Source organism: Pseudacidovorax sp. DMC4 (assembly GCF_056314265.1).
Window position 1 is genome coordinate 1 of record NZ_JBQUYR010000021.1, and the last position, 56,201, is coordinate 56,201.

Annotated in this window: 49 protein-coding genes and 1 pseudogene (1 of these 50 running past the window's edge); 27 read left to right on the forward strand and 23 right to left on the reverse strand. The window is 67.6% G+C overall.

Annotation, left to right across the window (positions count from 1 at the left end; translation table 11 throughout):
• The 4 genes from ACT54X_RS27225 to ACT54X_RS27240 all read left to right on the forward strand — a co-directional run.
• A partial coding sequence (locus tag ACT54X_RS27225; protein ID WP_476349660.1) for a hypothetical protein occupies positions 1 to 428 on the forward strand: 428 nt, incomplete at its 5' end.
• A 497-nt stretch (positions 429 to 925) separates the two neighbouring features.
• Positions 926 to 1,135 carry a hypothetical protein gene (locus ACT54X_RS27230; protein ID WP_476349661.1) on the forward strand — a complete coding sequence of 70 codons (210 nt, stop codon included), beginning with the start codon at positions 926 to 928 and terminating at the stop codon, positions 1,133 to 1,135.
• 54 nt (positions 1,136 to 1,189) lie between these two features.
• Positions 1,190 to 3,199, forward strand: a complete 2,010-nt coding sequence (locus tag ACT54X_RS27235) for an ATP-binding protein (RefSeq protein WP_476349663.1) — start codon at positions 1,190 to 1,192, stop codon at positions 3,197 to 3,199.
• A 614-nt stretch (positions 3,200 to 3,813) separates the two neighbouring features.
• A complete protein-coding gene (locus tag ACT54X_RS27240) occupies positions 3,814 to 3,990 on the forward strand; it encodes a JAB domain-containing protein (RefSeq protein ID WP_476349665.1) in 177 nt (58 codons plus the stop codon).
• 35 nt (positions 3,991 to 4,025) lie between these two features.
• On the opposite strand, the gene istB is transcribed toward ACT54X_RS27240, so the two are convergent.
• Both istB and istA read right to left on the reverse strand, forming a co-directional pair.
• Complete coding sequence (gene istB / locus ACT54X_RS27245; RefSeq protein WP_476349667.1) at positions 4,026 to 4,802, reverse strand: IS21-like element helper ATPase IstB; 777 nt, start codon at positions 4,800 to 4,802, stop codon at positions 4,026 to 4,028.
• A 17-nt stretch (positions 4,803 to 4,819) separates the two neighbouring features.
• The gene (istA, locus tag ACT54X_RS27250; protein WP_476349669.1) at positions 4,820 to 6,361 is read right to left on the reverse strand and encodes an IS21 family transposase; all 1,542 of its coding nucleotides are present in this window, start codon (positions 6,359 to 6,361) and stop codon (positions 4,820 to 4,822) included.
• Positions 6,362 to 6,531: 170 nt separating this feature from the next.
• On the opposite strand from istA, the gene ACT54X_RS27255 reads away from it, so the two are divergent.
• The gene (locus ACT54X_RS27255; protein ID WP_476349761.1) at positions 6,532 to 6,723 is read left to right on the forward strand and encodes a JAB domain-containing protein; all 192 of its coding nucleotides are present in this window, start codon (positions 6,532 to 6,534) and stop codon (positions 6,721 to 6,723) included.
• A 110-nt stretch (positions 6,724 to 6,833) separates the two neighbouring features.
• Here the strand turns inward: ACT54X_RS27255 and ACT54X_RS27260 are convergent, their stop codons facing one another.
• From ACT54X_RS27260 to ACT54X_RS27270, 3 genes are read right to left on the reverse strand one after another with little or no spacing between them, the layout of a single operon-like run.
• Positions 6,834 to 7,814, reverse strand: a complete 981-nt coding sequence (locus tag ACT54X_RS27260; RefSeq protein ID WP_476349671.1) for a Bug family tripartite tricarboxylate transporter substrate binding protein — start codon at positions 7,812 to 7,814, stop codon at positions 6,834 to 6,836.
• A 29-nt stretch (positions 7,815 to 7,843) separates the two neighbouring features.
• A complete protein-coding gene (locus tag ACT54X_RS27265) occupies positions 7,844 to 9,550 on the reverse strand; it encodes a hydantoinase B/oxoprolinase family protein (protein WP_476349673.1) in 1,707 nt (568 codons plus the stop codon).
• Positions 9,547 to 11,631 carry a hydantoinase/oxoprolinase family protein gene (locus ACT54X_RS27270; protein WP_476349675.1) on the reverse strand — a complete coding sequence of 695 codons (2,085 nt, stop codon included), beginning with the start codon at positions 11,629 to 11,631 and terminating at the stop codon, positions 9,547 to 9,549. The genes ACT54X_RS27265 and ACT54X_RS27270 overlap by 4 nt, the downstream gene beginning before the upstream one ends.
• A gap of 85 nt (positions 11,632 to 11,716) precedes the next feature.
• Here ACT54X_RS27270 and ACT54X_RS27275 point away from each other — a divergent pair, with 85 nt between their 5' ends.
• Together ACT54X_RS27275 and ACT54X_RS27280 are read left to right on the forward strand one after the other, a co-directional pair.
• Positions 11,717 to 12,697, forward strand: coding sequence for a LysR family transcriptional regulator (locus ACT54X_RS27275; RefSeq protein WP_476349677.1), 981 nt, complete (start codon positions 11,717 to 11,719; stop codon positions 12,695 to 12,697).
• Complete coding sequence (locus ACT54X_RS27280) at positions 12,694 to 13,827, forward strand: aminotransferase class V-fold PLP-dependent enzyme (protein ID WP_476349679.1); 1,134 nt, start codon at positions 12,694 to 12,696, stop codon at positions 13,825 to 13,827. The genes ACT54X_RS27275 and ACT54X_RS27280 overlap by 4 nt, the downstream gene beginning before the upstream one ends.
• A gap of 379 nt (positions 13,828 to 14,206) precedes the next feature.
• On the opposite strand, the gene ACT54X_RS27285 is transcribed toward ACT54X_RS27280, so the two are convergent.
• The 6 genes from ACT54X_RS27285 to ACT54X_RS27310 form a co-directional block, all read right to left on the reverse strand.
• Entirely contained in the window at positions 14,207 to 14,965 is a 759-nt protein-coding gene (locus ACT54X_RS27285) for an amino acid ABC transporter ATP-binding protein (protein ID WP_476349681.1), read from the reverse strand.
• Positions 14,965 to 16,095, reverse strand: coding sequence for an amino acid ABC transporter permease (locus ACT54X_RS27290; protein WP_476349683.1), 1,131 nt, complete (start codon positions 16,093 to 16,095; stop codon positions 14,965 to 14,967). The genes ACT54X_RS27285 and ACT54X_RS27290 overlap by 1 nt, the downstream gene beginning before the upstream one ends.
• The gene (locus ACT54X_RS27295; RefSeq protein ID WP_476349685.1) at positions 16,092 to 17,090 is read right to left on the reverse strand and encodes an ABC transporter permease subunit; all 999 of its coding nucleotides are present in this window, start codon (positions 17,088 to 17,090) and stop codon (positions 16,092 to 16,094) included. The genes ACT54X_RS27290 and ACT54X_RS27295 overlap by 4 nt, the downstream gene beginning before the upstream one ends.
• A gap of 3 nt (positions 17,091 to 17,093) precedes the next feature.
• On the reverse strand, positions 17,094 to 18,143 hold the full coding sequence (locus ACT54X_RS27300; protein WP_476349686.1) for a transporter substrate-binding domain-containing protein: 1,050 nt from the start codon (positions 18,141 to 18,143) through the stop codon (positions 17,094 to 17,096).
• 63 nt (positions 18,144 to 18,206) lie between these two features.
• Entirely contained in the window at positions 18,207 to 19,172 is a 966-nt protein-coding gene (locus ACT54X_RS27305; RefSeq protein WP_476349688.1) for an ornithine cyclodeaminase family protein, read from the reverse strand.
• A 27-nt stretch (positions 19,173 to 19,199) separates the two neighbouring features.
• Positions 19,200 to 20,363: an aminotransferase class V-fold PLP-dependent enzyme gene (locus tag ACT54X_RS27310; protein ID WP_476349690.1), complete on the reverse strand. Its 1,164-nt coding sequence runs from the start codon at positions 20,361 to 20,363 to the stop codon at positions 19,200 to 19,202.
• 250 nt (positions 20,364 to 20,613) lie between these two features.
• On the opposite strand from ACT54X_RS27310, the gene ACT54X_RS27315 reads away from it, so the two are divergent.
• Complete coding sequence (locus ACT54X_RS27315; protein ID WP_476349692.1) at positions 20,614 to 21,381, forward strand: helix-turn-helix transcriptional regulator; 768 nt, start codon at positions 20,614 to 20,616, stop codon at positions 21,379 to 21,381.
• Positions 21,382 to 21,852: 471 nt separating this feature from the next.
• On the opposite strand, the pseudogene ACT54X_RS27320 reads toward ACT54X_RS27315, so the two are convergent.
• Positions 21,853 to 22,125, reverse strand: a pseudogene (locus ACT54X_RS27320) (integrase core domain-containing protein); the annotation flags it as partial.
• A 532-nt stretch (positions 22,126 to 22,657) separates the two neighbouring features.
• Complete coding sequence (locus ACT54X_RS27325; protein ID WP_354318513.1) at positions 22,658 to 23,353, reverse strand: Crp/Fnr family transcriptional regulator; 696 nt, start codon at positions 23,351 to 23,353, stop codon at positions 22,658 to 22,660.
• A 38-nt stretch (positions 23,354 to 23,391) separates the two neighbouring features.
• Between ACT54X_RS27325 and ACT54X_RS27330 the strand changes: the two genes are divergently transcribed.
• Genes ACT54X_RS27330 through ACT54X_RS27350 form a run of 5 tightly spaced genes read left to right on the forward strand, consistent with a single transcriptional unit; the run spans position 23,392 to position 27,209 of the window.
• Entirely contained in the window at positions 23,392 to 24,531 is a 1,140-nt protein-coding gene (locus ACT54X_RS27330; RefSeq protein WP_476349695.1) for an aminotransferase class V-fold PLP-dependent enzyme, read from the forward strand.
• Between the two features lie 11 nt (positions 24,532 to 24,542).
• Positions 24,543 to 24,974: a hypothetical protein gene (locus ACT54X_RS27335; RefSeq protein WP_476349697.1), complete on the forward strand. Its 432-nt coding sequence runs from the start codon at positions 24,543 to 24,545 to the stop codon at positions 24,972 to 24,974.
• A 40-nt stretch (positions 24,975 to 25,014) separates the two neighbouring features.
• Positions 25,015 to 26,001 (forward strand): Bug family tripartite tricarboxylate transporter substrate binding protein, encoded by a 987-nt coding sequence (locus ACT54X_RS27340; protein WP_476349699.1) that lies wholly within the window; start codon positions 25,015 to 25,017, stop codon positions 25,999 to 26,001.
• Positions 25,998 to 26,384 (forward strand): Rid family hydrolase, encoded by a 387-nt coding sequence (locus tag ACT54X_RS27345; RefSeq protein WP_294378053.1) that lies wholly within the window; start codon positions 25,998 to 26,000, stop codon positions 26,382 to 26,384. The genes ACT54X_RS27340 and ACT54X_RS27345 overlap by 4 nt, the downstream gene beginning before the upstream one ends.
• A gap of 27 nt (positions 26,385 to 26,411) precedes the next feature.
• On the forward strand, positions 26,412 to 27,209 hold the full coding sequence (locus tag ACT54X_RS27350) for a cyclase family protein (RefSeq protein ID WP_476349701.1): 798 nt from the start codon (positions 26,412 to 26,414) through the stop codon (positions 27,207 to 27,209).
• Here the strand turns inward: ACT54X_RS27350 and ACT54X_RS27355 are convergent.
• The 5 genes from ACT54X_RS27355 to ACT54X_RS27375 are packed head-to-tail and all read right to left on the reverse strand — an operon-like array spanning position 27,133 to position 33,072.
• Positions 27,133 to 28,209: an RNA methyltransferase gene (locus tag ACT54X_RS27355; protein WP_354318508.1), complete on the reverse strand. Its 1,077-nt coding sequence runs from the start codon at positions 28,207 to 28,209 to the stop codon at positions 27,133 to 27,135. The two genes, ACT54X_RS27350 and ACT54X_RS27355, sit on opposite strands and share 77 nt — an antisense overlap.
• Positions 28,210 to 28,268: 59 nt before the next feature.
• Positions 28,269 to 29,297 (reverse strand): GTP 3',8-cyclase MoaA, encoded by a 1,029-nt coding sequence (gene moaA, locus ACT54X_RS27360; RefSeq protein WP_476349704.1) that lies wholly within the window; start codon positions 29,295 to 29,297, stop codon positions 28,269 to 28,271.
• Positions 29,291 to 30,625: an FAD-dependent oxidoreductase gene (locus ACT54X_RS27365; protein ID WP_476349706.1), complete on the reverse strand. Its 1,335-nt coding sequence runs from the start codon at positions 30,623 to 30,625 to the stop codon at positions 29,291 to 29,293. The genes moaA and ACT54X_RS27365 overlap by 7 nt, the downstream gene beginning before the upstream one ends.
• The gene (locus tag ACT54X_RS27370; protein WP_476349708.1) at positions 30,622 to 30,927 is read right to left on the reverse strand and encodes an indolepyruvate ferredoxin oxidoreductase subunit alpha; all 306 of its coding nucleotides are present in this window, start codon (positions 30,925 to 30,927) and stop codon (positions 30,622 to 30,624) included. Before ACT54X_RS27370 ends, ACT54X_RS27365 begins: the two co-directional genes overlap by 4 nt.
• Positions 30,928 to 30,945: 18 nt before the next feature.
• Complete coding sequence (locus ACT54X_RS27375; RefSeq protein WP_476349710.1) at positions 30,946 to 33,072, reverse strand: molybdopterin-containing oxidoreductase family protein; 2,127 nt, start codon at positions 33,070 to 33,072, stop codon at positions 30,946 to 30,948.
• 187 nt (positions 33,073 to 33,259) lie between these two features.
• Between ACT54X_RS27375 and ACT54X_RS27380 the strand changes: the two genes are divergently transcribed.
• The 7 genes from ACT54X_RS27380 to ACT54X_RS27410 all read left to right on the forward strand — a co-directional run bounded on the left by ACT54X_RS27380 (position 33,260) and on the right by ACT54X_RS27410 (position 43,601).
• The gene (locus ACT54X_RS27380) at positions 33,260 to 34,150 is read left to right on the forward strand and encodes a helix-turn-helix domain-containing protein (RefSeq protein WP_294378078.1); all 891 of its coding nucleotides are present in this window, start codon (positions 33,260 to 33,262) and stop codon (positions 34,148 to 34,150) included.
• A gap of 259 nt (positions 34,151 to 34,409) precedes the next feature.
• Positions 34,410 to 36,689 carry an AMP-binding protein gene (locus ACT54X_RS27385; protein ID WP_476349712.1) on the forward strand — a complete coding sequence of 760 codons (2,280 nt, stop codon included), beginning with the start codon at positions 34,410 to 34,412 and terminating at the stop codon, positions 36,687 to 36,689.
• Between the two features lie 26 nt (positions 36,690 to 36,715).
• Positions 36,716 to 37,687, forward strand: a complete 972-nt coding sequence (locus tag ACT54X_RS27390; protein ID WP_476349714.1) for an ABC transporter permease — start codon at positions 36,716 to 36,718, stop codon at positions 37,685 to 37,687.
• A 69-nt stretch (positions 37,688 to 37,756) separates the two neighbouring features.
• A complete protein-coding gene (locus tag ACT54X_RS27395; protein WP_476349716.1) occupies positions 37,757 to 38,779 on the forward strand; it encodes a sugar ABC transporter substrate-binding protein in 1,023 nt (340 codons plus the stop codon).
• A 12-nt stretch (positions 38,780 to 38,791) separates the two neighbouring features.
• Positions 38,792 to 41,008: an ABC transporter permease gene (locus ACT54X_RS27400; protein ID WP_476349718.1), complete on the forward strand. Its 2,217-nt coding sequence runs from the start codon at positions 38,792 to 38,794 to the stop codon at positions 41,006 to 41,008.
• Complete coding sequence (locus ACT54X_RS27405) at positions 41,008 to 42,102, forward strand: WD40 repeat domain-containing protein (protein WP_476349720.1); 1,095 nt, start codon at positions 41,008 to 41,010, stop codon at positions 42,100 to 42,102. The genes ACT54X_RS27400 and ACT54X_RS27405 overlap by 1 nt, the downstream gene beginning before the upstream one ends.
• Positions 42,099 to 43,601: a sugar ABC transporter ATP-binding protein gene (locus ACT54X_RS27410; protein WP_476349722.1), complete on the forward strand. Its 1,503-nt coding sequence runs from the start codon at positions 42,099 to 42,101 to the stop codon at positions 43,599 to 43,601. Before ACT54X_RS27405 ends, ACT54X_RS27410 begins: the two co-directional genes overlap by 4 nt.
• Before the next feature lie 34 nt (positions 43,602 to 43,635).
• Here the strand turns inward: ACT54X_RS27410 and ACT54X_RS27415 are convergent, their stop codons facing one another.
• The gene (locus ACT54X_RS27415) at positions 43,636 to 44,670 is read right to left on the reverse strand and encodes an NAD-dependent epimerase/dehydratase family protein (protein WP_294378099.1); all 1,035 of its coding nucleotides are present in this window, start codon (positions 44,668 to 44,670) and stop codon (positions 43,636 to 43,638) included.
• Positions 44,671 to 44,787: 117 nt separating this feature from the next.
• Between ACT54X_RS27415 and ACT54X_RS27420 the strand changes: the two genes are divergently transcribed.
• The 6 genes from ACT54X_RS27420 to ACT54X_RS27445 are packed head-to-tail and all read left to right on the forward strand — an operon-like array spanning position 44,788 to position 51,157.
• Positions 44,788 to 45,645 carry a phosphatase PAP2 family protein gene (locus ACT54X_RS27420; RefSeq protein WP_476349725.1) on the forward strand — a complete coding sequence of 286 codons (858 nt, stop codon included), beginning with the start codon at positions 44,788 to 44,790 and terminating at the stop codon, positions 45,643 to 45,645.
• Positions 45,646 to 45,650: 5 nt separating this feature from the next.
• A complete protein-coding gene (locus ACT54X_RS27425) occupies positions 45,651 to 46,604 on the forward strand; it encodes a lysylphosphatidylglycerol synthase domain-containing protein (protein WP_476349763.1) in 954 nt (317 codons plus the stop codon).
• Between the two features lie 18 nt (positions 46,605 to 46,622).
• On the forward strand, positions 46,623 to 47,681 hold the full coding sequence (locus ACT54X_RS27430) for a glycosyltransferase family 2 protein (protein ID WP_476349727.1): 1,059 nt from the start codon (positions 46,623 to 46,625) through the stop codon (positions 47,679 to 47,681).
• Complete coding sequence (locus ACT54X_RS27435) at positions 47,674 to 49,350, forward strand: ArnT family glycosyltransferase (RefSeq protein WP_476349729.1); 1,677 nt, start codon at positions 47,674 to 47,676, stop codon at positions 49,348 to 49,350. Before ACT54X_RS27430 ends, ACT54X_RS27435 begins: the two co-directional genes overlap by 8 nt.
• Positions 49,347 to 50,258, forward strand: coding sequence for a phosphatase PAP2 family protein (locus ACT54X_RS27440; protein ID WP_476349731.1), 912 nt, complete (start codon positions 49,347 to 49,349; stop codon positions 50,256 to 50,258). Before ACT54X_RS27435 ends, ACT54X_RS27440 begins: the two co-directional genes overlap by 4 nt.
• Positions 50,255 to 51,157 carry a 2OG-Fe(II) oxygenase gene (locus ACT54X_RS27445; protein ID WP_476349733.1) on the forward strand — a complete coding sequence of 301 codons (903 nt, stop codon included), beginning with the start codon at positions 50,255 to 50,257 and terminating at the stop codon, positions 51,155 to 51,157. Before ACT54X_RS27440 ends, ACT54X_RS27445 begins: the two co-directional genes overlap by 4 nt.
• A gap of 142 nt (positions 51,158 to 51,299) precedes the next feature.
• On the opposite strand, the gene ACT54X_RS27450 is transcribed toward ACT54X_RS27445, so the two are convergent.
• The 3 genes from ACT54X_RS27450 to lplT are packed head-to-tail and all read right to left on the reverse strand — an operon-like array spanning position 51,300 to position 54,898.
• Complete coding sequence (locus tag ACT54X_RS27450) at positions 51,300 to 52,475, reverse strand: nucleotide sugar dehydrogenase (protein ID WP_476349735.1); 1,176 nt, start codon at positions 52,473 to 52,475, stop codon at positions 51,300 to 51,302.
• Between the two features lie 21 nt (positions 52,476 to 52,496).
• Positions 52,497 to 53,657, reverse strand: coding sequence for a glycosyltransferase family 4 protein (locus ACT54X_RS27455; protein WP_476349737.1), 1,161 nt, complete (start codon positions 53,655 to 53,657; stop codon positions 52,497 to 52,499).
• Positions 53,654 to 54,898, reverse strand: coding sequence for a lysophospholipid transporter LplT (gene lplT / locus ACT54X_RS27460; RefSeq protein WP_476349739.1), 1,245 nt, complete (start codon positions 54,896 to 54,898; stop codon positions 53,654 to 53,656). Before lplT ends, ACT54X_RS27455 begins: the two co-directional genes overlap by 4 nt.
• A 208-nt stretch (positions 54,899 to 55,106) precedes the next feature.
• Between lplT and ACT54X_RS27465 the strand changes: the two genes are divergently transcribed.
• Positions 55,107 to 55,583 (forward strand): GNAT family N-acetyltransferase, encoded by a 477-nt coding sequence (locus ACT54X_RS27465; protein WP_294378125.1) that lies wholly within the window; start codon positions 55,107 to 55,109, stop codon positions 55,581 to 55,583.
• Positions 55,584 to 55,652: 69 nt separating this feature from the next.
• Here the strand turns inward: ACT54X_RS27465 and ACT54X_RS27470 are convergent, their stop codons facing one another.
• Positions 55,653 to 56,201: the 3' portion of a DUF2878 domain-containing protein gene (locus ACT54X_RS27470; protein WP_294378128.1), read on the reverse strand. It continues 75 nt past the right edge of the window; only the last 549 of its 624 coding nucleotides appear in the window; the start codon falls outside the window, past its right edge — the gene reads right to left on this strand; its stop codon occupies positions 55,653 to 55,655.

The following is a 56,201-nucleotide window of genomic DNA, read 5'->3' on the forward strand; positions in this document are numbered from 1 at the left end:
CTTCTCCTGGTGAAGGCCCAGCCAGCGTATCAGTCTCTACAACTATCGGTGGTCCAGCCGCAGGGGTTCACTCCACGGACTTGGTTCGACCCACTGACCCGCAGGTCGAGCACCCCTACCAACTCGAGTTTCGTTGCTCCTCCTGCGGTCGGGAGTCGTTGTTCGACGAAGTGATCGAAGCAGCCGTTGGCAACTTCTACGAATGGGAGACATATGTCGCCATGACCGACGGCGGGGATCGGCCTACCGCAACATGCCACGAATGCAGCAGAGAAACGTTCCTCATCGACGAGAGCAAATGTGTCGCCTGCAAGGGCGAGCTGGAGTTCACCGAGTGCGCGATCTGCGGCGAGGTCCTAGGCCCGGATGACCAAGACAACAATGGTCTTTGTGGCTATCACGCCTGGCAGGCGCAGAAGGACGATTGAACGGGGAAACCATCCCGGATGCCTCGGCTAGTTGCATCGCCAGGATGAAGATCGCCAGCCGACGGCGATCGGTCGCTTCCAGATGTAGACCGGTCGACCGCTCATCAAGCCACTCAGTTTCCGAATTCTGCGGGTCGCTGCCGTTCGCCCGACCAAAGTCGAACGTCGCAGATCAGTCTGAACCCGCCTAACGGTACTGGACAGGCAGCTATGCAGCGATTGCGGTCGGACGGCCGATGCCGCCCAATGCCAGGTGTTCGCTCCGATCCGGTCATTGAGAGACGCACCCAATCGCGGCCCGAACGCCCGGGATCTAAGGAGCTCCCGACCTTGCCAAGTCGAAATCACGACATGGCGTCGAGAGCGACCGCCCCAATACATCACATGGACGACGAAATCCCGTTTTGAGCTCGTGCCGCTTCGTAACCGAGCACCGCGCGCCAAGCGACGATTGGCAGCCGAGCTGTAGACTGTATGGAGATACAGTATCATGGGGCATGGACACGCCGACGCCGAGCCAGTGGAACGCACGTTGCGCCGCTCGCCTGGGCGAGCGCTGGCGCACCGCGCACCTCGCTGAGCTCGAAGCAGCGGCGGTCGAACTCTGGCGAAGCGAGCGGCTGCGCGAGCTCGTGCCCGAGGACGCGGCAAGACTGTGGCTGGCGCCGCTCACCGAGGCGCAGCCACCGGCCGACCGGCTCCGCTAAGCGCGGCAATACACTGTGGAGCTGAACGACGAGTTACCCAGGGGGACCGGCCGCGTGGCTAACCAGCAATACCCCGTCGAAGTCCAACCGGACTTTCTCAAGAAAATCACCGGCGCCAAGCCGGTGCAGGCGCTTGCAGAGCTGATCTGGAACGGGCTGGACGCCGACGCCAGCGAAGTCTCCGTCTCGTTCGACTACAACGATCTCGACTCGCTCTCGCATGTGATCGTGCGCGACAACGGCACTGGCATCGCGCGCGACAAGGCTCCCGAATATTTCCGCCGGCTAGGCGGCTCGTGGAAGCGTCCCGGCGCGGCGACGCAAGGCGGCCGCTTCCTCCACGGGCAGGAGGGGCGCGGACGTTTTAAGGCGTTCGCCATCGGAGATTTCGCGGAGTGGGCCGTGGTCTACGAAAAGGACGGGAAGCCCTGGGTCTACAAAATCACGATGTCGGCCGCGGACATCCGCCACGTTTCGATCTCGGACGAGGCGGAGGCGCCGGGCGCGCGCCGCGGAGTGACCCTCACGATCAGCGACCCGCGCAAGGACTTTACGACCTTCGTGAGCCAGGCGGGGCTGCATTCGCTGACCGAAGTCTTCGCGCTCTACCTCGCTGACTACCAGGACATCAAGGTCACCGTCGGCGGCAACAGGATTGATCCGAAGGCCGTGATCGCCAGCCGCAAGGAGTTCCAGCTCGCCGACATCAAGGCGGGCGAGGCGACGCACGCCGCGAAGCTCGAAATCGTGGAGTGGAAAGGGCTGTCGAACCGCGCGCTGTTCCTCTGCAACGAGAAGCGCTTCCCGCTCGCGCAAGCGGACCGCCGATTTCACGTAGGCGACTTCCAGTTCACCGCGTATCTCGAGACGTCCTACCTGACCGCCGCGCAGAAGGAGGGAACAGTCGAACTCGCCGAGATGCAGACGCCGATGGTCGCCTCCATCGACGAGGCCGTGAAGCAGATCAAAGAGTATTTCCGGCAGCGAGCGGCGGTCGCCGCTCGCGGCTACGTCGAGGAATGGAAGGCGGAGCGTGTCTATCCGTTCGCCGAGGATCCGCGCAACCCGGTGGAGCAGGTCGAGCGCCAGGTGTTCGACATCGTCGCGGTGAGCGTTGCGCGCCACCTTCCCGACTTCGAGGACGCGCAGTCGCAGAACAAGGCGTTCCAGCTGCGGATGCTGCGCCAGGCGATCGAGAAGAGCCCCGAGGAGCTCCAACTGATACTGGCGGAGGTGCTGCGGCTTCCCAAGCGCAAGCAAGAGGAGCTCGCCGAGCTGCTGCGCGACGTGTCGCTCTCCGCGATCATCAGCTCGGCCAAGGTCGTGGCCGATCGCCTGCGCTTCCTCACGGGGCTCGAAGCGATCCTTTTCGACGCAGAGCCGAAGAAGCGGCTCAAAGAGCGCAGCCAGCTCCACCGCATCGTCGCGCAGAACACCTGGCTCTTTGGCGAGCAATTCAGCCTGTCGGTCGACGACCAATCGCTCACCGAAGTCCTGCGCAAGCACAGGAAGCTGCTGGGCGACGACACCGTCATCGACGCACCGGTGAAGCACGTCTCTCAGGAGCGCGGGATCGTCGACCTGATGCTATCGAAGGCGATTCGGCGCCACCAGGCCAACAGCCTGTCGCATCTCGTCGTGGAACTCAAAGCGCCGTCCGTGAAGCTGGACGTCAAGGAGATCTCGCAGATCGAGGGCTACGCCGCCTCCGTCACGGCGGACGAGCGCTTCCGAAACGTCGACGTGCAGTGGGAGTTCTGGGCCATCAGCGACGACCTGGGGCCCGTCGGCAAGTTCCGCGTGGGGACGAAGGGCGGAGAGATCATGCGCCAGGACAACGTTGCCATCTTCTTGAAGACGTGGAGCCAGGTGATCGACGAGAACCGCGCGCGTTTGCAGTTCTACCAAGAGAAGCTCGAATACCAGGCGGACAAGGGATCGGCGCTGCGCCATTTGCAGGAGCACTACGCCAAATACCTCGAAGGCGTCCTCAAGGAGGCGCCCGAGGCGCACGTCGCCACCGAAGGAAGCGGCGACGCGGAGCCCGAAACGTCCGCTGCATAGCGCGAACAGACTGTTAGCTGCTCGAGGAGGGCCGCGGGACTAGTGGAAATATCCTGAGCCGTATCGGTAAGGGATGCGTCGGCGATGCCATCCGCGTGAATCGCTTTGACTAGCTCGGCGGCATGCACTTGCCCTGTGGCTGCACCAGCGGAGATCACTTCGCTGCTGGCGGAAGCTGTCACTCGATCATCTGGTAGTGAACGACGGCAGTCAGTCTTAAGGGGTCATAGATTGCTTCCGGAAATCCCGGCTCGTTGCACGTAGCCGCCCGAGCACCTTGTCGTGGTTGACCAGCTTCTGCACCACCGGCGACTACACGCCTTTCTGCCACGTCGCCTGGACGCTCAAAAGCATCCGAGCCGCGTAGAGCTTCTGGTGCTGAGCCGTCCCGGTACTTGGCCAGTCAGTAATGCCCACAGTGCCGTCTCGTCCTCCAGAGAGTCGGACCAGTTGCTTTTCTTTGCGGGAGTCTACCGGCCGGCCGAGCCGCACGAGGTGTTGCAAGCGGCACTGCGCGTGTTGAGGGGAGCAACTGCGTGGCACCGAGGTGCTGTCGTTGCCACAGGTCGTGCGGGACTATATGCGGGTCCAGCTGGGGAACGCTGGAACCCGAGGTGTTCGCCGTGGTCCGCCTGGACGCGCAGCACCGTGTGCTCGAGTACAGGGAGATGTTCCGCAGGACGGTGAGCCAGACGTCGATGTACCCACGAGAGGTGATGAAAGAGGCCCTGGTGCGTATTTCGGCGATCGTGACCGCTGATTTCGGGATCGTGACCGACGCGAGGCTGTAGAGGCGGGTTGCGCGGAGTCAGTGTAGTTTTGGGGTTTACTGGATCTGTTCGGGACCTCCTTTGTCGTTGGGCTGAGCGCTGCCCGCCGCACGGCGCAGCGAGTCGCCCTTGAGGCTGATGCGGTGCTCGTTGGCCAACAATCGATCCAGGATGGCATCGGCCATGGTCGGGTCGCCCAGCCAGGCATGCCAGTGCTCCACCGGCAGCTGCGTGGTCAGGATCGTGGCGCGAGCCGCAGTACCGGCACGGTCGTCAATGACCTCCAGCAGGTCCGCCCGACTCGCCGGCTCCAGCGGGGCCAGGGCCCAGTCGTCGAGCACCAGGACCTCGGTGCGCGCCAGATTCGCCAGCCACGCCGCGAAGCCGCCCTTGCCGTGCAGGATGCGCAGTTCCTCGGCCAGGCGCGGCACCCGCAGGTACAGCGCCGAGTGCCCCCGCCGGCAGGCCTGCTGCGCCAGCGCGCACGCCAGCCAGCTCTTGCCCGAGCCCGTCGGGCCAATGATGGACACCGTCATGCCCTGCTCGACCCAGCGCGACAGGGCCAGTTGCGTGAAGGCGTTGCGCTCCAGGCCCCGGCCCGCACCAGCCTGCACGTCCTCGATGCAGGCCTGCGGATACTTCAGCCGGGCGCGCTTGAGCAGCGCCGCCAGGCGCTTGTCGTGGCGGCGATGCATTTCGCGGTCCACCAGCAGCGCCAACCGCTGCTCGAAGCCCAGGCCCGCGCAGGCGCTGTTGGTGAGCTGCTCCTGCAGACCTGCGGCCATGCCGGCCAGGCGCAGTTCGCTCAGGCGTTGCACCGTGTCGTCGATCATGTCGTCAGCCCCCCTGCTCAGTGGTAGTAGCCGGGGCCACGGACGTTGTCGTGGGCGGGGCTGACCCAGGCGGCATCAGCTGGCGCGTCGGTGCTGGCGCTGGACACCCGGTCCGTCCCGCGAGCCAGGATGTCGCGCACGTGGCGGTAGTAGACGGCGTCGATTTCGATGGCCTTGGCACACGCGGCCTCCAGCCGCTCTGGACCGTAGCGCTTGGCCAGGCTCAGCAGCCCCAGGCAGCCGCGGTAGCCGTGCTCGGGGTGGCGGTGGCGCTCGAGCATCGTGGTCACAAAGCGGCCGGTGCTCGCGCCGATGCTGCCGCCCCAGTGGATCAGCCGCTGGGGCGTCCAGTCCTTGTGGGCGCGGTGGGCCGCGGGCATGTGGTCGTCGCGCGTGGTGAAGCCGCCGCGCCGGTCGCTTCTGGCGTGCACGGCCACGCGCTCGCCCCGGTGCATCAGCTCCACCAGGGCGTCGCTCACGCGCGCCTCCAGCTTCGTGCCCACCAGCGCGTGCGGCACGCTGTAGCGGTGGCCCTCGACCTCGACGTGGTAGTCGATGTGCACCGTCACCGCCTTCCAGCGTGCCCAGGTCCAGTGCTGCGTGGGCAGCGGCCGCAGCGCCGGGGCGTCGATGGCGGCGAACAGGCTCGCGCGCGTGGCGTCGAGCTTCTGCATGCGACGGCCGTTGAGCAGCGGCAGCAACTCGCTCACGGCCAGGTCGGCGGCGCGCACGTCGGCCAGCCGCTGGTGGCGCAGCCGCGCCAGAATCCAGCGCTCGACTACCTGCACGGCCGATTCCACCTTGGCCTTGTCCTGAGGGCTGTAGGGTCGTGCCGGCAGGATCGATACGTCGTGATGGCGCGCGAAGTCCAGCACGGTGTCGTTGGCGCGCGGCTCGTAGCGGTCGGGCTCGGCGATCAGCGCCCGAGCGTTGTCGGGCACGATCATTTGGGGCACGCCGCCGATGAAGCGCAGCGCCCGCCCGATGGCGCCCAGCCAGGAGCGCATCGACTGGTCCGCCGTCACGCAGGCGAAGGTGTAGCTGGACGCACCCAGGGCCGCCACGAACACCTGGCCGCGGGCGCCGTCGGCCAGTGCCAGGGTGGGGCCGGCGTAGTCCACGAACAGCTTCTCGCCGGCGCGGTGCTGCTGTCGCATGGAGCGCTTGAGCGTCCTGGCGTAGCGCTTGTAGTGCTCGCAGAACTGGGTGAAGCCCCAGGTGCGCTCGCCGTGGTGGGCGGCGCGGTACTCCTCCCACAGCAGCGTCAGTGTCACGCCCTTGCGGCGCAGCTCGACGTGCACGCGGGCGAAGTCGGGCTGGGCCACGCGGCGCTGCTCGGCCGAGAGGCCGAACAGGCGCCGCTCCAGTTCGGCCTGGCCCAGCGGCTCGACGGCCTCCCAGCGGTTCAGGCCCGCAGCGCCGGCCAGCGCCACGTACTTCGCCACCACGCCCTTGGAGACCGACAGGCTCCGGGCGATTGCCTCATGCGACAGGCCGCCGTGCAGCTTCAGTCGCAGTACATCCTTGATCATGCGTATGTCCATCGTTGGCGGTGCCATCGGCGCTCCGGCAAAAGGCCGGCAGCCTATGGCCCCGCAGGTCAGTCATACGCAACCCTTTCACTCCCTCCTGATCTCGTCGGTCACGGCACCGGAGCGGCCGGTCACGATCCCGAAATCGCCGGTCACGATCCCGGAACGGGCGGTCACGATGGGCCGAAATACGCACCCTGGCACGGAATTCGGCCGCGATGATCCTGGTGCACAACCACCTATCGAGTTCGCCCAAACCGTCGCGCGCTGATGAGGCCTTGCCGGTGACGCGCAGGAACGCGCTCGACCTGGTCAAGGTGCGGGTGATCGATCACCTGATCGTGGCTGGAGCCAGCATCTGCTCGATGGCAGAGCGCGGCCTGATCTAAACAAAGCGCACCGTGACCAAGCAGGCAGCCAGAACTCGACTATGTCGGAGTTGCCGCGCGGAGGGGTGTGGCTCCCACTGGCTGCTCGCCTGGTCCACGCGCTTCTAGCTCTAGTTCAATGAGATTTTGTACTTTCGGACAATTTCGCCGTACCTGTCGAAATCGGAACTCACTAAGCGCGAAAACTCGGCAGAGGTGCCACCGCCGGCGACTATGCCCGACTCGAGCAGCTTGGCTTTGATCTCCGGTTGCGAGAGGATCTCGCGCAGGTCGACGGCGACCTTCTCCTGGATCGCGGTCGGCGTACCCGCTGGCGCGAATAGACCGAACCACCCCTGCAGGCTCAACCCTTTCACGCCCAATTCGTCCATGGTGGGCACATTGGGCATCAGGGGGGAGCGGGTCGGCCCGGTCACCGCGAGCATCTTGAGCTTGCCCGATGCGAGGTGCTGCTTGACCTGAAACACCGATAGAAACGCAGATTCGACGCGACCTTCCATCAAGTCGATGAGCGCTGGACCATCACCCTTGTACGCCACGTGCTGAACTTGCACGCCTGTCGAATCGTTGAACACTTCGCCAAAGATATTGCTCAACGAGCCTGCACCATACGACCCATAGTTGAGCTTGCCCGGCCGTGCCTTCGCGTAGGCCACATACTCCTGTACAGAGTTGACGGGCAAACTGGCGTTGACCAGCAGCGCCAAGTGAGTGCCGCCGAGATGAGAAACGGCGGCGAAGTCTTTCTTGACGTCGTAGGGTGTATTGGGGATCAGGTGAGGCAGCTGCACGAGGCTCGACACTGCAATCAAGTAGGTGTATCCGTCGGGCGGTGACGTCTTGAGCGCCTGCGCTCCAAGCGCACCGCTGGCGCCCGGCTTGTTGTCGATGACCACCGGCTGTCCCCACTTCGCAGACAGGCGCTCGCCCAGCAGCCGAGCCAAGGTGTCGGGTGCTCCACCCGCGAGGAATGGCACGATGACCTTCACAGGCTTGTTGGGGTACGCCTGTGCCTGGGCGTTGCCCACCATTCCTGCCACCAATAGCACCGGGACAAACCAACGAGTCATCCATCGAGGGGAAGCGAACATCACGGCGGTAATCCTTACGTTGTGAAGTGTTAGAAGTTAGTAATCGAATGGCGGTCGAGTCCGGCCGTCAGGCCGGCTTGCTCGACCAACGCTGCGATGCGGCCAGGCGCTAGGCCCCAGTCGCGGGCCAGCCCGTCGGGCGTCACATAGCCAGCGCGCAGATCAGCGAGGATCAGCGCTTCGGCGCGTTCGGCTGGCACACCGAAACCGCCGCCGCCCGCCTCGTCAGTCATCAAGACATCGCCGGGCTGCAGTTGATAGGCTTTCTTCGAGGCCACAGGTTGACCGTTGATCCAGTAGCGGCGCAGCTTGCCGGGCGCTCCGCCGGCGAAGCCTTCGGCGCCAAAGTCGGTGCGCCCTGAGAAGCACGAAATCGATACCGCCGCACCGCTGTCGTTGCGCATGCGCAGCCTCTGGCCGAGGCCGCCACGAGAAGCGCCGGCGCCACCGGAGTCCGGCAGGAGCGCCTTTGATTCGATGAACATGCCAGTCTGCGCTTCCCAAACCTCTACCGGCATGCCGCGAGGATTAGACGGTGCGGGCGTTGTGTTGTGACCGTCAAAGCCTGAAAGCGCGCCATACCCGCCAGAGCAGAAAAACACCTGCGCATGCTTGCGGCCGTTGTATTGACCCCGCACGTTAAGCATGTTTCCGCCACCGGACTGCGCATGCACACGATCCGGCAGTGGCTCGGCCATGGCGCCCATGAGCAGCGGGTACAGGGCGTGGCCCACAGAGTGGCGCACCGCTGTCGCGGCGGGCGGCTGCGCATTGACGATCGAGTCCACCGGTGCCCGTACGTCGATGACAGCCATGACGCCGTCGTTGCTCGGCACGCTGGGCAGCGTGAGGCACTTAATGGCGTAGCCAGTCATCGCGCGTGTGTAGCACATAGGCACGTTCATGCCCCAGGGACCGACCGGGTCGCAGCCCTCGTAATCGACGGTGATGCCATGCCCATCGATCGTCACGGCGCAGGCCAGGCGAATCGGCCCGGACTTGCCCTCGATTGTGATGGCGTTGCGCCAAGTTCCATTGGGCATACGGGCAATGCTGGCGCGCATCGAGGCCTCACTGGACTCGAGAATTGCGTCTGCGACCGGGGTTAGGTCCTCGATGCCATATTCTTCAAGGAACTCGACGAACAGGCGTTCAGCCACCGCCGTGCAGGACACATTTGCCATCAAGTCGCCAAGCACCTGTTCGGCAACGCGCACGTTCCCCGTGATCAGGTCAACGAGCCACTCGTTGCGCACACCAGCTTCCAGGAAACGACTCACCGGCAGGCGCAGCCCTTCCTGGTACATCTCAATGGTCTCGGGTGACCAGCCCGCCCCACCCACGTCGGGCAGGTGGGAGACGCTCATGCAATAGCCCACTAGGCAGCCGCCCTTGAAGATCGGGCGCATGACGCTTACATCGAACATATGGCCCGTACCCATCCAGGGGTCGTTGGTCAGCAGCACGTCGCCCGGTCTGAGTGTGGACGCCGGGTAGCGAGCCAGCATGTGTGCGAGCGTCATTGGCGCCGTGCCGGTGAACGAGGGAATGGCACTGGTGGCCTGTGCAATGGCGCGGCCGCGCGCATCAAATAGCGTGGTCGAGCAATCGTGTGTCTCGCGTACTGTGCTCGAGAAGGCGGTTCTAATCAGCGCCTGCATCATCTCGTCTGCAATGGAGATGAGTCGGTCCCAATATATGCCCAAGGCGATGGTGTCAGTCGGGTTCGCGGTCATTGAAGTTCCAGTATCAGGTTGCGCTGCGCGTCGACGCGGCCGCGTACGCCAGCGCCAATGACGGTCGTGGATTCCATCTCCTCTACGAGCGCGGGTCCGGTAAATTCGCTGCCAGGTGCCATCCGATATCGGTCTAGCACGCGATGCGCGACAAATTCGCCGCTATCGGGGTCGTACGCCGGGCGGCTCCCACGGTCAGCACTGCCGGGCGCCTCATAAGATGCGAACTGCGACGATTGCGCCGTCTCCTGTTGGCGGGAGACTGTCTCGAGCCGCCACTGCACTACCTCCAAAGGCTGGCCCTCCAATGCAAGCCCGAATACCGCCACATACGCCTGCTCGAAGAGTTGTGGCACAGCGTCGCGAGCACGCGCAGCGGGCTGCGACAAATCGACGTCGACGCCGACCTCGTAGCCTTGGCCGGCATAGCGCAGGTCAAGCCGGCCGCGCAATACCATGTCGTCGACGGCAAGTCCGGCCTCGCCCAGCACCTGGGCAGCTTGCGCGCGCAGTTGCCCGAACACCTGCGACCACACCTCCACAGTGACCTCGCTCCAAGGCAGCACGCGCGTGGTACCGACCTCAAACGATAACGGGCTGATGAGCAGGCCCAATGCCGACATGACGCCCGCCGCAGGCGGCAATACCACGGTCGGCACTTTGAGCTTGCGAGCGATGCGGACCGCGTGCAGGGGACCGCAACCTCCAAACGCCACCATGGTGCAGCGGCGCACATCGACGCCGCGCTCTGAGGCATGGACGCGGAACGCGCCCGCGACGTTCTCGTTGACCACCTCGTGGATGCCCCACGCCGCGCGCGTCGTGCTCGCATCCAGCGCCGCCGCCACACCGGCACCGATCGCCTGCCGGGCTGCATCGGCATCGACCGACATGCGGCCGCCGAGAAACGACGCCGAGTCGAGATATCCGAGCGTGAGGTTGGCATCGGTCAGGGCGGGCGTGGTGCCACCCCGGCCGTAGCAGGCAGGACCCGGAACGGCTCCGGCGCTGGTCGGGCCGACGCGCAGCATGCCTCGCTCGTCCACGCCAGCCAGACTACCGCCGCCAGCGCCGATCTCGATCATGTCGAGCACGGGCAGGTTCATCGTCAGGCCGCTGCCTGCGCGAAAGTGGTGGACGTGTGCAACTTCCAGCTCATAGCGCTTCATCGGCTGCCCGTCCCGGATGAGTGCGCCCTTGGCTGTGGTGCCACCCATATCGTAGGCCAGTACGTCCGGGCGCTCGAGCGCGCGGCCAACGGCGGCCGACATGAGGATCCCTGCAGCCGGGCCCGACTCCAGCAGCCGCGATGGGAATCGGCGCGCGATCTTTGGAGTGAGCGTGCCGCCGTTTGACGCCATGATGAGAAGGCGCCCTGCAAAGCCATTGGCGGCCAACTCGTCTTCCAGGCGGGTCAAGTAGCGGTCGACCAGTGGCTGCACGTAGGCATTCAATGCGGTCGTGGTCCACCGCTCGTACTCGCGTATCACCGGGTAGCCCTCTCCCGACAGTGAAACTTGCAGGCCTGGGTGCTCGCGCCGCACAAGTTCGGCAAGCTCGCGCTCATGCGTCGCGTCCACGTACGAATGCAGCAGGCAGATAGCGATGGCCTCCGGCTGTTCGCGCTCCACGAGTTCTGCGAGCGGTGCAATAACCGACTTGCAGTCGAGCGGCTGCACCACGCGGCCTCGGTGGTCAATCCGTTCATCGACCTCCAGGCGGGCACTGCGAGCGATTAGCGGCGGCGCGAACTGCAACCGCAGGTCGTAGAGATCGTATCGGGTCTCCCGGCCCATATCGAGCGTGTCTCGGAAGCCGCGCGTGACCAGCATTGCTACCTTGCAGCCGCGCCGCTCGATCAGCGCATTTGTCACCAATGTGGTGCCGTGTACCAAGGCGCTGACCTGCTCGATCATGCCTCCGGCGAGTTTGAGGATGGCAGCGACGCCATCAATCACTGCGCGCTCTGGGGCCTCGGGAGTGGTCAGCAGTTTGTGGGTGAACACTCGGCCGGTTGCGTCATCGACCAGGGCGAGGTCGGTGAAGGTGCCGCCGATGTCCACGCCGATTCTGTAGCTCATGTGGATCAGGGAAGATGAATTGACGGTGCAAATGTCCGGCCGCCCCAGCGCTTCGCCAAGCTCCGCTCAGTAATCTGATGGCGCGATGATCAAAAAACCTGATCATGCGCGGCACGAGATTCCTCGTGATCGCAAAATCAGCTGTGTGAGCATGAACCTCCGCCAACTCGAAACACTCGTCTGGACCTGCCGGCTCGGCAGCGTGAGGAAAGCTGCCAGCCAATTGGGTACGTCCCAGCCTGCGGCATCGGCACGCCTGCGGGAGCTTGAGGAACACCTTGGCATCAGCCTGCTACTTCGCGACAAGCGACCCGTGCGCATCACGCCGCAGGGTCGCGAGGTGTTGAGATTGGCCGAATCCATCGTCGAATTGGCCGCGCGCATGGAACAACACGCCAATTCGGCCAGCCCGATCTACGGTACGGTCCGCCTCGGTGCCAACCATGGCACGGCTTCGAGCTGGTTGCCCGCTTTGCTGCGCGCTGTGTACGACAAGCTGCCTGGGGTGGAGATCGAGCTCGTAGTCGAGCTCAGCGAGCGTCTGACCGACCTGCTGCGAGCGGGCAAGCTCGACATGGCCTTCGTACTGGGTCGCGTCGATGATGCGGCCATCGGCTATAGCCACCTGTACGAGGTGCAGCTTGAGTGGGCAGCAAGCCGACTGTGCACAGGCCTTCAGAACCCGGTCACGCCACATAGCCTGGCCCGCTTTCCGATCTCGACAGACGCCCACGGCTCCCCCATCCACAGCGCGGTCGTCGGCTGGTTCCGATCCGCGAATGTCAAGCCGCGCCGCGTCGACATTTGCAGCGGTCCAGTGGATCGGCTTAACTTGGCCCGCAACGGCGACTGGGTGACTGTCGTGCCGACGACGGTACTCTCCAGCTACGCACACGAGGCCGAGTTCGACAGATATGCCAGTGTGCCGCCGCTTGAACCGATGGAAGTCGGTGTCGCCTACCGGGTGGCTTCCGAAGTCAGCGAGACAGTGCAACACGTCGTCGAGGTCTCCCGCGAAGTCATCCAGGACTGGATGCGCCAAGGCAGACGCGTGAGCTATTCATGACCTTGCCGCTGCCTTGCCCCGAGCTGTTCTCTCTTGAGAGCGGTGTGGTCTATATGGACAACGCCTCGATTTCACCGATTCCCATCGCTGTGGAATTGGCTGCGAAGCAAGCCGTGTCGAGCAAAGCCAGACCATGGCGACGCGACAGACTGCGGGCGCAGGCCCTGGTCTCCGAGCTGCGTGAGCGCGCCGCAGCATTAGTGCAGGCACGGCCGCAGGATATTGCTGTGACTTGCGCTGCGAGCTACGGTCTCGCCGTCGCGCGCGCCAATCTGCCAGTGAGTCCCGGCGAGCGCATCTTGGTACTGGAAGGCGATCACACGTCCCAGATGCTGACTTGGCAGGCGCATGCTCAGGCGTGCGGCGCGGTGGTCGACCAGGTTGCCCGACCGCGCGATGGCGACTGGACCCGCGCGATTACTGACCACCTGGCCAATGACGACAAGCGCCGAATCGCACTTGCGTCGCTGTGCGCCACGTTCTGGATTGATGGTAGCCGAATCGATTTGCCGACCGTATGTCCGATATTGAAGGCGCGAGGAGCGCATCTCGTGCTTGACCTGACCCAGTCCGTTGGCGTCCTCGATGCAGATCTGCCCACGCTGCAGGCGGACTTCGCTGTGTTTCCGATGTACAAATGGTTGTTGGGCCCATATAGCGTTGCCTTTCTCTACGTCGGACCACAGTGGCAAGGCGGAGAGCCGCTCGAGCAGAACAGCTTTAATCGAGCTGTTGACGGTGGGTATGCAGAAGGAGCCGCGCGCTTCGACATGGGCGAGCGCGACACGTTCGTCGGCCTGCCTACCGCGCTGTCAGCGTTGGAACTGGGCGCCCAGTGGTCACGCGATGCAGTACGTACGCACCTCTCGGGCCTTACAGGGCAGATCGCAGCGCAACTCGCAGCAGAGGGCCTGGATTGCGTGCCGGCATCAAATCGCAGCGTCCACATCCTCGGAGTCGGCGGGCTGCCGGACGGCGTAGCCGCACGCTGTAGGGAGCAGGGTGTGACGTTCACCCAGCGACACGGTAGCGTGCGCATCAGTCCCCACGTTTTCAATACACGAGCCGACGCCGACCGCTGCGCGCAGGCGCTACTGAGCGCGGTGCGCCACATCAGATGCCACTCGTGAAAAGACACGGCCTTCTGACTGCGTCCTTGTAACTCGAACTCCTGACTTCATTGCGCCTGACCTCAACGGCCTTGCCGTACTGCGCCTCGGAGTGCGCAAGCCTTATCTGCGTTCTCCGGTTTATCTGCGTTCTCCGGTCCTAAGTTGACGCCGACATCGCCGCGACCAGAAGTGCTGACAGCTTTTTAGACTCCATGAGGCGCGTTGTGCGTTTTTGCATTTGCGCCGTGGCGATCCGAGGCCGCCCGCCTTGAGCTAGACATGCGCCAAGTGCCTTCGAAGCAATCGCAGCTCATCATTGACTGTCATTCGACCCAAGTCCATGCGGTCTCAGCCATATGGCAGCTGAGGAAGGTGACACCGGGCTGCAGCCCGCAGCTTATGCAATCAACTTCCCGAGGAAGCTCTTGAGCCGTTCATGTTGAGGCGTTCTAAAGATTTCGTCAGCAGTTCCCGCCTCAATGACCTGTCCCTGGTCCATGAACACGACGCGATCTGCGACTTCTTTCGCAAATCCCATCTCGTGAGTGACGCAAATCATTGTCATGCCGTCATCAGCCAAGGAGACCATCGTATCTAAAACCTCTTTCACCATCTCAGGGTCAAGGGCGGACGTCGGCTCATCAAATAGCATCAAAGCGGGTTGCATGCAAAGTGCGCGAGCAATTGCTACACGTTGCTGCTGCCCTCCTGACAATTGACTGGGGTACTTGTCTGCTTGGTCTGCGATCCTTACACGAGCCAGCAATTCAAGTGCCCGGCTCTCGGCCTTGGCCGGCGCCTCGCCCTTCGCCCTGATCGGGCCGATAGTGCAGTTCTGAAGAACGCTCAAATGGGGGAATAGGTTGAACCCTTGGAAAACCATGCCAATCCTCTGACGAGCTGTGGCCTTGGATTTCTCTGCTGCGCTTAGGGACCTTCCCTCGAAGACAATCTGACCTTCCTGAAAGTCTTCCAATTGATTGATGCAGCGGATGAGGGAAGACTTCCCGGAGCCCGACGGACCACAGACCACGATGCGCTCGCCTTGGGCGACATCGAGATCGATCCCCCGCAACACATGAAAATCGCCGTACCATTTTTGAAGTCCGGCAATCCGAAGAAGATAGTCGCCTCCGACATGTGAGGTTGAAGTCATTATCGATCCTTCTTTAGCCGAAACTCCAGCCAACGGCTGTAACGAGACATTGAAAAGCAAATGACGAAGTACAGAGCACCGACAAACAAGTACAACTCGAACCCGAAGCCTTGCCATTGAGGGTCGGCGATTGCCCTTTTTGTTGCAGTCATGATGTCGAAGATTCCTACGACGACCACGATCGACGTAGCCTTGAAGAAGCTTATGAACGTATTGACGATGCCGGGAATCGAGATTCGCAGTGCCTGGGGCAGGATGATGAAGATCGTTTTCTTCCAATAACCGAGTCCGATCGCGTCGGCGGCTTCTTCCTGGCCCCTCGGTATCGCTTGCAGTCCGCCGCGAATTACCTCGGCCAAATACGCCGCCGCAAATAGGGCGATTGCGATTTGTACTCGAAGTAATTTGGAGACGCTGACGTCCTGAGGCAGAAAAAGCGGGAACATCACGCTGGCCATGAAGAGGACTGCTAGTAGCGGAATCGCTCGCGCAAGCTCTATGTATGCCAGAGCGAAGCCTTTGATCGAAGGGAACGCGACTGCTCGCCGCGCTAGCGCAAGCAGTATTCCCAACGGGAAGCCGCAAATCAGACCAATCGATGAAAGCAATAGCGTAACTAACAGTCCGCCCCATTGGTCAGACGGCACGAACTGTAGCCCGCCTACGCCACCCCATATCAGCAGTGCAACAAGGATTGCAGCTGCGAGCCAAACAGCCACGAGCGATGGGCGCCAGAATCTTGGTATTGCTGAGGCGGTAAGTACACCCATGATGACAGCGCACGCGGCGGCAGGCCTCCATTGCGCGTCGAATGGATAAAGGCCGAAGAGGATCAAGCGCCACTTTTCTGCAATTACTGGCCAGCAGGCCCCTACACCCTCAGCAGCACGGCATCGTGCGAGGGCATCGGTACCCGGCAAAAGAACTGCATTAAAGACAGCCCATCTTGCAAGCCAAGTCCCAATAACTGCAAGTACTACGATCGTTATGACGGTGAGCAGCGAATCACCAATGCCTGAGAAGAAGGCGTAGCGCAGACGAGCCAGTAGGGATCGATCGGACACTGGCCGCGCCTTGAACGGCACTATCTCATCGCGGACAAATCTGACCGATTGAGCTGAGGATTTCATCTCTCGCGAAGGGCGATCTTGCGATTGACCAGCTCCATCAGAAGGCTCACGGTGAGACTGAACGCAATATAGAAGACCACGATAAGGCCTATCACCTCGATCGCCTGACCTGTTTCGAAAAGCACAGAGTTTCCGACGCCGACCAGATCTTGGTACCCGATGGCAACTGCGAGTGAACTATTTTTCACGACGCCCAGATATTCGCTGGTAAGTGCTGGCAAAGCGATCCTTGAAGCCTGCGGAAAAACGATTCTCCGGAAGACCGATCCCCGTGTCATGCCGACCGAATACCCGGCCTCCCATTGGCCTGACGGTATGGCAAGGAACGCGCCTCGAAAGATCTCTGCGATGAACGCTGCAGTGTAAGTGCTGATTCCGATCAGTAAAGCGCAATACTCCGGAGTAACGAATATTCCCCCCAGAATCTCGAGACCATCGATTCGTGGCAGGCTTAAAACCAGTGAGTCATTCAACCATTCAAAGCCAGGTAAATACAAGCCACGATTCGAAAGAAGAAACCAGTCCTTGAAAGTGATCGCTTCGCTTGGCGCGGGAAGCACCAAAAGAACCATGTACCAAATCAAGATATGCAGCAAGACTGGCACGTTGCGCATCACATCGACATAGGCGCTGCAAATGGATCGGACAAGCGGGTTGAGCGAGAGCCGGCCGGCGCCAACCAGCATTCCGATCGCAGTTGCGCTAATTATGGCCGCCAACGAAATCTTGATGGTGTTTACCAAACCCACCAGAAGAACGCGGCCGTAGGTGTCGACCCCACTTTCGAACGAAATGGACGAGTTGGTGACCGGAACCCGGGCAACCTGATCCAAGAAGTCGAATCCAGAGGCCACTCCACGGGCGCCAAGATTCGCGCTTGTCGAGCGAAACGCCCAGAAGATAAGAAGGCCGGCTGCCGCGAATGCGAACGCCTGCCACAGAATATTCCGCGCGACAGTCCGCCACGCGCGGCTGTGCGCTCGCACCTGCTGCATAAATCAGCGCAGCGGAGGTGAGTACATGAGGCCGCCTTCAGACCACAGCCGGTTTAATCCGCGGTTCAGGCCGCTTGTGCCGAAGTGGCGATCCCAAACCTCGCCGTAGTTTCCGACCGACGCGACAACGTTGATCGCCCAACGATTGTCCAAGCCCATAGAGGCGCCGAGTTCCCCTTCTTGCCCGAGGAAGCGCTTCACTGCAGGATCGGTGGAAGAAAAGGACTTCGCATTGGCAGAATTGATGCCCATCTCCTCAGCCGTCACCATCGCAAAATGAGCGTAGCGAACGATGTCATACCATCGATCATCGCCCTTGCGGACCGCACCTCCCAGTGGTTCCTTGCTGATCACTTCGGGCAGCAAAAGGAAGTTCGACGCGTTGGCTCCAAGGGTTCCCCTGAATTTCGCCAAGCTGGATTGATCAGAAAGGTAGGCGTCGCATCTTTTCGAGAGGAAGGCCTTGCGCAACTCTTCGCCGTCGGAGAATGTGACCGTCTTATAGGTCAGTTTGTGTTTGCTGAAGTACTCTTGCGCTACGACTTCAGCCGGGCCGGCAAGCATGCATACGGTGGCTCCGCGCAACTTGGTGGCTGTCGTAACTTTGAGTTGTGTCGGAACGATGAAGCCGGCGCCGTCATAGTAGTGCACAGTCGCGAACTGCACACCGGATCGGGTCTCACGAGACATCGTCCATGTGAAATTGGCGTAAACAACATCCACCTCTCCGCTTTGGAGTGCGGTCAGGCGCTGTTGTGCGGTCAGCGAAACGAACTTGACTTTTGATGGATCGCCGAAGACCGCCGCAGCGATTGCTCTACAGGCGTCGGCGTCGATGCCCTGCATTACTCCTTGGTTGTCAGGCAGCGAGAACCCTGCGGAAGAGCCGATGACGCCGCAGACCAGGTTGCCCCGCGCCTTCACAGCATTCAGTGTCGGCGACACCGTCGAAGCGGGCTGAGCCGGCTGCGTAGAGCCTTGTGCAAGGCCACCAGTACAGGAGAGCGCCAGAAGCATGGCAGCTGCCGCTTTAACAGAAGATATTTTTGCCATTGCAAATTCCTCAAGTTTGCGGCTTCGCCGCGCATTACACAGATGATGATGAATCAGTACTGATTACCAAGGCACGACGACACCAACTTTGCGTTGCTCGGCTTTGTCGGCGATGTAGGCGCAGGAAACCAGATCCTCAGCCGCCATGCCAAGCGACTTGAACAGCGTGATGTCCTCTGGCCCCTGGCGTGCGGGTACCTTGCCGGTAATCACGTCGCCCACGCAACCCAGAATATGACTTAGCGTGATAACGCCGCGCGAGATCGCGCCGCGGATGTCGCCGCCTAACTCGATTGCACTGTCAGTGAAATCGGTAAAGAGACGGGCCCGCTGGACGAGCGCGTCGTCGATCTCGGCCGTTGTTGGGATGCTCGAGCCAACTGCATTCACGTGCGTTCCCGGCTTAAGAAATCGTCCTAGCAAAAAGGGCTCTGAAGCAGAGGTCACCGTGCAAATCACGTCTGCATTTGCGGACGCCTCAAAGTCGTCGCTAACTGAAAGCCTTCGTCCCAGGATTTCGCTCATGTGACCAGCAAACCTTTCAGCCTTCTCCAGCGAGCGGCCGCAAATCGTGATGCGATCAAAGTCTCTCACCAAGACAAGCGCCTCGAGATGAGTGCGCGCTTCGTCTCCGTAGCCAAAGATCGTGAGCGTTCGTGCATCCTCGCGTGCAAGGACGTCAGTGGCGACGGCACTAGCAGCTCCTGTGCGGATCGCCGTTATATCTCTCCCGTCTAGCACCGCGCGCAGGGCACCTGTTGCGTCGTCGAAGAGGAGTACTGCGCCTTGGTGTGAGCCATATGCGGTGCCGTGATTTGCAGGAAAGACAGAAACGACTTTCACCCCAAATGCCGGGGGCTCCGAGATATGTCCTGGCATGGTGCTGACTGAGCCTCGCCCGTGTGGCAATGACAGAGCTCGCCGGATTGGCTGAATCGCCTTGCCGTCAGACACGAGTGCGAGTGCCTTGCGCGTCAGGTCTACACACTCGCGCATCGTAAAGACTTCGCGAATGTGGTTGCGGTTCAATATTCTCACTTCCATATCAAGTAACGCCTATGTTTTCAAGTCTCGGATGAACATTTGAGGTGCGGCTGCAATCTGCTCGCTTAGCGCATCCAGCAAACGATCAATGTCTGACTCGTTGTTGTAGCAATGGGGCGACACGCGAATCGCCTGGTTGCGGCCTGTCACGCGGATCGAGCGAGATGAGAGTTGGGCAGCGGCAGTTTCAGCATCTGCCAGCCGGATCGAGACGATCCCTGCCATGCGATCTCTCGGTGTTTCTGAGGGCAATCCGATGCGCTCAAGTCCATCGTGAAGCCGCATGGTCAATGACTCGATTTGCGAGTGCACATTCGCCCAGCCAAACGACTCAAAGAATTGCAAGGAAGCGTCCAGCGCGTATATGCCGGAATAGTTGGGATGGGCGTACTGCAGTTGAGATGCCTGCGCAGGTCCGGCGGTCAGCGCATTAACGGCGCCTCGGAACGCGGGAGAGAGCTGTGCGCGCACCCACTTTCTCATCACCAAGAGTGCGAAGCCGAAGCCTGATAGAAGCCACTTGAATGTGGCGGCGCTGTACACATCAACGTACGCGAGGTCTACTGGCGTGGCCCCTAGGGCCTGCACCCCATCGACCACAAGAATCGTCCCGTTGGCTCTGCACGCACGTCCAACTCGCGCCAAATCGATGCGCGTACCCTTGACCCAGTGAACTTGGGACAGCGCCAAGACGCGCGTACGAGAGGACAGCGCCTGCAAGAGTGCCTCTTCCCGCTCGGTTTCATCTACCGCGCTGACAGAAATATCTATCGGCACCAGAACGGCACCAGAGGCCACGGCCGGCCGCCAAGCTTCGCAAAGCGTCGGGTATTCGTCCGCAGCGAAAGCAATCTCATCGCCTGCCCGCCAAGCCAAGCTGTGAGCAAACAAATTGATTCCCTCGGAGGTGCTCGAAGTGAATGACAGGTCTTCACCGGGGATGCTAAGCAGACTGGTCAGTCGCTCCCTGAGGCTCTCTTGCTTGGTTCGCCACTCGTCGCGTCCCAAGATTCCGCGACTCTTTGATTGATCCAAATGATGCGCAACTGCTGCCCCAATACCCGGTGCAGTTAGTCCCGCTGCGGCAGCGTCAAGGTAGGCACATTCGGCAAGGAAGGGGAACTGATCTCGGATGCTGAGGCAAGCTGGCATCAGTGGTTCTGATGAAGTCAACATTTTGTTGACTCTAGCACTTATCGTTGAAGTTCAAGAGGTTTCCGAGTGCCTTGGTCAACAACTTGTTGTTTCTTCAACGATATGTTGTTGCGCTGAAGCTTCGCCGGTGAGACAGTTAGGCACGCGCGATGCCTACCCATGCCGCGATGTCGCTCTGAGTTGGACTCGGGCGTGATGAATAGAATCTGCCCCCAGATCTCGATGAGATGGCAGCCACCAACGCACTTTGATGCCTCGTACCCTGAAGTCCGTGAAGCCCGTCGGCGATTCGCCATCAAAGGATTCGGAGGCGCCATCTAGTCGACGCGCTGTGGATCGCCGTCCGCAGACCCGTGCGGAGGAGATCATGATGCTGAACGCGTTGAAGAGCGTCGTGGAAGGCTTGGAAGCAATCATTGGTCCAAGCGTCGAAATCGTGCTTCACGACATACGACATCCACGCTCATCGACCTACGCGATCGCAAACGGGCACGTGACCGGCCGCAGAGTTGGAGATCCCATCGTTGCGGCACCCTCCAACGATAAAGGCTTTTGGTTTCATGAAGGCGCTCATGACAACGTCGAAGTTCCAGACAAGTCCGTTGTCTACAAATCGCGGGCCAAGGATGGACGCGAACTAAAATCCACGACCATCGCACTGCGAAATTCTGCGGGCGAGGTTTTCGCCACAGTGTGTGCGAATAGCGACCTAACCCTGTTCCAGTTGCTGCAGTCGCACCTTCAGCAGATCATGCAACCGCCGGCCGAAGGCTCGCAACCATCGAGAGGGCGCCTCAGCGTTGACGAGTTGATTGAGGAAATCATCGCTGACGCAATGAACAGCGTTGCTAAGCCGGCCATCGCGATGGACAAGGAAGACAAGTTGAAAGTACTTCAGTCGATGGTCGAGCGCGGCGTCTTCGTTATCAAGGGCAGCGCCGAAAAGGTAGCTCGCCATCTCCAAGTTACGCGATTCACCGTGTATAACTATCTCGCAGAATTGAAAGAGCTAGAGCAATCGGGACGTAACGGTAGCTAAGCTGCTAACCCGGCTAACTTCCCTCGAAAGTGCAATCTACTTCTATGGGGTGGGCGCTTCCGCCGCAGGCGTCAGTGCTAAGCTGGAATCGAGCGTTCGCCGCACCCGAGATTTGGCTCCAACATCGGAGCACTAACGGACAACGTTCGCACCCCGCCAGAGGCCCATCTCCGGGCCCGAGCCCGTACGGTTGGATCCCTCAACGTTGCTTGCAAAAGTGGGTGCCTTGCTGGAGCCGTGGCGCAATGACGCCGCTTTGCGAGATTGAGTGCTGCAAGGGGATTTTCGAATCGAAACTTGCAGCTGAAGTCGGGCACTGAATTTATAGCGCCTTTTACGAGGGTAGACGCGCTATGCGCTCCGATTCGGCTCTTCGCCGACGCCGTGCCGCTCGTGCTCCTCGCCCTTTCAGAGCGAGCCGTCTCCAGCCGATCACCACGCCTGTGAGGCTGAGCGCCGTGCCGTCCAGGCCTAGCTGTCGAGTTGCAATAGGTTGTTCCCACAAAGGCGGGAGGCTGGTGGTTGGTGTGCCAGAGCGCAGTGCGGGCGCTCGCAGTTGTAGTAGCGCAGGAAAGCTGGCAGCCAGGCGGTGCGCTCGGCACTGTTGGCCCAGGTGCGTCCATAGGCCCATTCGCGCAGACAGGTCTGAATGAAACGCTCGGCCTTGCCGTTGGTCTGGGGGCGGTAAGGCCGGGTGAAGGTGTGCTTGATGCCCAGAGCCTGACAGGTCTTGGGGCTCAGCCTTGTTTGAAACCGTATCTTCCGCCGGCGCAATGGCTATACAAGTGTCGTTCGGATCAACGCGGCAAAAGCCCTCTAGTGGCACGATTCGGCGGCACGCCGTGCCACGTGCATCAGTGCTGGTAATCTGATCTGCTGGCCGCTCTCGCCGAAAGCAGTCGTTCGTCGTTGCACGCGCGACTGGCGGCTCACAGTCTGTACCGGACACATGGCAGCCCGCGGGTGCGACCGATGCGTGCTACTGCTCTATTCCGCGACAATCGTCGCATAGCACGTGCCCCTAGCGGACGACCACACCCTGTAAGCTGACGGTAGTTTTGGCGGTATCAGACTTTTGGATGGCAGTTGTTTCCGAGATAAATCAAATACTTAGCAGTTAGATGAGGATCCTGCTGGGGGCACCAGCTTCAAGCCCGCACATGCCCACGCTTGTGCGGGCTTTCTCTTTGGGGGGCATTGCGCGATGCACCTTGTAAAGCCGTTGACATACACCCCCCAGCCGCGTTCCTAGACTGGCTGCGCCGCCCCCGGGCGTCTACAGCTTCGGCGCCAGTCGCCGCAACCCCTGCATGTCGCGGATCACGCAATGGGACTTCGCCATCTCGATCAGCCCCTGGCCTTGCAGCTGGCTCATCACGTTCGAGGTCATCACGCGGCTCAGGCCGGTGATGTTGGCCATCTCCTGGTGCGTGAAGGAGACGCCGATCGCCACGCCCGTTGCCTGCGTCTCGCCGTAGGTGTCGGCCAGCTGCAGCAGGTGGTGCACGACACGCTCGGCCGCGCTGGTCTGGCTCAGCAGCAGGTTCTGCTGCGCCAGCACGCGCAGCTTGGTGCCCATGAGCCACAGCACCTGCCGCAGACAGGTGGCGTCGGCCTGCATGCAGCGCAGCAGATGGGTGCGCTCGATCTGGCGCGCCATCCCGTCGCACGAGGCCACGGCCGTCATCGACTGCCGGCCATCCAGAAAGGCGCTGCACTCGCCCACCAGGCCATGGCGGCCGACGATGGCCAGGTGCTTCTCGTGACCGGATTCGGACCACAGCATCAGCCGGACCCGCCCCTGTTCGATGAGCTGCACATGCGTTGCGGCATCCCCCTGCGAGAACAGCGTCTGGCCCTTGCGGAAAGCCACCGCAGGCAGGGCGCCGGCTGCCGTCAGTGCCTGCCAGTCGAACTGCGGCACCTCGATCCAGGCCGAGGGCGAAGCCGCCGCGCCGGCGTGCGGATTCATCGCTTCAAGCACCCCAAGGCCTCCACAACAACAGCGTCATGACCCATCCATTTTCTTCATACCGAAAGCTTTTCCCCATCCTGGAGAACACCGTCCAGTTGTCGAGCTGCTCGCAGAGCGCGATGAGCCTGCCGGTCAAGCAGGCCATCGACGACTACCTGGCGGTGTGGACCACGCGTGGTGCCGACTGGGGCTACTGGATGGAACAGGTGGCGCTGGCGCGTGCCGAGTTCGCTCGCATGATCCATGCCGATGCCGACGATGTGGCGGTGCTCGGCAGCGTGTCCGATGCCGCGTCCAGCATCGCCTCGGCACTGCGCTTCGAGGACGGGCGCGACGGCATCGTCACCGGCAGCCTGGACTTTCCTTCGGTCTGCCACGTGTGGCTGGCGCAGCAGTCGCGGCGCGGCGCCCGGGTGCATTTCGTGCAGGCCCGACCCGGCGCGAGCGACACCACGGCCCGGCTCGTGCAGGCCATCGACGCGTCCACCGCGCTGGTCTCCGTGTCGCAGGCCTGCTTCTATGACGGGCAGCTCGTGGACATCGCCGCCACGGGTGCCGCCGCGCGCGCGCAGGGCGCGCTGCAGTTCGTCGATGCCTACCAGTCGGCCGGTTCGCTGGCCATCGACGTGCGCGCCCAGGGCGTCGACATGCTCGCCGCCGGCGCCCAGAAGTACCTGCTGGGCATTCCGGGCATCGCCTTCCTCTACGTGCGACCCGAGCTGGCTCGCCAGCTGGAGCCGGCCGTCACCGGCTGGTTCGGCCGGGTCAATCCCTTCGCCTTCGATCCTGCCCGGCTGGACTTTGCCGCGAGTGCGCAACGCTTCAACACGGGCACGCCCCCCATGATGTGCGCGAGCGTGGCGCGCGCCAGCATCGGCCTGCTCAACGGGATCGGCGTGCCGGCCATCGAGGAGTGGCTGGGCCTGCTCTCGGCCGTGGCGCTGGAAGAGGCGCCACGTCTCGGACTCGAGGTGGTGAGCCCGACGGCCCCCGGCGCCAAGGGGGCCAACACCGCGATCCGCGTGCGCAACGCCGCCGACGTGGAGGCGCGGATGCTGGCTGCCGGCTTCGTGGTGTCGGCCCGCAACGACGTGATCCGCATCGCGCCGCACTTCTACAACACGGCGGAAGACGTGGTCGGCGCGCTGCGTGAGCTGGCGCGACTGACGCGCTGAACGGCACCGTCATGGATGCCATTCCCGCTTCCATCCATTGCGCGTCGGTGCTGTGCGCCGTGCCCGCCGACCGGGCGTTGGCCTTCCTGGTCGACGGCCTGGAACTCGGCCGCTGGGCGCTGGGCTGCTGGCAGACCCGTGACGTGGGTGATGGCGTGGTGCAGGGCCATTCGCTGTTCGACGGCTCCGAGGGCTTTGTGCGGCCGGTGCTCGATGCGGCGCGCGGCAGGGTCACCTATCACGTCGGCGGCGCGCCCGATGCGCTGGCGCCCCGCATCCACGCCACGGTCGAGTCCGCGCCCCTGCCTGGCACAACGACCCGCGGCTGCCGCATCAGCCTGCATGCGGCCCGCACGCCCGACATGGACGACGCACGCTGGCTGCGCCTGGTGCGCTGCCACGAGGTGGAAGTGCTGCTGATCCAGTCGCTGCTTGCCCGATGAGCTTTCTTTTCCACGACGCCATGAACCGAGGACCCCTGCCATGAACCGACGCCAGTTCAGCCGCCTCTTTCCCGCCGCCTGCGCGCTGCCCGCGCTTTCGTCGCTGCCGCTTGCCGCGGGCGCCAAGCCCTACAGCGGCCCGGTGCGCGTGCTGGTGGGCTTTCCGCCAGGAGGCGCCACCGACGTGGTGGCCCGCGCCATCGTCGACCGCCTGGGCAAGGCCATGAACGGCCAGGTCTTCGTCATCGACAACAAGCCCGGCGCCGGTGGCCAGATCGCGGCGCAGGCGCTGAAGGCCGCCGCGCCCGACGGCTCGACCATCATGCTGTCCATCGATCACACGCAGGTCATCGTGCCGCTCACGATTGCGGCGGCAGGCTATGACGCGGTGCGCGACTTCACGCCGCTGGCCGGCGTGGCCAGCTACTACAACGTGCTGGCGGTGAGCGCGGCCACGGGGGTCACCTCGATGGCCGAACTCGGCAGTTGGGTCAAGGCCCGGCCCACCGAGGCCAACTACGGCATCCCGGCCGCAGGCAGCGTGCCGCAGTTCATCGGTCATGTGATCGGCCAGTCCTTCGGCGTGCCGCTGAACTCCGTGCCCTACAAGGGCGGCGCGCCGATGGTGCAGGACCTGCTCGCCGGCCAGATCCCGATCGGCATCGCCTCGATGACCGAGTTGATCGAGCACCACCGGGTCGGCAAGGTGCGCATCCTCGCCAGCTCGGGCGAGACGCGCAGCCGCACCGCGCCGGACATTCCCACCTTCCGCGAGCTGGGCTTTGCGGGCATCGACAAGAACCCCTGGCTCGCCTTCTTCGGCCCCAGGGGCGTGCCGCCCGAGGTGGTCGAGCCCTTCGAGCGTGCCGTGCGCACCGTGCTGGCGCAACCGGACCTGCAGGAGCGGCTGGCCAAGATGGGCAACGAGGTCACGCCCGCGTCCTCCGCCGAGGTGGGGCGCTGGGTGGTCGACGCCAACGCCACCTGGGGCAAGGTGATCCGCGATTCCGGCTTCAAGGCGACATGAACGGCCGCCGCTTCATCCTGAGCGGCTCGCGCTGGGAAGAGCTGGCCGGCTATGCACGGGCGGTGGTCGATGGCCGCTGGGTCTTCGTCTCCGGCACCGTGGGACAGGACTTCCGCACTGGCCGCCTTCCCGAGGGCGCCGCAGCCCAGGCCGAACTGGCGCTCGACACCATCGGCGATGCGCTCGCCGAGGCGGGCGCCGGCTTCGACGACGTGGTGCGCGTGCGCGTCTACGTGCCCGACCGCGGCGATGTGGTGGCCGTCAGCCATGCGTTGCGACGGCGACTGGGCGACAACCGCCCGGCCAACACCACCGTGTGCAGCCCGCTCGCCGTGGAGGGCGCACGGGTCGAGATCGAAGTGACCGCCCGACGCAACGCCTGACCTTCTCCCTCCCAACCAGGACCACCGATGACCCTACTGACCCAGCTTGCCGCGGCGATGCGCGCGCAGACCATCCGCACCATCGACCTCACCCACACGCTGAGCGAAGACTTTCCGCCGCTGCAGCTGCCGCCCCAGTTCGGCCAGGTGGCGGCCTTCAAGAAGGAACGCATCTCGCGCTACGACGAAGCCGGCCCGGGCTGGTACTGGAACAACTTCTCCTGCGGCGAACACACGGGCACGCATTTCGACGCGCCCGCCCACTGGGTGAGCGGCCGCGACCATGCGGGCAACACCGTCGACACCATCGCACCCGAGCAGTTCATCGCGCCGGCCGTGGTGGTCGACGCCAGTGCGCAGGTGGCCGAGGACGACGACTGGCTGCTGACGGTGGAGTTCCTGCAGGCATGGGAGTCGGCGCACGGCCGCATCCCGAAAGGTGCCTGGGTGCTGCTGCGCACCGACTGGTCGAAGCGCCTGGCGGACCCGGCCGCCTTCGTCAACATGCGTGAGGATGGCGCGCACACCCCCGGCCCCACGCAGGCGGCGGTCGAATGGCTGATCCGCGAGCGCGAGGTGCATGGCTTCGGCGTGGAGACCATCAACACCGATGCCGGCCAGTCCTACGCCTGGCCGCTGGCCTACCCGTGCCACACGCTGATGCACGGTGCCAACCGCTACGGCCTGCAGTGCCTGCGCAACCTCGATCAGCTGCCGCCCACCGGCGCGCTGATCATCTCGGCACCACTCAAGATCGAGGAAGGCTCGGGCAGTCCGCTGCGGGTGCTGGCGCTGGTCGAGGCGCCCGACGCAGCGGCTGCGTAGCGCCGCCCAGCGCCCGCGCCCGCAACTGCCCACAGCCGCCATCTACATCCTGCCCCGCTGAGTGCCGCAGCTTGGTGAGGATGCCGCGCTCGTGCAGCGTGCGCGCCATGCGCTCGCAATGGTCCAGCGCAGGGCGGGCGAAGCCGCTGCCTTCCACACTGTTGAAGGGGATGAGGTTGAGTACGCCCCATCGGCCGCGCAGCAGGCGCACCAGGCCCTCGATGTCCTCGGGCCGGTCGTTGATGCCTTCCAGCAGCGTCCACTGGTACTGCACGGGGTAGCCGCTGGCGCGGGCATACGCATCGGCCGCCTCCACCAGTTGCTCGGGCGTGAGGTCGGGCGCGCGCGGCAGCAGGCGGCGGCGCAGCGCGGCATCGGTGGTGTGCAGCGACAGGGCCAGCGCGGGCCGCACCGTCTGCCGGTGCAGCCGCTCGAAGGCACGCGGGTCGCCCACGGTCGAGAAGACCAGGTTCTTGTGGCCGACGTTGCCCACGGTGCCCAGGAAGTCGATGGCCTCCAGCACGCCGTCGAGGTTGTGCGAGGGCTCGCCCATGCCCATGAACACCACGCGGCTCACCGGTCGCCGGGCCCGTGCCAGGGCCACCTGGGCCACGATCTCGGCGCTGCGCACCTGGCGCAGCAGGCCGGCCTGGCCCGTCATGCAGAACTGGCAGCCCACCGCGCAGCCGACCTGCGACGAGACGCACACGCCGCCGCGCGGCAGCAGCACGCTTTCCACCGTCTGGCCATCGGCCAGGCCCACCAGCAGGCGCTCGGCGCCGTCCTCACCGGGGTGCACCGCCTGCACGCGCGCCAGCGCCGCCAGCTCGGCATCGATGGCGGGCAGTTCGGCCAGCAGGCCGGCGGGAAAGTAGTTGGCGGTCGGTCGCTTGCCGCCATCGCGCGGCAGCGCCTGCGACCAAGTGCGCAGGATGCGGTGCTCGTGGCTGGGGCCCGCGCCAGCGGCGCGCAGGCGAAGGCGCAGGTCGTGGAGGTGCATGGGGTGGGGTCGAAGGCGGCGATGCTAGCGCGCCCGCCTTCGACCCTGCCCCGCGCGGCCTATCCGCCGGTCACCGACATGTGCCGCACCAGCCGCACGGGCTGTTCGCGCCCGGTGATGCGGAAGTCGTGGCCCTGCGGCTTGTGGGCGATGGCGCCCTCGATGGCGGCGTGCAGCGCGTCGTCGCTGGCCGAGGCGCGCAGGGCGCTTCGCAGGTCGGTGCCGTCCTCATGGCCCAGGCAGGTGTGGAGCATGCCCATGGCGGTGACGCGCACGCGGTTGCAGTCGCCGCAGAAGTGCTGCGTCAGCGGCGTGATGAAGCCGAGCAGGCCGCCGGTCTGCGCCACGCGCGCATAGCGGGCCGGACCGCCGCTGCCTTCGGCCACATCGGCAAGCGTCCAGCGCTGCGCGATCTGCCGGCGCAGCGCCGCCAGGCTCAGGAAGCCGTCTGCCCGGTCCATGCCGGTGTCGCCGAGCGGCATGGTCTCGATCAGCGTCAACGCCATGCCGCGGCCATGCGCGAAAGCGATCAGGTCGTGGATCTCGTGCTCGGTGCTGCCGCGCAGCGCGACGGCGTTGAGCTTGACGGCCAGGCCCGCGTCCAGCGCGGCGTCGATGCCGTCCAGCACCGCCTGCAGCGAGCCGCCGCGCGTGAGCTGCGCAAAGCGATCGGCGTCGAGCGTGTCGAGCGAGATGTTGATGCGCCGCACGCCGGCCGCGGCCAGCCCTTCGGCCAGCTGCGGCAGGCGGGTGCCGTTGGTGGTGAGCGTCAGCTCGTCCAGCGAGCCGTCCCGCAGGCCATCGGACAGGCCCTCGAACAGCGAGAGGATGCCGCGGCGCACCAGCGGCTCGCCGCCCGTGATGCGCAGCTTGCGCACGCCCTGGCGCATGAAGGCACGCGCCACGCGCTCCAGCTCCTCCAGCGACAGCAGCTCCGGGCTGGGCTGGAAGCGCATGTCCTGCGGCATGCAGTAGACGCAGCGCAGGTTGCAGCGGTCGGTGACCGACAGGCGCAGGTAGCGCACCGCGCGGCCGAAAGGGTCGACCAGGGGCGGCATCGCGACCCGGGTGCGGGTGTCCATCAGCATGCGGTGGCCTCCAGGCGGGCAGCGGCTCGCATCGCGTCCACGTCGACGAATTTCTCGCGCGGCTTGCCCAGGGCGGTGCCACGGGCCAGCTCCGCGCGGTCGATGCGCTGCCAGGCGCCATGGTCCACGGCGCGTTCGCAGGCGGCCTGCATGGCGGGGGTCGGCGACACGTGCCGCTCGCGCAGCAGGGGCAGGTCGGCCAGCACGGCTTCGGCCGTCTGCACGCCGCAGGCGCGGTTGCTGCCGATGGTGCCCTGCGGCCCGCGCTTGGCCCAGCCGCAGACATACAGCCCGGCCACGGGCCGGCCGGCTTCGGTGATGCGTCCTTGCGCATTGGCATGCACGCCTCGCCCGGCGTCGTAGGGCACACCGGGCAGCGGCAATGCGCGTCGGCCCACGCTGGCGAAGACCAGCCCGCAATCCAGCGTCAGCTCGCCGCCGGCCGGGGCCTCCGGTGGACGGACGAAGTGCATGGCCTGCACCCGCCCGTGGCCGCTGATGGCGGCCGGCGTGAGGTGGAAGCGGAACATGCAGCGCCGCGGCTGCGCGGGCGCATGCGTCGAAAAGCCTTGCAGCAGTTGGATCGCCGCGCGGGCTTCGGCGTCCGCCTCGGGCAGTGGCTCGAAGCTGCGTGCCGTCCAGTCGCTGTCGTCCAGCAGCGCATCGCAGCCGGCCAGGGTGCCGAACTCGTGCAGCTCCTTGGGCGAGAAGCGCGTCTGCGCCGGCCCGCGGCGGCCCACCACGACCACCTCGCGCACGCGGCTGTCGGCCAGGGCGTCCAGGGCATGGGCGGCGATGTCGGTGCGGCGCAGTTCGTCCATCGGCCGCAGCAGGATGCGCGCGACGTCCAGCGCCACGTTGCCGTGGCCCACCACCACGGCCCGTTCGGCCGACAGGTCGAAGTGGCAGTCGCGCTGGTCGGGGTGGCCGTTGTACCAGCCGACGAAGTCGCCGGCCGCATGGCAGCCGGGCAGGTCCTCGCCGGGTATGCCGAGGCGCCGGCTCTGCGCGGCGCCGGTGGCCAGCACCACCGCGTGGTAGCTGCGGCGCAGGTCCTCCAGCGTCACATCCTGGCCCAGCGCCACGCCGCCCACGAAGCGCAGGCCCGGCATGGCGGCGATGCGCTCGAACACGGCGCTCACCTGTTTGAGCTTGGGATGGTCCGGCGCCACGCCGTAGCGCACCAGGCCATGCGGCACCGGCAGGCGCTCGATCAGGTCCACCTGCAGGCCGGGGATGCCGGCGCGCAGCAGCGCCTCGGCGGTGTAGAAGCCGCTGGGGCCGGCGCCGACGACGGCGATGCGGGGGCCGACGGGTGGGGCACTCATGCGCCTGCGCCCTGCGGCAGCGCCGGCGCGCCCGGCAGCGGTGGCAGGCGCTGCGTGAGCACGGGCGTCAGCGCGGCGCGCTCGCGGTTGAGGCCGATCCATTCCTTCTTGTCCGCCGGCAGCAGGAAGTCCGCCTGGATGGCACCGACCGGGCAGATGGGCGCGCAGCCGCCGCAGTCGATGCAGTTGTCGGGATCGATGTAGGTCATGCGGTCGTCGACGTGGAAGCACTCCACGGGACAGACGGTGACGCATTCGGTGTAGCGGCAGCCGCTGCACAGGTCGGTGACGACGTAGGCCATGGGGGTGTCCGTCTCCAATCAGAGGGCTGCGATCTGGACCAGCGTGTCCGAGAAGGTCGGTGCCCGTCCCAGGTCCGCGAACACCGTCGGCGTGATCGCATGCACGTTGCCGGTGCCACGGCTGCTGCGGTGCCAGTAGCCCGAGGGCGCCACCACCAGGCCGGGCATCACGTCGGCCGACAGCGTGGCCTTGGCCTCGAAGGCGCCGCGGTCGTTGAACACGCGGATGGGCGTGCCGGCCTCGATGCCGCGCCGGCCGGCGTCTTCCGGATGCAGCAGCACCAGCTGTTCCTCGCCGGCCTGCATCTGCTGCGCCGGCAGGTTGCCGAAGTTGGAGTTGAGGAAGGCATGGCTCTTGGGCGAGATCAGGCTCAGCGGATAGCGCTCGGCCAGCGCTGGCGCGGTGGCCGGCGTCTCGTTGGGACGGATGTAGTGCGGCAGCGGGTCCACCGGCTCGCCCGACTGGTCGGCACCGTAGCCCTGGCGGAACAGCGGCGCGACGAAGTTGCCCCCTTCGGCCAATGAGGACTTGAATTCGCACTTGCCCGAAGGCGTCGGAAAGTTGCCCTCGCGGTGCGGCGCCCAGTCGGCCGCGGCGGGCATGGCCAGGCGCATGTAGCCGCGCGCCTTGAGCTCGTCCAGCGTGATGCCCTGCATCACGGGGCTGCTCCAGTCCATCGACTCCGCGATCATCTGCGCGTCGCTGCGCTGGAAGAAGGGGTCGTCGATGCCCAGTGCCTTCGCCAGCCGGCGGAAGAGCTCGGTGTTGGGGATGGCCTCGCCCAACGGCGCGATGGCCTGGTTGTTGTAGCTGAGGTAGAGGTGGCCCCAGGAGAACATGATGTCCTCCTGCTCCAGCTGCGTGGTGGCAGGCAGCACGATGTCGGCATAGCGCGCCGTGTCGGTCATGAAGTGCTCGCTGACCACGGTGAACAGGTCCTCGCGCGCCAGGCCCTGGGCGATCCTGTCCTGCTCGCACACCATGGCCATGGGGTTGGCGTTGTAGACGAAGAGGGCGCGGATGGGCGGCCCCGAAGGCAGCTCGCCATTGAGCGCCGGGCCCAGTCGCCAACTGTTGATCACGCGCATCGAGGCCGGCTGCAGGTCCGGCCGCATCAGGCCCGGCCAGTTGACCGGGAAGGCCCAGATGGGCAACTGCAGCAGGCCGCCGCCCACATGCTTCCAGGCGCCGATCAGCGCCGGCAGGCAGGAGATGGCGCGCACCGTTTGCCCGCCGCCCGCATGGCGCTCCACCGCCACGCCGATGCGGATCACGGCCGGCGGCGTGCTGGCGTACTCACGCGTGAGCTTGAGGATGTCCTCGACCGGAATGCCCGTCTCCCCGGCCGCGAACTCGGGCGTGTACTGCGCCACGCGCTCGGCCAGCTCGTCGAAGCCGACGGTGTGCTGCGCGATGTAGTCGCGGTCCAGCTGGCCTTCCTTGATCAGGATGTGCGCCATGGCCAGCGCCAGCGCACCGTCGGTGCCGGGTCGGATGGGGATGTGCCAGTCGGCCAGCCGCGCGGTGCGCGTGCGCACCGGGTCGATCACCACCAGCTTGGCGCCGTTCTTCTTGGCCTGCTCGATGAAGGGCCAGTGGTGCGAGTTGGTGCTGAGCGTGTTGCAGGCCCACAGGATGATGTAGCGCGCATGCACGAAGCTCTCGGGGTCCACGCCCGGCGTGTGGCCGATGGTCATCATGTAGGCGGTGCACGAGCCCGAGTCGCAGAAGGTGCGCTCGCACACGGTGGCGCCCAGCTTGTTGAACAGCGGATCGCCCACGTTCAGTCCGTTGAGGATGCCCTGCGTGCCCAGGTAGCTGTAGGGCAGGATGGCCTGCGGCCCGTCCTGCGCGATCACGTCCTTGAAGCGCGCGGCGATCTCGGCAATGGCCTCGTCCCAGCCGATGCGCTCGAACTGGCCGCTGCCCTTGGGGCCGGTGCGCCGCATGGGGTAGAGCAGGCGCTGGTCGCTGTAGACGCGGTCCTGGTAGTTGTTGACCTTGACGCACAGGCGCCCGCGGGTGAAGGGATGGTCGGGATTGCCGCGCACGGCGATGGCCTTGCCATCTTCGACCGTGGTGATGAGGGAGCAGGTGTCGGGGCAGTCATGCGGGCAGGCGCCCATCACGGTGGTGCGGGTCATGGCGTTCTTTCCTTTCGCTCGTCGGCGCATCGGTGGGATGCATCGAGTCTGGCGAGGCAAGGCCCCGAAGCCCTTGTCCGGGTTTGCTCTGTTCTTGTCCCGCTCGGCCATGTCGACCATTGGCACGGAAACTGCGTGCAGCGCCCCACACCCACCGCCGCGGCGCATCGACAACCCCGCCAGCACCATGTTGGGACATTCGGTCGACAAGTACGTCAACAGCACGATGCACCAGACCTCCAATGCGCAGGGCTGGCGTCATGTCCTGGCCGAGCGCTGGAGCCATGCGGCGGGCGAGCTGCCGCGGCTGGTGCCGCGCGACACCGAGGTCGCCATCCAGCTCGGCGGCCACACCCGCGTGGACCGCCGGGGCGGCGGCCGGCGCGAGAACACCGTGGGGCGGCCGGGCACCATCTGGCTGTGCCCCGCCGGCATCGAAGAGGAATACATCAACGTCGTCCAGCCCATGGCCGACTGCCTGCACCTGTTCCTGCCGGCCCGGCCGTTTGCCGACACGGTGCAGCGCGAGTTCGACATCGATCCTGCGCGCGCCGTGCTGCGCTACCAGACCATCGAGCACGATCCCTTCGTGGCGGCCGTCGCACAGCAGATCGTGGCCGAGCTGAACCAGGAGTCGGGCGCCGGCCGGCTGCTGGTGGAAAGCCTGTCGGTGGCGCTCAGCGCCCACCTGCTGCGTCACTATGCCGAGGAAGGGCCCGCACGGCCGCTGGTCGAGAAGGCGGCGCGCCCCATGGACAGCCGACGTCTGGCCCGGGTGCTCGACGCCATCGATGCCAGGCTGGACCTGGAGCTGAGCGTGGCCGAACTGGCCGAGGTCGCCTGCATGAGCGTGGGCCACTTCACCCGCAGCTTCCGCGCTGCGACCGGCCAGCCGCCGCATGCCTTCGTCGCCGAGCGGCGCATCGCGCGGGCCAAGGCCTGGCTGCGCGAACGTGAATGCCCCATCGAGGAGATCGCCTATGCAGCGGGCTTCTCCACGGCCGCGAGCTTCTCCAAGGCCTTCCGCCGCGCCACGGGCTGCACGCCGCGGGAGTACCGGCTGCTCGGCCGGCGCTGAGCCTCGCCGGTCTTCCGGACCGCCCTGCTGCAGGGCCTCGTCACCCGTCTTCGACCTGCTTCGGCAGGGCCTGCCTGCGCCCGCTTCTCCCTTCGCCATGCTGCACCGCAATTCAGGGTAAGTCCGTGAACGCGGACTGGTCCAGCGCTCCCAATAATCGCCGCCAGTCAAGAAGGCTACTCCAGAGTACCCTTTTCGGCCATTGAGGCGCTGGCCCCGCACTGCGGCGGTCAGCCCGAATTCAGGCTTCAGGAGTCGCATGCCTACTGAGTCCCTCGTCTCGCCCTGGCCCGGTGCCAGCGAACGCCAGCAACGCCACGGCGCCAAGCGCGACGCGGTGCTGCAGGCGGCGGCGGCGCTGTTCACCAGCCGCGGCGTGCAGGGGACTTCCATCGACGACATCGCCCGCCGGCTGGGCGTGACCAAGCCCACGGTCTACCACTACGTCCAGGCCAAGGAGCAGATCCTCTTCGAATGCATGCAGCGCGGCCTGGCCGCCCTGCGCGACGCGGTACCTGCGCCGCTGGGCGCCGTGCCGCCCACCCAGGCCCGCAGCCATCTGCGCGAGGCGCTGCAGGCCTATGCCGGCGCGGTGACCAGCCCCTTCGGCCTGTGCGTGGTGCGCCTGGGGGAGGAGCTGCTGGCCGCGCCGCGGCGCGAGGAACTGGCCGCGCTGCGCGCCGAGATCGATGCCCGTTTCCATGCGCTCATCGACCCCGGCATGCAGTCCGGCTGGATCGTGCGCAGCGATGCGGCCATGGCGGTCTACACCGTGGTCGGCGCGCTGGGCGGCATCGGCCGCTGGTACCGCCCTGACGAGCATGCCGACCAGAGCCTGCAGGACGCCGTGCGCCACGGCATCGAGATGCTGATGCGCGGCGTGCTGGCCGAGCCTGCCCCGGCGCCGGCCCCGCAGGCCGCACCCTCCAACCTGCCCTGGGGAGCCCCGATGCCCGAGATCCGACGTGAAATGCATTTCGACGGCCGCATGGTCCGCTGCTTCGTGCAGCGGCCCGGCAGCATCGCGCAGATGCTGGTGGACGCCGTGGCGGGCGATGCCGAGGCGGACGCGCTGGTGTGCGGCGCGCTGCGGCTGAGCTGGCGCGAACTGCAGCACGCCGTCGCCCGCTGTGCCGGCGGCCTGGCCGCGCGCGGCGTGACGGCGGGCGAGCGCGTCGCCCTGTACCTGGGCAACGGGCCCGAGTTCGTGATCGCCACGCTGGCCTGCGCCTGGCTCGGTGCGGTGGCCATGCCCATCAGCATGCGGGCACGCACCGCCGAGCTGGCCTACAACCTGGCCGATGCCGAGGCCGCCGTGCTGATCTGCGCCGAGGAGTTGCAGGCCCTGGTGCCCGATGCCCAGAGCCTGCCGGCCCTGCGGCTGCGCGTGGCCACCGGCCAGGTGGCGCCCGGCTTCGAGGCCTTCGACGCACTGATGCAGTCGGCCCCGCGCCTGCAGCCGCAGCCGGTGCAGGAGGAAGACCTGGCCGTGCTGCTCTACACCTCGGGCACCACCGGCCGGCCCAAGGGCGCCATGATCAGCCACTTCAACGTGGCCCATTCGGTGCAGCACTTCGCCCATGCCATGCAGCTGGGCCCGCGAGACCGCAGCCTGGTGGCCGTGCCGCTCAGTCACGTCACGGGCCTTGTCGCGCAGCTCTACACCCTGGTGCACTGCCGGGGCTGCATGGTGCTGATGCCGCAGTTCAAGGCCGCCGACTGCGTGCGGCTGATCGAGCAGGAGCGCATCACGCACAGCATCATGGTGCCGGCCATGTACAACCTGTGCCTGCTGTTGCCCGAGATGGCCGAACACGACCTGGGCAGCTGGCGCATCGGCGCCTATGGCGGCGCCTCCATGCCCACCGCCACCATCGAGGCGCTGGCCGAGCGCCTGCCCGGCCTGACGCTGATGAACGCCTACGGCGCCACCGAGACCTGCTCGCCCGCCACCATCATGCCGGCCGGCATGACGGCCACGCACCGCGACAGCGTGGGCCTGCCCGTGGCCTGCGGCGACATCTGCGTGGTGGACGAGGCCGGCAACGAACTGCCGCGCGGCGAGGCCGGCGAGATCTGGATCGCCGGGCCCATGGTGGTGCGGGGCTACTGGCGCAACGAGGCGGCCACGGCCAGCGAGTTCCGCGGCGGCTTCTGGCGCTCGGGCGACATCGGCAGCATGGATGCCGACGGCTTCCTGCGCATCCTCGACCGCAAGAAGGACGTCATCAACCGCGGCGGCTACAAGATCTTCTGCGCCCAGGTCGAGAACGTGCTGGCCGAACACCCACGCGTGGTCGAGGCCGCCCTCGTCGGCGTGCCCTGCGCGGTGCTGGGCGAGCGGGTGCATGCCTTCGCCTGCGTGGACCGCATGGACGAAGACCTGCAGGCCGCGCTGGCCGCCTTCTGCGCCGAGCGCCTGTCCGACTACGCCGTGCCCGAGACCTGGACGCTGGGCACCGAGCCGCTGCCGCGCAACCTCAACGGCAAGATCCTCAAGCGCGAGCTGCGCCAGACGCTGCGCGCCGCCCTGGGCTGAACAAGAACGACGCAGGAGACCCGAGCATGAAGCGCATGCGCATTTCCCAGCAGACCATCGTCTTCGCCCTGTTCCTGCTGCTGTTCGGTGGCTTCGCGCTGCTGCTGCCCGGCTTCGCCCAGGTCGACAACCTGCTGACGCTGGTGCAGAACGTGGCCATCCTCGGCATCCTGGGCCTGGGCATGGCCACGGTGGTCATCGGGCGGGGCATCGACATCTCGATGATCGCGGCGCTGGCGGTGCCGTCGGGGCTGCTGCTGCAGCTGGTGCAGAACGGCCACAGCCTGCCCTCGGCCTGCCTGATCGCGCTGGCGCTGTCGCTGGTCTTCGGCGCGGTCAATGGCTGGCTGATCGCCTATGCCGAGGTGCCCTCGCTCTTCACGACGCTGGCTTCGGGGCTCTTCCTGGCGGGGCTGGGGCAGGCCTTCTTCTTCCAGCTCGAAGTGGTGCAGTGGCCCGCGGCCCTCGACAGCCTGGCCTGGCTGGGCCGCGGCACGCTCGCGGGCGTGCCCATGCCCGTGATCATGTTCGGGCTGTCGGCCGCGGCCATGGCCTTCTTCCTGCGGCGCATGCGGGCTGGCGCCTTCATCTATGCGCTGGGCGACAACCCCAATGCCGCGCGGGCCACCGGCCTGCCCACCCGGCCCATGGTGGTGCTGGAGTACGTGCTGGCCGCACTCATCGGCGTGTTCGCCGGCATGGTGATGGCGGCCTCGGTCAGCAGCATGCCCACGCGCATCTTCAACTCGACCATGATCTACGACGTGGTGCTCGTGGTGGTGCTGGGCGGCATCGGCCTGGCCGGCGGGCGCGGCGGCGTGCTCAACGTGGTCATCGGCACGTTGCTCATCGGGACGCTGCTCAACGGCATGACGATCCTGGATCTGTCCTATTCGCTGCAGAACATCATCAAGGGCGTGGTGCTGCTGGCCGCCATCCTGATCGACTCCTTCCTCAATCCGCGCAACGAGGAGACCGCCCAGCAGGGCGACATCTGATTCACCGGTTCCCGGCCCCGGCGCCAGGCGAATTTGGCGCCCAGTGACGACAACGAGGAGACAGACGACATGAAGACCGCATCCGACATGCTGCGCCGCCTGGCGCTGGCCACCACGCTGGTGCTCGGCGCGGCCGGCGCCACCCAGGCGCTGGCGCAGGGCAAGGGGCTGGACGAGCCCTTCCGCGACGGCTACCGCAAGGCCCTGGCGGGCAAGACCGTGGGCTACATCCCCGTGGCCATGGGCTTCGACCTGGCCCAGGGCTGGTACCAGGGCCTCAAGAAGGACCTCGAACCCTGGGGCATGAAGGTGGTGGTGCGCGATCCCAACTGGAACACCAATGCCGGCGCCCAGGCCCTGACGGCGCTGATCGCCGAGAAGCCGGCCGTGATCGTGGTGCACAACCCCGACATCCAGACCTATGCCAAGCTCATCCGCAAGGCCGAGGAGGAGGGCATCTACATCGTGCAGATCAACATGCGCTCGACCCAGCCATCGACCGCCTACGTGGGCGCGGACTGGGTGGACATCGGCGAACGCGAGGCCAATGCGGTGGTCGAGGCCTGCAAGGGCAAGTCCAACAACATCGCCATCATGCAGGGCGCGCCCACGGCCGCCACCAGCGCCTACACGCTCAAGGGCGTGGAGAACGTGCTGGCCAAGAATCCGCAGATCAAGGTGGTCTCCAACCAGGCAGCCGACTGGGACGCCGCCAAGGCCAAGGCGCTGACGCAGACGGTGCTCAAGCAGAACCCCGACCTGTGCGGGATCATCGGCTTCTGGGACGGCATGGACATCGGCACCGCCGCCGCCATCAAGGAGGCGGGCCTGACGGGCAAGGTCTTCCTCGCCACCTCGGGCGGCGGCGAGCAGAAGGGCGCCTGCGACCAGGTCAAGTCCGGCGCCTTCGACTACGACGTCAGCTACGACGTGCCCACCCAGGCCAGCAACATGGCGGCCATGATCAAGTGGCTGGTGCAGGGCGGCGTCAAGCCGGGTGCGGCCAAGCAGAACATCTACACCACGCTGGTGCCCATCACCAAGGCCAATGCGGGCGCCGACGGCACCTGCTGGAAGCTCTCGGCGAACTGACGCGCAGCGGCCATGGCGCATCTCGCAGCTGACGCCGGCCTGCCGGCCGGGGCTTCCCTGTCCGCCCCCGCGGCGGCGCGGGCCCGGCCGGCCGCCGCTCCCCCCGACTGGCGCGAGCGCCTGGCGCGCCTGCGCTACCGCTGGTGGCCCGACCACTGGATCGGCGAGATCCTGGCCAAGCGCTGGACGGAGACGGCCGTCCCCGTGCTGCTGCTGGTGCTGGTGGTGCTGGCCTCGGGCGCGCTGGTGCCCAACTTCTACTCGGCCACCATGATGGCCGACTCCCTGCGCCAGGCGGGCGAGGTCGGCTTCGTGGTGCTGGGCCTGGCGCTGGTGATGATCGTGGGCGGCATCGACCTGTCGGTGGGCTCGATGTTCGCGCTGGCCAACTTCTGCGCCCTGCTGTGCATGCATGTGCTCAAGTGGCCGGTGGGCGTGTCGGTGCTGGTCACGCTGGTGGCGGGGGCCGCCATGGGCGCGGTCAACGGCCTGCTGATCGGCTACCTGCGGCTGCGGGCTTTCCTGACCACGCTGATCACGCTGATCATCTTCCGCTCGCTCTACGAGATCCTGAGCCTGGAGTACTCCACCGCCATCGCCGGCGGCCTGCCCGACTCGGCGGTGTGGGACTTCCTGGGCAGCGGCACCTTCCTGGGCCTGCCCACGGTGGCCTGGTTCTATGCCGTGGTGGCGCTGGGCGGCCACATCCTGCTCACGCGGCTGCGGGCCGGCTGGCACATCCTGGCCATCGGCGGCTCGCGCCGCTCGGCCTACAACAGCGGCATCCCGGTGCGGCGCACGGTGGCGCTGTGCTATGTGGCCAGCGGCGTGCTCACGGCCGCGGGCAGCTGCTTCTTCGCCTCGCGCCTGGCCACGGCCGGGGCCGACATCGGCGTGGGCCTGGAGGTGCTGGTGCTCACCGCCGCGGTGCTGGGCGGCATCAGCCTGGGCGGCGGGCGCGGCTCGGTCACCAAGGCACTGGTGGGCACGCTCATCGTGCTGCTGGTCACCAATGGCCTGACCTCCATGTCGGCACCCGGCGGCGTGATCCGCATGGTGCTGGCCGCCGTGCTGGTGACGGCGGCGGTGGTGGACGTGCGCTGGCTCAAGAACCGCCAGCGCATCGTGAGCAAGGTCTACGTGAGCCCCACCTACCTGTCGCTGCCGCCCGCGCCGGACTGCGGCACCGACGCCCGCAGCCCCTACGCGCTCAACAACAAGCTGCGCGACGTGACGCTGATCGGCACCGGCCGCATCGAGGCGCCCGAGGACGTGATCCTCGACCGCGACGACAACCTCTATGCCGGCTCGCGCCATGGCGACGTGATCCGTTTCTTCGCACCGGACTACCAGCGCATGGAGGTCTATGCCCACATCGGTGGCCAGCCGCTGGGCATGGCCTTCGACCGCGAGGACAACCTGCATGTCTGCGTCGGCGGCATGGGCCTGTACCGCATCACGCCGCAGCGCGAGGTGCAGCGGGTCAGCGACGAGACCAACCGCAGCTGGAGCTCCATCAACGACGACAGCCGGCTGCGCCTGGCCGACGACCTGGACATCGCCGACGACGGCCGCATCTTCTTCAGCGAGGCCACCGTGCGCTACGAGATGCACGAATGGCCGGTGGACGGGCTGGAGGCCCGGGGCAACGGCCGCATCATCTGCCACGACCCGCGCGACGGCACCACGCGCACGGTGCTGCGCGGGCTGCGCTTTCCCAACGGCATCGCCATCGCGAGCGATGGGCAATCCATCCTCTTCGCCGAGACCTGGGGTTGCTGCGTGCAGCGCTACTGGTTCGACGGGCCGCGCAAGGGCCAGGTGCAGATGGTCATCGACAACCTGCCCGGCTACCCGGACAACATCAACCTGGCCTCGGACGGCCACTACTGGCTGGCCCTGGTGGGCATGCGCAGCCCGGCCTACGACCTGGCGCTGCGCATGCCGGGCTTCCGCCGCCGCATGGCCACGCGCGTGCCGGTGGACGAATGGCTGTTCCCCAACATCAACACGGGCTGCGTGCTCAAGTTCAGCGAATCGGGCGAGATCCTGGAGACGCTGTGGGACCTGGGCGGCGTCAACCATCCCATGATCACCTCCATGCGCGAGCACCGGGGCCACCTGTACCTGGGCGGCATCTCCAACAACCGCATCGGCCGCTACAGGCTCGAAGGGGCCGATCCCGACTTCGTGCAGTACGACCGCCGCTGGGGCAGGGGGAGCCGCTGATGCTGCAGACATTGCGCCATGCCGCCGACCGGCTGCTGGGCCGGGGCAGCGCCTCCATCGCCGTGCCGGTGATGGACGGCGCGCTGCGGCCCAACCGGCTGCTCGACGTGGCCGAGGTGGTGGCCGAGCTGCCCGGCCTGGACGACCTGGCCGTGAGCCAGGGCCGGCTGCTCGCCACCGCGGGCGACACGCTGCATGCCTGGCAGGACGGGCGGCTGCAGCCGCAGCAGCGCTTCGGCGTGCCCATCACGGCGCTGGCCGCCGCGGTGGACGGCCGCGTGGCCGTGGCGCTGGACGGTGCCGAGGTGCGCCTGCTGTGCGGCGCCGAAGGGGCCGTGCTCCGGCAGCTGGGGCAGCAGCCGCTGCGCAGCGTCGTGGCCCTGGCCTTCACGGCCGATGGCAGCCTGCTGGTGGGCGACGGCTCCACCGTGCATGGCCCGGCGGACTGGTGCCGCGACCTGATGAGCCACGGCGCCACCGGCCGCGTGGGGCTGTGGCAGCCCCACAGCGGCCAGGTGACGCTGCTGGCCGAGCGCCAGCACTACGTGGCCGGCGTGGCCAGCGATGGCGCGGGCGGCGCACTCTGGAGCGAAAGCTGGCGCCACCGCGTGCAGCGCCGGGCGGGCCATGGCAATGGGGGCGCCGCGCCGCTACTGGCCGAGCTGCCCGGCTATCCCTCGCGGCTGGTGCCGGCAGCGCAGGGTGGCTTCTGGGTCTGCTGCTTTGTCTGCCGCACCCAGCTGGTCGAATTCGTGCTGCGCGAGGACGCCTACCGCCGCCGCATGCTGGCCGACATCGACCCGCGCTACTGGATCGCGCCGGCGCTTTCTTCGGGCCAGAGCTTCCTGGAGCCGCTGCAGGGCGCGGGCGTCAAGCAGATGGGCGTGCTCAAGCCCTGGGCGCCGCCGCGCTCCTACGGCCTGGTGCTGCACATGGATGCGCAGGGCCGCGTCACCCGCTCGCTGCACAGCCAGGTGGACGGCCGGCACCACGGCATCACCGCCGTGGCCGAGCACGACGGCGCGCTGTACATCGCCTCGCGTGGCAGCGGCCGGCTGCTGCGTCTTCCGCTGGACCGAGGAGCCTGCGCATGACGACGACCGCCCCCGTGCTCGAACTGCGCCAGGCCACCAAGACCTATGGCGGCGTGCCGGCCATCGACGGCGTGGACTTCGCGCTGCAGGCCGGCGAGATCCATGCCCTGCTGGGCGAGAACGGCGCCGGCAAGTCCACCCTCACCAAGGTGATGGCCGGCGTGGTGGCGCTCAGCAGCGGCGAGCTGCATGTGGAAGGCCGGCCGGTGCAGCTGCGCACCCCGCTGGAGGCGCGCCAGCGCGGCATCGCCATGGTGTTCCAGGAGACCAGCCTCGTGCCCAGCATGACGGTGGCGCAGAACCTGTTCCTGGGGCAGGAGGCCTTCTTCAACCGGCTGCGCGGCATCTACATCGCCGCCCAGCAGTTCCTGCAGTCGCTCAACTTCGACGTCGATCCCACGGCCACCGTGGCCTCGCTGGGGGCGGCCAAGAAGCAGATGGTGGAGATCGCCCGCGCCGTGCTGCACAAGGCCCGCATCATCATCTTCGACGAGCCCACGGCCAGCCTCACGCCCGAGGAGAAGAAGTACTTCTTCGACCTGGTGTTCGACCTCAAGGCGCGGGGCGTGTCCATCGTCTTCATCTCGCATGCGCTGGAGGAGGCGCTGCTGCTGGCCGACCGCATCACCGTGCTGCGCGATGGTCGCCACGTGGTGACCGACCTGCGCCAGAACTTCGACACCGCCCGCATCGTGCAGGCCATGGTGGGCCGTGACCTGTCGCAGACCCTCTACGGCCAGAAGAAGGCGAGCGTGCGGCCGCCCGGCGAATGCGTGCTGTCGGTGCGCAACCTGCGCATGGCCGCCATGGTCAAGAACAACTCGCTGTCGGTCTTCCGCGGGCAGGTGACGGGCGTGTTCGGCCTGGTGGGGGCGGGCCGCACCGAGACCTTCAAGGTGGTGGCCGGGCTGATCAAGCGCGACTTCTTCCATGGCGGCGAGGTGCTGCTGCACGGCCGGCCGGTGCGCTACCGCGTGGGCCGGCAGGCGGTGCGCGACGGCATCGCCTACATCACCGAAGACCGCAAGGTGGAGGGCTTCTTCGAGACCATGTCCATCGCCCACAACATCTACATGGGCCTGCTGGGCAAGCTGCGCGGCATCGGCGGCCTGGTGTCGGGCGAGCGGGCCCGCCAGGTGGGCGAGCACTGGACGCGGCTGCTCAACGTGCGGGCCATCGGCAAGGAGGTCAAGGTGATCGAGCTGTCGGGCGGCAACCAGCAGAAGGTGGTGATCGCCAAGTCGCTGGTGCAGGGGCCCGAGCTGATCGTCTTCGACGAGCCGACCCGCGGCGTGGACGTGGGCGCCATCGCCGAGATCCATGCCGAGATCAACCGCCTGGCCGATGTGGGCAAGGCGGTGGTGGTCATCTCCTCCTACCTGCCGGAGGTGATGGCGCTGTCGGACCGCATCCTGGTGGCCAAGCAGGGCAAGGTGGTGACCGAGTTCGCGGGCGACCGGGTGACGCAGGAAGACATCATGTACGCGGCGATCCACTGAGCGTCTGTGGCGGAACAGCTCGCCCGGTCGGTGCTCAGGCGGGGGCGAGCTGGACCGAGGCCGCCGCCGGTACCCGGGCCGGGTCTTCGCCCCATCCCTTCCACCCCCGCAGCCACTGCACGAAGCGCGGCAACCCTTCCGCCAGCGGCGTCGCTGCCCAGGGGCCGATGGCCGCCTCCAGCCGCGACGGGTCGGCGCAGGTGAGCGGCACGTCGCCCACCGGCCTGGGTGCGAAGGCCACCACGGCCCGGCGGCCCAGCGCTGCTTCGAGCTGCGCCACGAAGTCGACCACCCGCACCGGCTGCCGGTGGCCGAGGTTGAGCACCTCGCACGGCACGCCTTCCGCATCGGGCGCGGGCGGTCCGCGCCGCACCAGGCGCAGCAGCGCATCCACCACGTCGTCGATGCAGGTGAAGTCGCGCTGCAGCAGGCCGTGGCCATAGAGCGTGATCGGCCGGCCGGCCTGGATGGCCTCGGCGAAGCCCCAGTAGGCCATGTCGGGCCGGCCCCAGGGCCCGTACACGGTGAAGAAGCGCAGGCTGGTGGCCGGCAGGCCGTGCACGGCCGCCGTGGCATGCGCCATCAGCTCGTTGGCCTTCTTGGTGGCGGCATAGAAGGAGGCCGGCGCATCGGTGCTGTCCTGCTCGCGGAAGGGCGCGTCGGCCCGCTGGCCATACACGCTCGATGAGCTGGCGTGGAGCAGGTGGCGGACGCCGTTCAACCGGCAGGCCTCCAGCACCGAGGCGAAGCCCACCAGGTTGGCCGTGGCGTACTCCAGCGGCCGCTGCACCGAATGGCGCACGCCGGCCTGCGCGGCCAGGTGCAGCACCACCTCGCAGCGGTGGCGGGCCCAGAAGGCCTGGGTGGCGGCCACGTCCGACAGGTCGAGCGCGGCCACCTCCACGCCCAGCGGCGTCAGCAGGGCCTGCACGCGGGCGTGTTTGAGCCGCGGGTCGTAATAGCTGTTGAAGCTGTCGCAGCCCACCACGCGGTGGCCGGCCGACGCCAGGGCCGCCGCGGCATGGGCGCCGATGAAGCCGGCAGCGCCGGTGACGAGCACGGAGGTCATGCGCCGCAATGTGACGCCGCCACAAGTCAGCCATGTGGCATTCAGCTTTCGGTCGCACCGCTGACATGGAGCCTGCCTACCGTCAGGCGGTCCGCGTTGTCCATTGCCCGCTGCGCCATGTCCTCGACCCCGACCTCTTCTTCCATCGCGTCCTCGGCGCTGCCGATGCACCGGCTGCCCCTGGCCGTGGCGGCCCTGCTGCTCGGCGCGCTACTGCTGCGCCTGACCGAGGCCGACCTGCCGCTCTTCCGCGGCCTCAACACATGGGCGGCCGGGCTGCCCGAGACGCTCTGGTCGGGCCTGAGCGTGCTGGGGCTGGGCCTGTCCATCGGGCTGGTCGGCCTGGCGCTGTCGCCGGGCCGTGAGCGTGGGGCGATGCGGCTCATCAACGCGCTGATGTGGGCCTTTGCGCTGGGTGGGCTGCTCTCGCATGTGCCCAAGCGCCTGTTCGTGCAGCTGCGCCCGCCGGGCGTGCTGCCGCCGGAACAGCTGCATGTGATCGGCGATCCGCTGGTGCACCTGGCCATGCCCTCGGGGCATGCGCTGGCGGCGGTGGCCTTCGTCTGGGTGGTGCTGCACACGCGCCGCTGCTCGGCGGCGCAGCGCGCGCTGCTGTGGGGCATGGCGGCGGCGGTGGCGCTGTCGCGCATCGCGGTGGGCGCGCACTGGCCCAGCGACGTGCTGGCCGGTGCGGCGCTGGGACTGGTGGCGGCGGCGCTCAGCCTGCGGGCGGCGCAGCGCTGGGACCTCAGCGGCCTGCTCACGCGGCGCCGGGCCCAGGCGGTGATGGCCGCCGTGCAGCTGGGCGCCGGCCTGGCCATGCTGTGGACGGCGACCGGCTATCCGCTGGGCGCGCCGGTGCAGTGGGCCCTGGGCCTGGCCGGCGTGGCCGGTGGCCTGCTGCGCCTGCGCCGGGTGGTGGTGCCCGCGGTGTCGGGGCGCCGCTCTGGCTGGATGGCGGAGCGGGCGGGGTGAGCCCCATGCCGCTGCGTGCCGGTTCCGCGATCCGCCGAGCGATGCAGGCCCTGTCGGCGCTGGTTGCGCTGCTGTTGCTGGCCTGGCTGCTCAGTGGCGTGGATGCCCGCGCCTTGGCCGGCACCGCTCGGCGCATGCCGGCCGCGACCTGGGCCCTGGCGCTGGCGGGCGTGCTGGCCACCTACGGGCTGCGTGCAGCACGGCTGCATGCCGAATGGCGCGCCCGCACCGGCGCGCGCTTCGTCGACTGCCTGGCGCTGTTCGCCTGGCACAACGCGGCCGTGTCGCTGCTTCCGCTGCGCACCGGGGAGGCGGGCTATGCCTGGTGGCTGCATCGCCACTGGCAGGTGCCGCTGGCCCAGTCGCTCCCCAGCCTGCTGTGGCTGCGGCTGCAGGACGCGGTGGTGCTGGGCACGATGGTGCTGGCGCTGCTGGCGCTGCTGGTGTCGCCGGCCCTGGCGCTGGCCGCCGTTGCCGCGTTGGTCCTGTTGACCGCCGTGGTGCTGCGCAGGGGCTGGGTCGGGCGTGTGGGCGACGTGATCGAAGCCGACGGCGCGCCCCGGCTGCAGCGCCTGCTGCAGGGGCTGTATGGCGGCCGGGGCGGCTGGCGCTCGTGGGTCTTCTGCGTGGCCAACTGGGCCATCAAGCTGGGCGTCTCGACCCTGCTGCTGCATGCGGCGGGGCTGCATCCGGTGGCCCTCGGCTGGTGCGGCGCGGCCGGGGCCGAGGCGGGTGCGGCGCTGCCCTTGCAGGCGCCCGCCGGGCTGGGCGTGTTCGAGGCCGGCGCGCTGGCGGGTGTGCATGCGTGCGCCGCGGGCGCCGCGCCGGTGGACGCCACCACCGTCATCGGCGCCGCCCTGCTGGTGCATGCCCTCTGGCTGCTGGCGAGCGTGGGCGCGGCGCTGGCCGTGCTGGCGGCGCGCCGCGGCCTTGCAGCGCCCGCGCGGGCGCTGCCGTGAATCCCCTCTTGCTCTTCCATGGACCGCACCGATCCCACCCATCTGCTCGCGCGCGACGCCGCGCCGCTGCCGGCGCACCGCCTCTCGGTCGTCGTGCCCATGTACAACGAGGTGGAGAACGCCGCCGCCCTGATCGACGCCGTGCAGGCCGCGCTGTCGGACTACCCCGCGCCCTGGGAACTGATCGTGGTCGACGACGGCAGCCAGGACGGCACCGGCCCCGCGCTGGAGCGCCGCGCCGCCGAGCTGGGCCCGCATGTGCGCGTGCTGCGCCTGGCGCGCAACTTCCGCCAGACGGCCGCCATGCAGGCCGGCATCGACGCGGCACGCGGCGACGTCATCGTCACGCTCGACGGCGACCTGCAGAACGACCCGCGCGACATCCCGCGCCTGGTGCGTCGCCTGCTGGCCGAGGACCTGGACATCGTGGCGGGCTGGCGCCGCGACCGGCAGGACGGGCTCTGGCTGCGCAAGCTGCCTTCGCGCCTGGCCAACCGGCTGATCCGGCGTGTGACGGGGCTGGACTTCGAGGACCTGGGCTGCAGCCTCAAGGCCTTCCGCGCCGAGACGCTGCGCGAGGTGCGGCTGTATGGCGAGATGCACCGCTTCATCCCCGCCTGGCTCGCGACCGTGACCTCGCCGGCGCGCATGGCGCAGGAGCCGGTGGCCCACCATCCGCGCCGCGCGGGCCGGTCCAAGTACGGCCTCTCGCGCACGCTGCGGGTGGTGGTGGACCTGCTGGCCATCACCTTCTTCATGCGCTTCGCGGCGCGGCCGGGGCATTTCTTCGGCGTGCTGGGGCTGTCGGTGGGCGGGGCCGGCGCGCTCATCCTGACCTACCTGGCGGCGCTCAAGCTGGCGGGCCACGACATCGGCGGCCGGCCGCTGCTGTCGCTGGGCTTCTTCTGCCTGCTGGGCGGGCTGCAGCTGCTGATGACCGGCGTGCTGGCCGAGCTGGTCACGCGCATCTACTACGGCGGCCGGCATGGCTCGCCCTATGTGCTGCGGCGTGGCCAGGCCGCCGCACCGCCGGCCGCCGAGGGCTGGAGCGGCGGAGGCGCCGATGCGCATGGCTGAGTTCATCGCGTCGCTGCCGGCCGCCGAGCGGCGCACGATGGCGGTGTGGGCCCTGGCCATGGGCCTGGTCGCACTGCTGGGCCTGGGGCTGGCGCCGCTCTTCGACGTGGACGAAGGCGCCTTCTCCGAGGCCACGCGCGAGATGCTGGCCAGCGGCGACTGGGGCCACACCACGCTGAACGGCGAGCCGCGCTTCGACAAGCCCATCCTCATCTACTGGCTGCAGGCCGCGAGCGTGCAACTCTTCGGCCTGAACGAGGCGGCCCTGCGCCTGCCCTCGGGTCTCGCCACCTGGGCCTGGGTGCTGGCCGCGGCGTTCTTCGCCTGGCCGCGCTGGGGCCACCGCGCCGCCATGCTGGCTGGCACGGTGCTGGGCACCAGCGCGGGCGTGCTGCTGATCGGCCGCGCGGCCACGGCCGATGCGCTGCTCAACCTGTGGCTGGCCCTCACGGCGCTGGAGCTGTGGCGACATGCCGAAGGAGGCGCCGATGCGCGTGCTGCCTTGCGAAGGGCCGCCCTGTGGTGCGGGCTGGGCGTGCTCACCAAGGGGCCGGTGGCGCTGCTGGTGCCCGTGGCCGCCCTGCTGCTGTGGATCGTCACGTCGGGCCGCGCGCGCTGGGCACCGCGCGTACGGGCGCTGTTGGGTGACGGCGGGGCGTGGCTCATCTTCGCGGCCGTCGCGCTGCCCTGGTATGCCTACGCGCTCCACCGGCATGGCATGGCCTTCGTCGACGGCTTCCTGTTGCGCCACAACCTGCAGCGCTACGGCGGACCGCTGGAAGGCCATGGCGGCAGCCTGCTGTACTACGTGGTGCTGCTGCCGCTGCTGATGCTGCCGTGGACGCCGCTGCTGGTGCCGCTGCTGGCCCGCCTGCGCGCTCACTGGCGCGAGCCGCTGGGCCGCTACCTGCTGCTGTGGGCGGGCTTCGTGCTGGCCTTCTTCAGCTTCTCGGGCACCAAGCTGCCGCACTATGTGCTCTACGGCTTCACGCCGGTGGCGCTGCTGGCCGGGCGCGAGGCGGCGCGCTGGCTGGAAGGCGCGCCCGATGCACGCTGGGCCCTTTACGTGCAGGCGGGCCTGCTGGCGGTGTGGCCGGCGGCGGCCGTGGCGGTGACGGCCTGGATCGCCCTGCATGCGGCGCGCGTGGCCAATCCGCTCTATCGCGCGCTGATCGGCCAGCCCGCCGCGCTGGCGCCACTGGCCGTCGCGGCCCTGGCCGCCGCGCTGGGCGTGCTGCTGTTGCTGCGCCTGCGCCGCTGGTCCCCGTCCGTGCGCTGGAGCGCGGCCGGCGCCGGTGTGGCCCTTGTGCTGACACTGGCCGTCGTGCCATGGTGGGGCCGGCAGCTGCAGGCGCCGGTGCGCGCGGCGGGCCAGCGGGCCGCCGAAGTGCTGGCGCGGACCGACAACGCGGCCAATGCGACGCTGGTGCAGTGGGGTCTGCACCTGCCCAGCGTGGCCGTCTACGCCCGACGCGAAGCCCCGCGACGGCCGCCCCTGCCGGGCGATCTGGCCCTGGCGCGCGAGGACCAGGTCGACATCCTCGCGGCGCAACTGGCGGCCCTGCCGGCGGGGCGCCGGCCGTCCGGCGCGGATGCCACGCTGCCGACCTGGCAGCCATTGCTGCGCATGGGCGGCCTGGTGCTGCTGCGATGGAACGGTGCACCATGAGCCTGCAGCCGCTGGCCCTGGGTGAGGAGATGTGCGCCGTGCCGATGGCGTCCATGGCGCCTGCTGCATCGGCCCCTGCATCTGCAGCGTCCCAGGTCCGGCCGGTACCCGGTCGCGCGCGGCGTCGACCGTGCCCGCGCCAGGTGGCCTGGCTCGGCTGGCTGGCGGCCATGCTGGCCTGCGGCCTGGTCTTCCGCACCTGGCCGGCGCTGGACCTGGCGGCCTCCGCGCCCTTCTACCTGCCGCAGATTCCCACCGGCTTCATCGGCAACCTGTACCACGGAGTGCTGGACCTGTGGCGGCTGGTGCCGCAACTCGGCCGCGTGCTGGGTATGGCGGGGCTGCTGGTGCTGCTGGTGCCGGCGCGGCGCATTCCCTTCGGCGTGGTGCGGCGCTGGCGCGGCCGGCTGCTGGCCGCCGTGGCGCTGCTGCTGCTGGGCGTGTGCCTGGTGGTCAACCAGGGCCTCAAGGAGCACGTCGGCCGTCCCCGGCCGCAGCAGGTCCGACCCTTCGGCGGGCCGAGCGACTATGTGCCGGTGGGCAGCCTCTCGCGGGCCTGCGAGCGCAACTGTTCCTTCGTCAGCGGCCATGCGGCCACCGGCTTCGTGATCGCGGGCTTCGGCCTGTGGGGCGTGCGGCGGGTGCGCCGGCGCTGGTGGGCGGCCGGCGCCCTGCTGTGCCTGCTGCTCGGCGCGGCGCGGGTGGCCCAGGGCGGGCACTTTGCCAGCGACGTGGTCTTCAGCCTGCTGGTGATGACCGGCGTGGCCATGGCCCTGCGTGCGGCCGTGGTGCGGTGGCGCAGTCTGCGGCGGCGCAGCGGCCGGCAACGGTCGGCGCGCGCGGGCCAGCGGGTGCCTTCCGCGTCAGGCTGCGGGCTGCCAGTCCGGCCGATCATTCCCTTGTCATGAGTACCGTCCTTCGCTTCCTGCCCGAGCTGGGCCACTGGATCACCCACAACCTCGATGCCGGCGCGCCACCCGGTGGGCTGGTCGACGCGATGGTCGGTCAGGGCATGGCCGGCCCTGCGGCGCAAGCCATCGTCGCGGCCTTCGTGGACGCCCGCCAACGTGGCGTCGCTCCGCCGGTGGACAGCGTGGCGCTGCCGGATGAGCCGGCGGCACGTCCCTTCATCGCCCGGCCACGCCTGGCGGCGGGCCACCGCATCGCTGCGGCGGACCGCGAGGTCACCGTGCATGCACGCGGCCACGATCCTGTGTGGGCCGCGCTGGGCCCGGTGCTGGACGCGGCCGAATGCCGGGCGTTGATCGACATGGCGCGCCCGCGGTTGCGGCCGTCCACGCTGGTCGATCCGATGAGCGGCCGGGACGTGGTCAGCCAGCACCGCAGCAGCTGGGGCATGTTCTTCCGCCTGGGCGAGAACCCGCTGGTGGCCCGCCTCGACCGGCGCCTGTCGGCGCTGATGAACCTGCCGCTGGAGAACGGCGAGGGGCTGCAGCTGCTGCACTACCCGGTCGGCGCGGGCAGCGAGCCGCACCACGACTACCTGGCGCCCACCAATGCCGCCAACCGCGACTCGGTGGCCCGCAGCGGCCAGCGCGTGAGCACGCTGGTGACCTACCTCAACGACGTGCCGGCAGGGGGCCAGACCGTGTTTCCCCACCTGGGACTGGCCTTCTCGCCCGTGCAGGGCCATGCCTGCTACTTCGAGTACGGCGACGGCCAGGGCGGCGTGGACCCGCGCTGCCTGCATGCCAGCAGCCCGGTGGAGCAGGGCGAGAAGTGGGTCGTCACCAAGTGGATGCGCGAGCGCCGCTTCGTGAGCGCGGGCGAGGCGCAGCAGACCTGAGCAAATTCGACACACCGATGGCCGCGGAGCAGGCCATGCCAGGGCACCCGAGGAACTGGCTTTGCCAGGCCTCTGGGTGCGCCCCCTCCAAGCCGAAGGCGCCAGGGAGGGGGAGCCGCGAAGCGGCTTGGGGGGAGCGTTCTCAGTCCCCACCGAAGAGGTCGCGGGTATAGAGCCGGTCCCGCACGTCGTCCAGCTCCGGCGTGGCGCGATTGGCCACGATCAGTGCGGCCTCGCGCTTGAACTGCGCCAGGTCGCGCACCACCGGCGAGCCGAAGAACTGGTCATCGGCCAGCGTGGGCTCGTACACGATCACAGGCACGCCCTTGGCCTTGATGCGCTTCATGATGCCCTGCACGCTGCTGGTGCGGAAGTTGTCCGAGCCGGCCTTCATGGTCAGCCGGTAGATGCCCACCGTGCCCGCCGCGCCATGCATGCGCGCCAGGATGTCGCGTGCCAGGAAGTCCTTGCGCGTGGTGTTGGCGGTGACGATGGCCTGGATCAGGTTCTGCGGCACGTCGGCGTAGTTGGCCAGAAGCTGCTGCGTGTCCTTGGGCAGGCAGTAGCCGCCGTAGCCGAAGCTGGGGTTGTTGTAGTGCAGCCCGATGCGCGGATCGAGCCCCACGCCGGTGATGATCTGCCGCGGGTCCAGGCCATGGCTGAGGGCATAGGTGTCCAGCTCGTTGAAGAAGGCCACGCGCATCGCCAGGTAGGTGTTGGCGAAGAGCTTGATGGCCTCGGCCTCGCTGCTGCCGGTGAGCAGCAGCGGCACCTCTGCCGCCAGCGCGCCCTCGCGCAGCAGGGCGGCCACGCGCTGGCCGCGCGGGCCGGTGTCGCCCACCACGATGCGGCTGGGATGCAGGCTGTCGTGCAGGGCGCGGCCTTCGCGCAGGAACTCGGGCGCGAAAACGATGGCGTCGTGGCCCAGGCGCTCGCGCAGCGCCCGCGTGTGGCCCACGGGCACGGTGGAGCGGACCACCACCAGCGCCTGCGGCGCCCAGGCCAGCGCATCGGCCGTCACGGCGTCCACGCTGCGGGTGTCGAAGTGGTTGGCCACCGGGTCGTAGTCCGTGGGCGTGGCGACGATCACCAGCTCGGCGCCGTCGTAGGCCAGGTTGCGGTCCAGCGTGGCGCTGAGGTCCAGTCCGCCGCCGGCCAGCTGCGCCTGCAGCTCGGCGTCGACGATGGGGCTCAGGCCGGCGCGCAGGGCCTCGACCTTGCGTGCATCGGTGTCGAGCACCACCACATGGTGATGGCGCGCCAGCATCACGGCATTGGCCAGGCCGACATAGCCGGCCCCGACGACGGCGATCTTCATGGCGGCGGTTCCGCGGTGGCCTCAGGCGGCGGCGGTCGTTGCGGCCAGCGGGGTGCTCGCGCTGTGATCCGCCGTCTCACGGGCGCCACTGCCATTGCCATCGGCATCGGCATCGGCATTGACGGACGCCGTCTCCTCGGCAGCGATGCGTTCGGCGGCGGCCAGCGCGGCGGACTTGTCGCCGCGCCGCGGCGCCAGGGCCTCCAGCATCTGCCGCGTGGCCGCCGGCCAGCTGTAGCGTTCGGCAAAGCGGCGCACGCCGTCGCGGGGCTTGTGCAGGGCGGCCAGGCAGGCGGCACGCAGGTCGTCGTCCAGCACGCCGCCGGGCGAATCCATGCCCACCACGTCGATGGGGCCCGGCACCGGGTAGGCGGCCACCGGCGTGCCGCAGGCCATGGACTCGGCCATCACCAGCCCGAAGGTGTCGGTGACGCTGGGGAAGACGGTCACGTCGGCCGTGCGGTAGAGGCTGGCCAGCGCCTCCACGTCCAGCAGGCCCAGCCAGCGGGCCTCGGGGAAGCGGGCCTTGAGTCGGGCGAGTTCGGGGCCTTCGCCGGCCACCCATTTCTGGCCTGGCAGCTCGAGTTCCAGGAACCGGTGCACCTGCTTCTCGACCGCGATGCGGCCCACGTACAGGAAGACCGGTTCGGCCGGCCGCTCCATGCGCGGGCCTTCGGGGTTCATGGCCGCCAGGTTGACGCCGCGCGACCACAGCCGCGCCTGCGTGAAGCCGCGCTGCTTGAGGTCGTCCACGATGGCCGGTGTGGGCGCCAGCGTGGCCCGCGCAGCGTTGTGGAAGCGGCGCAGCACCGCATAGCTCCAGCCCAGCGGCAGCCGCACGCGGGCATGCACGTATTCCGGAAAGCGGCTGTGGTAGGCCGTGGTGAAGGGCCAGCCGCGCGACAGGGCGATGCTGCGCGCGGCCCAGCCCAGAGGGCCTTCGGTGGCGATGTGCAGGCAGTCGGGGTCGATGGCGTCGATACGGCGGGCCACGCCGGCGCGCGAGGTCAGCGCCAGCGAGATCTCCGGGTACGTGGGGCAGGGCACCGAGCGGAAGTCCAGTGGCGAGAGCACATGCACCTCCACGCCCAGGCGCTGCAATTCGCGGCGCGTCATCTTGAGCGTGCGCACGACGCCGTTGACCTGGGGTTCCCAGGCATCCGAGACGATCAGCAGTTTCATGGCAGGTCCCTGGTGGAAGAGGTGGAGGGCAAAGAGGGCGCACAGGAAGCGCCTGCGCATCGAGCGGGGGTTGCGCTGCGCCGCGCATACAGGCCTGCGGCGAGCAGCGTGCCCAGCGCCACGCAGGCACCCAGTGCGCCCGTGAGCAGGGCGATGGGCTGGTCCAGGCCCAGCAGGGCGGCGTAGACGCCCAGCATCAGCAGCACGCCCAGGTTCTCGTTGAAGTTCTGCACGGCGATGGATTCGCCCGGCCGCAGCAGCACATGGCCGCGGTGCTGCAGCAGCGCGTTCATTGGCACCACCAGCAGGCCGGCCAGGGCGCCGATCAGCGTGAGCAGGACGACGGCCAGGGGCAGCGTGTCCACGCCCACCATCAGCGGCACGCCGGCGCCCATCAGCACGCCCAGCGGCAGCACGCGGGTGGCTTGGTGCAGACGAACGAGGCGCCCGGCGAGCGCCGCGCCCGCCACGATGCCCAGGGCCACCACCGCCTGCAGGTAGGCGGCCTGATCCAGGCCGAGGTCGAGCGCGTCCTGCGCCCAGGCCAGCACCACCAGCTGCAGCGTGGCGCCCGCGCCCCAGAAGAGCGTGGTGATGGCGAGCGACAGCCCGCCCTGCGCATCGCGCCACAGCGTGGCGTTGGCGGCGGCAAAGCGGCCCACCAGCGCGGCCGGGGCCCAGCCCACCTCACTGCCGTGCGAGACGCCACGCGGGATCAGCAGGTTGAGCAGGCCTGCCAGCGCATAGGTGGCCAGTACCACGGCCAGGGCCATGTCCACGCCCGGCATGCGCGCGCTGACGAGCAGGCCGCCGAAGCCCGTGCCCAGCACGATGGCGCAGACCGTGCCGACCTCGATCCAGCCATTGGCGCGCACCAGCATCGCGGGCGGCACCTGCTCGGTGATCAGCCCGTACTTGGCCGGCGAATAGACCGCGGCCCCGAGCCCCGCCAGCGCGAAGGCGAGCAGCGGATGCAGCCCCAGCACCATGCCGCAGGCCGCGCCCGCCTTGAGCAGGTTGGCGGCCAGCATCACCAGCGCCTTGGGCCAGCGGTCGGCCAGCGCGCCCACCCAGGGCGCGAGCAGCACATAGGCCAGCGTGAAGCAGAACTTGAGCATCGGCGCCATCCACACCGGCGCGCCCATCGCCATCAACTGCGCGATGGCGATGACCAGCAGCGCGTTGTCGGCCAGGCCCGAGAAGAACTGCGCGGCCAGCAGCCAGTGCATGCCGCGGCTCACGCGTGGTTCCGGCTCGTGCTGTGCATGGCCGGCATTGGAGGGCGCGAACGTGTCGCTGCGGTGACGGTGGCGCGCTGTCTATGCTTCGGGCATGTCCGACGCTCCTGCTTCGCCTGCTTCGCCTGCTTCGCCTGCTTCGCCTGCTTCGCCTGCTTCGCCTGCTTCGCCTGCTTCGCCTGCTTCGCCACCCGCTGCCCACTGGCGGCCGATGCAAGGCCAGGATCTGCCCGCCGTGCTGCAGATCGCGGCCGAGGTCCATCCCGACTATCCGGAGGGCGAGGCCGTCTTCGCCGAGCGCCTGGCCCTCTTCGGCGGCGGCTGCCTGTGCCTGGTCACGCGCGACGGTGCGCTCGCCGGCTATGTGCTGAGCCATCCCTGGCATGCCGATGCGCCGCCCGCGCTGGACACGCTGCTGCAGCGCCTGCCCGAGCCTGCGCCCATCTACTACCTGCACGACATGGCGCTGCTGCCCGTGGCCCGGGGCCTGGGGGCGGCCGGGCGCGCCATGCCGTTGCTGGCCGCGCAGGCCGTGGCCGCCGGCTGCCGCGAGATGGCGCTGGTGGCCGTCAACGGCTCGGCCGGCTTCTGGGCGCGGCAGGGCTTCGAGGTGCGCGAGGTGCCCGCACTGGCGGCCAAGCTGGCCAGCTATGACGCGGCCGCGCGCTTCATGGTGCGGCCGCTGTAGCCTGACGGCGCCGGGCGGATCGACCGCGTTGACGGGTGGCCGCGCGCTGCCGTCGGCGGCACCCTGCCTTCAACCGCCTTCGCGCAGCGGCACGGCCGCAGCGGGGCCGGCCGCGCCGTCATGTCGCCGTCCCAGCCAGCACAGCAGCGGCAGCAGGAGCGCCCATTCGACCGCCAGCCAGCCCAGGGCCAGCGGCGCGTCGACGAACTGCGCGCCGCCCAGCCGCACGCCCGACGAGAAGGCGAGCGGCCCCGCCACCGCACCCAGCAGTGCCGCCAGCGCGGGCCGGCCGTGCAGCCAGCGCAGCGTGAGGTTGATCGATGTGGCAAAGGCGGCCCACAGTCCGCTCAGCCAGAAGGGCGGTAGCGCCGCCGTCCACTGGCCGCTGGGATAGGTCACGGCGCCCAGCAGCACCGGTCCGGCATCGGCCAGCGTGCCCAGCAGCACGGCATAGAGCAGCAGCCGCGCCTCCGGCTGCGCGCGCCGGACCGTGCAGAGGTGCCAAGCCAACCCCGCCACCAACGGCAGGCAGCCCAGCACCGGCCAGCCGTGCGCCGCGCCCAGCACGGCGGCGAACCAGGCGATCTGCGTCCAGGCAAAGTTGGCCCACAGCAGCCG

Excerpts from the sequence above, each read along its gene's own strand:
- ACT54X_RS27230 (WP_476349661.1), top strand. The coding sequence starts at position 926 with ATGGACACGCCGACGCCGAGCCAGTGGAACGCACGTTGCGCCGCTCGC.
- istB (WP_476349667.1), bottom strand. The coding sequence starts at position 4,802 with ATGATCGACGACACGGTGCAACGCCTGAGCGAACTGCGCCTGGCCGGC.
- istA (WP_476349669.1), bottom strand. The coding sequence starts at position 6,361 with ATGGCACCGCCAACGATGGACATACGCATGATCAAGGATGTACTGCGA.
- ACT54X_RS27260 (WP_476349671.1), bottom strand. The coding sequence starts at position 7,814 with ATGTTCGCTTCCCCTCGATGGATGACTCGTTGGTTTGTCCCGGTGCTA.
- ACT54X_RS27265 (WP_476349673.1), bottom strand. The coding sequence starts at position 9,550 with ATGACCGCGAACCCGACTGACACCATCGCCTTGGGCATATATTGGGAC.
- ACT54X_RS27270 (WP_476349675.1), bottom strand. The coding sequence starts at position 11,631 with ATGAGCTACAGAATCGGCGTGGACATCGGCGGCACCTTCACCGACCTC.
- ACT54X_RS27275 (WP_476349677.1), top strand. The coding sequence starts at position 11,717 with ATGATCAAAAAACCTGATCATGCGCGGCACGAGATTCCTCGTGATCGC.
- ACT54X_RS27280 (WP_476349679.1), top strand. The coding sequence starts at position 12,694 with ATGACCTTGCCGCTGCCTTGCCCCGAGCTGTTCTCTCTTGAGAGCGGT.
- ACT54X_RS27285 (WP_476349681.1), bottom strand. The coding sequence starts at position 14,965 with ATGACTTCAACCTCACATGTCGGAGGCGACTATCTTCTTCGGATTGCC.
- ACT54X_RS27290 (WP_476349683.1), bottom strand. The coding sequence starts at position 16,095 with ATGAAATCCTCAGCTCAATCGGTCAGATTTGTCCGCGATGAGATAGTG.
- ACT54X_RS27295 (WP_476349685.1), bottom strand. The coding sequence starts at position 17,090 with ATGCAGCAGGTGCGAGCGCACAGCCGCGCGTGGCGGACTGTCGCGCGG.
- ACT54X_RS27300 (WP_476349686.1), bottom strand. The coding sequence starts at position 18,143 with ATGGCAAAAATATCTTCTGTTAAAGCGGCAGCTGCCATGCTTCTGGCG.
- ACT54X_RS27310 (WP_476349690.1), bottom strand. The coding sequence starts at position 20,363 with ATGTTGACTTCATCAGAACCACTGATGCCAGCTTGCCTCAGCATCCGA.
- ACT54X_RS27325 (WP_354318513.1), bottom strand. The coding sequence starts at position 23,353 with ATGAATCCGCACGCCGGCGCGGCGGCTTCGCCCTCGGCCTGGATCGAG.
- ACT54X_RS27330 (WP_476349695.1), top strand. The coding sequence starts at position 23,392 with ATGACCCATCCATTTTCTTCATACCGAAAGCTTTTCCCCATCCTGGAG.
- ACT54X_RS27335 (WP_476349697.1), top strand. The coding sequence starts at position 24,543 with ATGGATGCCATTCCCGCTTCCATCCATTGCGCGTCGGTGCTGTGCGCC.
- ACT54X_RS27340 (WP_476349699.1), top strand. The coding sequence starts at position 25,015 with ATGAACCGACGCCAGTTCAGCCGCCTCTTTCCCGCCGCCTGCGCGCTG.
- ACT54X_RS27345 (WP_294378053.1), top strand. The coding sequence starts at position 25,998 with ATGAACGGCCGCCGCTTCATCCTGAGCGGCTCGCGCTGGGAAGAGCTG.
- ACT54X_RS27350 (WP_476349701.1), top strand. The coding sequence starts at position 26,412 with ATGACCCTACTGACCCAGCTTGCCGCGGCGATGCGCGCGCAGACCATC.
- ACT54X_RS27355 (WP_354318508.1), bottom strand. The coding sequence starts at position 28,209 with ATGCACCTCCACGACCTGCGCCTTCGCCTGCGCGCCGCTGGCGCGGGC.
- moaA (WP_476349704.1), bottom strand. The coding sequence starts at position 29,297 with ATGCTGATGGACACCCGCACCCGGGTCGCGATGCCGCCCCTGGTCGAC.
- ACT54X_RS27365 (WP_476349706.1), bottom strand. The coding sequence starts at position 30,625 with ATGAGTGCCCCACCCGTCGGCCCCCGCATCGCCGTCGTCGGCGCCGGC.
- ACT54X_RS27370 (WP_476349708.1), bottom strand. The coding sequence starts at position 30,927 with ATGGCCTACGTCGTCACCGACCTGTGCAGCGGCTGCCGCTACACCGAA.
- ACT54X_RS27375 (WP_476349710.1), bottom strand. The coding sequence starts at position 33,072 with ATGACCCGCACCACCGTGATGGGCGCCTGCCCGCATGACTGCCCCGAC.
- ACT54X_RS27380 (WP_294378078.1), top strand. The coding sequence starts at position 33,260 with ATGTTGGGACATTCGGTCGACAAGTACGTCAACAGCACGATGCACCAG.
- ACT54X_RS27385 (WP_476349712.1), top strand. The coding sequence starts at position 34,410 with ATGCCTACTGAGTCCCTCGTCTCGCCCTGGCCCGGTGCCAGCGAACGC.
- ACT54X_RS27390 (WP_476349714.1), top strand. The coding sequence starts at position 36,716 with ATGAAGCGCATGCGCATTTCCCAGCAGACCATCGTCTTCGCCCTGTTC.
- ACT54X_RS27395 (WP_476349716.1), top strand. The coding sequence starts at position 37,757 with ATGAAGACCGCATCCGACATGCTGCGCCGCCTGGCGCTGGCCACCACG.
- ACT54X_RS27400 (WP_476349718.1), top strand. The coding sequence starts at position 38,792 with ATGGCGCATCTCGCAGCTGACGCCGGCCTGCCGGCCGGGGCTTCCCTG.
- ACT54X_RS27405 (WP_476349720.1), top strand. The coding sequence starts at position 41,008 with ATGCTGCAGACATTGCGCCATGCCGCCGACCGGCTGCTGGGCCGGGGC.
- ACT54X_RS27410 (WP_476349722.1), top strand. The coding sequence starts at position 42,099 with ATGACGACGACCGCCCCCGTGCTCGAACTGCGCCAGGCCACCAAGACC.
- ACT54X_RS27415 (WP_294378099.1), bottom strand. The coding sequence starts at position 44,670 with ATGACCTCCGTGCTCGTCACCGGCGCTGCCGGCTTCATCGGCGCCCAT.
- ACT54X_RS27420 (WP_476349725.1), top strand. The coding sequence starts at position 44,788 with ATGTCCTCGACCCCGACCTCTTCTTCCATCGCGTCCTCGGCGCTGCCG.
- ACT54X_RS27425 (WP_476349763.1), top strand. The coding sequence starts at position 45,651 with ATGCCGCTGCGTGCCGGTTCCGCGATCCGCCGAGCGATGCAGGCCCTG.
- ACT54X_RS27430 (WP_476349727.1), top strand. The coding sequence starts at position 46,623 with ATGGACCGCACCGATCCCACCCATCTGCTCGCGCGCGACGCCGCGCCG.
- ACT54X_RS27435 (WP_476349729.1), top strand. The coding sequence starts at position 47,674 with ATGGCTGAGTTCATCGCGTCGCTGCCGGCCGCCGAGCGGCGCACGATG.
- ACT54X_RS27440 (WP_476349731.1), top strand. The coding sequence starts at position 49,347 with ATGAGCCTGCAGCCGCTGGCCCTGGGTGAGGAGATGTGCGCCGTGCCG.
- ACT54X_RS27445 (WP_476349733.1), top strand. The coding sequence starts at position 50,255 with ATGAGTACCGTCCTTCGCTTCCTGCCCGAGCTGGGCCACTGGATCACC.
- ACT54X_RS27450 (WP_476349735.1), bottom strand. The coding sequence starts at position 52,475 with ATGAAGATCGCCGTCGTCGGGGCCGGCTATGTCGGCCTGGCCAATGCC.
- ACT54X_RS27455 (WP_476349737.1), bottom strand. The coding sequence starts at position 53,657 with ATGAAACTGCTGATCGTCTCGGATGCCTGGGAACCCCAGGTCAACGGC.
- ACT54X_RS27465 (WP_294378125.1), top strand. The coding sequence starts at position 55,107 with ATGCAAGGCCAGGATCTGCCCGCCGTGCTGCAGATCGCGGCCGAGGTC.